The sequence below is a fragment of the Streptomyces sp. NPDC001194 genome (assembly GCF_042896985.1).
GTDB lineage: Bacteria > Actinomycetota > Actinomycetes > Streptomycetales > Streptomycetaceae > Streptomyces.
Window position 1 is genome coordinate 560,512 of the sequence record NZ_JBIAXU010000003.1, and the last position, 54,856, is coordinate 615,367.

At 71.5% G+C, this 54,856-nt stretch carries 56 protein-coding genes, 5 tRNA genes and 1 other RNA gene (2 of these 62 running past the window's edge); 29 read left to right on the top strand and 33 right to left on the bottom strand.

The window, feature by feature from the left end:
- The 9 genes from ACFY1T_RS10665 to ACFY1T_RS10705 all read right to left on the bottom strand — a co-directional run.
- Positions 1-295: the 5' portion of an RNA polymerase sigma factor SigF gene (locus ACFY1T_RS10665; RefSeq protein WP_389009099.1), read on the bottom strand. The gene continues 563 nt to the left of window position 1, outside the view; the window shows 295 of its 858 coding nt (coding positions 1-295); its start codon is at positions 293-295; the stop codon falls past the left edge of the window.
- 219 nt (positions 296-514) lie between these two features.
- The gene (locus tag ACFY1T_RS10670) at positions 515-1,390 is read right to left on the bottom strand and encodes an RNA polymerase sigma factor SigF (RefSeq protein WP_078860028.1); all 876 of its coding nucleotides are present in this window, start codon (positions 1,388-1,390) and stop codon (positions 515-517) included.
- A gap of 221 nt (positions 1,391-1,611) precedes the next feature.
- Positions 1,612-1,773, bottom strand: coding sequence for a hypothetical protein (locus ACFY1T_RS10675; protein WP_165937499.1), 162 nt, complete (start codon positions 1,771-1,773; stop codon positions 1,612-1,614).
- A 391-nt stretch (positions 1,774-2,164) separates the two neighbouring features.
- Complete coding sequence (locus tag ACFY1T_RS10680) at positions 2,165-2,452, bottom strand: hypothetical protein (protein WP_030857919.1); 288 nt, start codon at positions 2,450-2,452, stop codon at positions 2,165-2,167.
- 128 nt (positions 2,453-2,580) lie between these two features.
- Positions 2,581-2,665, bottom strand: a tRNA-Ser gene (locus ACFY1T_RS10685).
- 57 nt (positions 2,666-2,722) lie between these two features.
- Positions 2,723-3,214, bottom strand: a complete 492-nt coding sequence (tadA, locus tag ACFY1T_RS10690; protein WP_030857921.1) for a tRNA adenosine(34) deaminase TadA — start codon at positions 3,212-3,214, stop codon at positions 2,723-2,725.
- Positions 3,214-3,759 (bottom strand): hypothetical protein, encoded by a 546-nt coding sequence (locus ACFY1T_RS10695; RefSeq protein ID WP_390787833.1) that lies wholly within the window; start codon positions 3,757-3,759, stop codon positions 3,214-3,216. The genes tadA and ACFY1T_RS10695 overlap by 1 nt, the downstream gene beginning before the upstream one ends.
- Positions 3,760-4,168: 409 nt before the next feature.
- Positions 4,169-4,363, bottom strand: coding sequence for a hypothetical protein (locus tag ACFY1T_RS10700; protein ID WP_390787834.1), 195 nt, complete (start codon positions 4,361-4,363; stop codon positions 4,169-4,171).
- A gap of 144 nt (positions 4,364-4,507) precedes the next feature.
- A complete protein-coding gene (locus tag ACFY1T_RS10705) occupies positions 4,508-5,446 on the bottom strand; it encodes a universal stress protein (protein WP_030857927.1) in 939 nt (312 codons plus the stop codon).
- A 212-nt stretch (positions 5,447-5,658) separates the two neighbouring features.
- Between ACFY1T_RS10705 and upp the strand changes: the two genes are divergently transcribed.
- The gene (gene upp, locus ACFY1T_RS10710) at positions 5,659-6,294 is read left to right on the top strand and encodes a uracil phosphoribosyltransferase (protein WP_030160225.1); all 636 of its coding nucleotides are present in this window, start codon (positions 5,659-5,661) and stop codon (positions 6,292-6,294) included.
- A 62-nt stretch (positions 6,295-6,356) separates the two neighbouring features.
- Here the strand turns inward: upp and ACFY1T_RS10715 are convergent, their stop codons facing one another.
- The gene (locus ACFY1T_RS10715) at positions 6,357-7,019 is read right to left on the bottom strand and encodes a LytR C-terminal domain-containing protein (RefSeq protein WP_390787835.1); all 663 of its coding nucleotides are present in this window, start codon (positions 7,017-7,019) and stop codon (positions 6,357-6,359) included.
- 152 nt (positions 7,020-7,171) lie between these two features.
- Positions 7,172-7,471 carry a type II toxin-antitoxin system VapB family antitoxin gene (locus ACFY1T_RS10720; protein WP_030160221.1) on the bottom strand — a complete coding sequence of 100 codons (300 nt, stop codon included), beginning with the start codon at positions 7,469-7,471 and terminating at the stop codon, positions 7,172-7,174.
- Between the two features lie 88 nt (positions 7,472-7,559).
- Between ACFY1T_RS10720 and ACFY1T_RS10725 the strand changes: the two genes are divergently transcribed.
- Both ACFY1T_RS10725 and opcA read left to right on the top strand, forming a co-directional pair.
- Positions 7,560-9,140: a helicase HerA-like domain-containing protein gene (locus ACFY1T_RS10725; RefSeq protein WP_390787836.1), complete on the top strand. Its 1,581-nt coding sequence runs from the start codon at positions 7,560-7,562 to the stop codon at positions 9,138-9,140.
- A gap of 108 nt (positions 9,141-9,248) precedes the next feature.
- Entirely contained in the window at positions 9,249-10,181 is a 933-nt protein-coding gene (gene opcA, locus ACFY1T_RS10730) for a glucose-6-phosphate dehydrogenase assembly protein OpcA (protein ID WP_390787837.1), read from the top strand.
- A 3-nt stretch (positions 10,182-10,184) separates the two neighbouring features.
- Here the strand turns inward: opcA and ACFY1T_RS10735 are convergent, their stop codons facing one another.
- Positions 10,185-10,778, bottom strand: coding sequence for an HhH-GPD-type base excision DNA repair protein (locus ACFY1T_RS10735; protein WP_390787838.1), 594 nt, complete (start codon positions 10,776-10,778; stop codon positions 10,185-10,187).
- Positions 10,779-10,883: 105 nt separating this feature from the next.
- Here ACFY1T_RS10735 and ACFY1T_RS10740 point away from each other — a divergent pair, with 105 nt between their 5' ends.
- Positions 10,884-11,702 (top strand): VOC family protein, encoded by an 819-nt coding sequence (locus ACFY1T_RS10740; protein WP_390787839.1) that lies wholly within the window; start codon positions 10,884-10,886, stop codon positions 11,700-11,702.
- 51 nt (positions 11,703-11,753) lie between these two features.
- On the opposite strand, the gene ACFY1T_RS10745 is transcribed toward ACFY1T_RS10740, so the two are convergent.
- Entirely contained in the window at positions 11,754-12,629 is an 876-nt protein-coding gene (locus ACFY1T_RS10745) for a helix-turn-helix domain-containing protein (protein WP_390787840.1), read from the bottom strand.
- Positions 12,630-12,988: 359 nt separating this feature from the next.
- On the opposite strand from ACFY1T_RS10745, the gene ACFY1T_RS10750 reads away from it, so the two are divergent.
- Positions 12,989-13,852, top strand: a complete 864-nt coding sequence (locus ACFY1T_RS10750) for a Scr1 family TA system antitoxin-like transcriptional regulator (RefSeq protein ID WP_390787841.1) — start codon at positions 12,989-12,991, stop codon at positions 13,850-13,852.
- Positions 13,852-14,100 (top strand): DUF397 domain-containing protein, encoded by a 249-nt coding sequence (locus ACFY1T_RS10755; RefSeq protein WP_390787842.1) that lies wholly within the window; start codon positions 13,852-13,854, stop codon positions 14,098-14,100. The genes ACFY1T_RS10750 and ACFY1T_RS10755 overlap by 1 nt, the downstream gene beginning before the upstream one ends.
- On the opposite strand, the gene ACFY1T_RS10760 is transcribed toward ACFY1T_RS10755, so the two are convergent.
- Positions 14,085-14,513 (bottom strand): hypothetical protein, encoded by a 429-nt coding sequence (locus ACFY1T_RS10760; RefSeq protein WP_390787843.1) that lies wholly within the window; start codon positions 14,511-14,513, stop codon positions 14,085-14,087. The genes ACFY1T_RS10755 and ACFY1T_RS10760 overlap by 16 nt on opposite strands.
- Positions 14,514-14,926: 413 nt before the next feature.
- On the opposite strand from ACFY1T_RS10760, the gene ACFY1T_RS10765 reads away from it, so the two are divergent.
- Positions 14,927-15,346, top strand: a complete 420-nt coding sequence (locus tag ACFY1T_RS10765; protein WP_390787844.1) for a molybdopterin-binding protein — start codon at positions 14,927-14,929, stop codon at positions 15,344-15,346.
- A gap of 3 nt (positions 15,347-15,349) precedes the next feature.
- Here the strand turns inward: ACFY1T_RS10765 and ACFY1T_RS10770 are convergent, their stop codons facing one another.
- From ACFY1T_RS10770 to ACFY1T_RS10780, 3 genes are all read right to left on the bottom strand, one after another.
- The gene (locus ACFY1T_RS10770; protein ID WP_384704919.1) at positions 15,350-15,796 is read right to left on the bottom strand and encodes a molybdopterin-dependent oxidoreductase; all 447 of its coding nucleotides are present in this window, start codon (positions 15,794-15,796) and stop codon (positions 15,350-15,352) included.
- Positions 15,797-15,876: 80 nt separating this feature from the next.
- A complete protein-coding gene (locus tag ACFY1T_RS10775) occupies positions 15,877-18,669 on the bottom strand; it encodes a molybdopterin-dependent oxidoreductase (RefSeq protein ID WP_390787845.1) in 2,793 nt (930 codons plus the stop codon).
- Positions 18,666-19,502, bottom strand: coding sequence for an FAD binding domain-containing protein (locus ACFY1T_RS10780; RefSeq protein ID WP_390787846.1), 837 nt, complete (start codon positions 19,500-19,502; stop codon positions 18,666-18,668). Before ACFY1T_RS10780 ends, ACFY1T_RS10775 begins: the two co-directional genes overlap by 4 nt.
- Positions 19,503-19,737: 235 nt before the next feature.
- On the opposite strand from ACFY1T_RS10780, the gene ACFY1T_RS10785 reads away from it, so the two are divergent.
- A complete protein-coding gene (locus ACFY1T_RS10785) occupies positions 19,738-21,198 on the top strand; it encodes a PucR family transcriptional regulator (protein ID WP_390787847.1) in 1,461 nt (486 codons plus the stop codon).
- Positions 21,199-21,236: 38 nt separating this feature from the next.
- On the opposite strand, the gene ACFY1T_RS10790 is transcribed toward ACFY1T_RS10785, so the two are convergent.
- On the bottom strand, positions 21,237-21,641 hold the full coding sequence (locus tag ACFY1T_RS10790; protein ID WP_390787848.1) for a molybdopterin-binding protein: 405 nt from the start codon (positions 21,639-21,641) through the stop codon (positions 21,237-21,239).
- Between the two features lie 85 nt (positions 21,642-21,726).
- A complete protein-coding gene (locus ACFY1T_RS10795) occupies positions 21,727-22,293 on the bottom strand; it encodes a hypothetical protein (RefSeq protein ID WP_390787849.1) in 567 nt (188 codons plus the stop codon).
- A 98-nt stretch (positions 22,294-22,391) separates the two neighbouring features.
- On the opposite strand from ACFY1T_RS10795, the gene ACFY1T_RS10800 reads away from it, so the two are divergent.
- Positions 22,392-22,904 carry a PadR family transcriptional regulator gene (locus ACFY1T_RS10800; protein ID WP_390787850.1) on the top strand — a complete coding sequence of 171 codons (513 nt, stop codon included), beginning with the start codon at positions 22,392-22,394 and terminating at the stop codon, positions 22,902-22,904.
- On the opposite strand, the gene sigJ is transcribed toward ACFY1T_RS10800, so the two are convergent.
- Positions 22,901-23,836, bottom strand: a complete 936-nt coding sequence (gene sigJ, locus ACFY1T_RS10805) for an RNA polymerase sigma factor SigJ (RefSeq protein WP_390787851.1) — start codon at positions 23,834-23,836, stop codon at positions 22,901-22,903. The two genes, ACFY1T_RS10800 and sigJ, sit on opposite strands and share 4 nt — an antisense overlap.
- Positions 23,837-23,959: 123 nt before the next feature.
- Between sigJ and ACFY1T_RS10810 the strand changes: the two genes are divergently transcribed.
- The gene (locus tag ACFY1T_RS10810) at positions 23,960-24,421 is read left to right on the top strand and encodes a hypothetical protein (protein WP_390787852.1); all 462 of its coding nucleotides are present in this window, start codon (positions 23,960-23,962) and stop codon (positions 24,419-24,421) included.
- A 212-nt stretch (positions 24,422-24,633) separates the two neighbouring features.
- On the opposite strand, the gene ACFY1T_RS10815 is transcribed toward ACFY1T_RS10810, so the two are convergent.
- A complete protein-coding gene (locus ACFY1T_RS10815) occupies positions 24,634-25,068 on the bottom strand; it encodes a hypothetical protein (protein WP_390787853.1) in 435 nt (144 codons plus the stop codon).
- 709 nt (positions 25,069-25,777) lie between these two features.
- Between ACFY1T_RS10815 and ACFY1T_RS10820 the strand changes: the two genes are divergently transcribed.
- Positions 25,778-26,965 carry a multiprotein-bridging factor 1 family protein gene (locus tag ACFY1T_RS10820; RefSeq protein ID WP_390787906.1) on the top strand — a complete coding sequence of 396 codons (1,188 nt, stop codon included), beginning with the start codon at positions 25,778-25,780 and terminating at the stop codon, positions 26,963-26,965.
- A 129-nt stretch (positions 26,966-27,094) separates the two neighbouring features.
- Here ACFY1T_RS10820 and ACFY1T_RS10825 read toward each other — a convergent pair whose 3' ends face one another.
- Positions 27,095-27,451, bottom strand: a complete 357-nt coding sequence (locus tag ACFY1T_RS10825; RefSeq protein ID WP_386091062.1) for a GntR family transcriptional regulator — start codon at positions 27,449-27,451, stop codon at positions 27,095-27,097.
- 167 nt (positions 27,452-27,618) lie between these two features.
- On the opposite strand from ACFY1T_RS10825, the gene ACFY1T_RS10830 reads away from it, so the two are divergent.
- The 4 genes from ACFY1T_RS10830 to ACFY1T_RS10845 are packed head-to-tail and all read left to right on the top strand — an operon-like array spanning position 27,619 to position 30,960.
- Positions 27,619-28,110 (top strand): hypothetical protein, encoded by a 492-nt coding sequence (locus ACFY1T_RS10830; protein ID WP_390787854.1) that lies wholly within the window; start codon positions 27,619-27,621, stop codon positions 28,108-28,110.
- On the top strand, positions 28,107-29,522 hold the full coding sequence (gene repSA, locus ACFY1T_RS10835; protein ID WP_390787855.1) for a replication initiator protein RepSA: 1,416 nt from the start codon (positions 28,107-28,109) through the stop codon (positions 29,520-29,522). The genes ACFY1T_RS10830 and repSA overlap by 4 nt, the downstream gene beginning before the upstream one ends.
- Positions 29,519-29,713, top strand: a complete 195-nt coding sequence (locus tag ACFY1T_RS10840) for an excisionase family DNA-binding protein (RefSeq protein ID WP_390787856.1) — start codon at positions 29,519-29,521, stop codon at positions 29,711-29,713. Before repSA ends, ACFY1T_RS10840 begins: the two co-directional genes overlap by 4 nt.
- Positions 29,714-29,724: 11 nt before the next feature.
- Complete coding sequence (locus ACFY1T_RS10845; RefSeq protein WP_390787857.1) at positions 29,725-30,960, top strand: tyrosine-type recombinase/integrase; 1,236 nt, start codon at positions 29,725-29,727, stop codon at positions 30,958-30,960.
- 78 nt (positions 30,961-31,038) lie between these two features.
- On the opposite strand, the gene ACFY1T_RS10850 is transcribed toward ACFY1T_RS10845, so the two are convergent.
- Positions 31,039-31,126: transfer RNA gene (locus ACFY1T_RS10850), tRNA-Ser, on the bottom strand.
- A gap of 143 nt (positions 31,127-31,269) precedes the next feature.
- On the opposite strand from ACFY1T_RS10850, the gene ffs reads away from it, so the two are divergent.
- The 6 genes from ffs (at position 31,270) to ACFY1T_RS10880 (ending at position 39,569) form a co-directional block, all read left to right on the top strand.
- An RNA gene (ffs, locus tag ACFY1T_RS10855) (signal recognition particle sRNA small type) lies at positions 31,270-31,368 on the top strand.
- A 66-nt stretch (positions 31,369-31,434) separates the two neighbouring features.
- Positions 31,435-33,681, top strand: coding sequence for a DNA polymerase III subunit gamma and tau (locus ACFY1T_RS10860; RefSeq protein ID WP_390787858.1), 2,247 nt, complete (start codon positions 31,435-31,437; stop codon positions 33,679-33,681).
- Positions 33,682-33,741: 60 nt separating this feature from the next.
- On the top strand, positions 33,742-34,995 hold the full coding sequence (gene purD / locus ACFY1T_RS10865; protein ID WP_390787859.1) for a phosphoribosylamine--glycine ligase: 1,254 nt from the start codon (positions 33,742-33,744) through the stop codon (positions 34,993-34,995).
- 289 nt (positions 34,996-35,284) lie between these two features.
- On the top strand, positions 35,285-36,892 hold the full coding sequence (locus ACFY1T_RS10870; RefSeq protein WP_390787860.1) for a hypothetical protein: 1,608 nt from the start codon (positions 35,285-35,287) through the stop codon (positions 36,890-36,892).
- Between the two features lie 191 nt (positions 36,893-37,083).
- The gene (locus ACFY1T_RS10875) at positions 37,084-38,580 is read left to right on the top strand and encodes a N,N-dimethylformamidase beta subunit family domain-containing protein (RefSeq protein ID WP_390787861.1); all 1,497 of its coding nucleotides are present in this window, start codon (positions 37,084-37,086) and stop codon (positions 38,578-38,580) included.
- Positions 38,581-38,666: 86 nt separating this feature from the next.
- Positions 38,667-39,569, top strand: a complete 903-nt coding sequence (locus tag ACFY1T_RS10880) for a phosphoribosylaminoimidazolesuccinocarboxamide synthase (protein WP_390787862.1) — start codon at positions 38,667-38,669, stop codon at positions 39,567-39,569.
- Positions 39,570-39,682: 113 nt separating this feature from the next.
- Here the strand turns inward: ACFY1T_RS10880 and ACFY1T_RS10885 are convergent.
- From ACFY1T_RS10885 to ACFY1T_RS10910, 6 genes are all read right to left on the bottom strand, one after another.
- A tRNA-Gly gene (locus ACFY1T_RS10885) sits at positions 39,683-39,758 on the bottom strand.
- A 24-nt stretch (positions 39,759-39,782) separates the two neighbouring features.
- Entirely contained in the window at positions 39,783-40,394 is a 612-nt protein-coding gene (locus tag ACFY1T_RS10890; protein WP_030857970.1) for a response regulator transcription factor, read from the bottom strand.
- Positions 40,391-41,617 (bottom strand): sensor histidine kinase, encoded by a 1,227-nt coding sequence (locus tag ACFY1T_RS10895; protein ID WP_390787863.1) that lies wholly within the window; start codon positions 41,615-41,617, stop codon positions 40,391-40,393. Before ACFY1T_RS10895 ends, ACFY1T_RS10890 begins: the two co-directional genes overlap by 4 nt.
- Positions 41,618-41,688: 71 nt before the next feature.
- Positions 41,689-41,761, bottom strand: a tRNA-Gly gene (locus ACFY1T_RS10900).
- 80 nt (positions 41,762-41,841) lie between these two features.
- A tRNA-Gly gene (locus tag ACFY1T_RS10905) sits at positions 41,842-41,913 on the bottom strand.
- 151 nt (positions 41,914-42,064) lie between these two features.
- Positions 42,065-42,382: an Lsr2 family protein gene (locus ACFY1T_RS10910; RefSeq protein ID WP_030857973.1), complete on the bottom strand. Its 318-nt coding sequence runs from the start codon at positions 42,380-42,382 to the stop codon at positions 42,065-42,067.
- Positions 42,383-42,705: 323 nt separating this feature from the next.
- Between ACFY1T_RS10910 and purS the strand changes: the two genes are divergently transcribed.
- The 5 genes from purS (at position 42,706) to ACFY1T_RS10935 (ending at position 47,668) form a co-directional block, all read left to right on the top strand.
- Positions 42,706-42,957 (top strand): phosphoribosylformylglycinamidine synthase subunit PurS, encoded by a 252-nt coding sequence (purS, locus tag ACFY1T_RS10915; protein WP_008740952.1) that lies wholly within the window; start codon positions 42,706-42,708, stop codon positions 42,955-42,957.
- A 2-nt stretch (positions 42,958-42,959) separates the two neighbouring features.
- Entirely contained in the window at positions 42,960-43,640 is a 681-nt protein-coding gene (gene purQ / locus ACFY1T_RS10920; protein WP_030857975.1) for a phosphoribosylformylglycinamidine synthase subunit PurQ, read from the top strand.
- Positions 43,637-45,886, top strand: a complete 2,250-nt coding sequence (gene purL / locus ACFY1T_RS10925) for a phosphoribosylformylglycinamidine synthase subunit PurL (protein WP_390787864.1) — start codon at positions 43,637-43,639, stop codon at positions 45,884-45,886. The genes purQ and purL overlap by 4 nt, the downstream gene beginning before the upstream one ends.
- Before the next feature lie 137 nt (positions 45,887-46,023).
- Positions 46,024-46,815 carry a sterol carrier family protein gene (locus ACFY1T_RS10930; RefSeq protein ID WP_390787865.1) on the top strand — a complete coding sequence of 264 codons (792 nt, stop codon included), beginning with the start codon at positions 46,024-46,026 and terminating at the stop codon, positions 46,813-46,815.
- A gap of 46 nt (positions 46,816-46,861) precedes the next feature.
- On the top strand, positions 46,862-47,668 hold the full coding sequence (locus ACFY1T_RS10935) for an META domain-containing protein (protein ID WP_390787866.1): 807 nt from the start codon (positions 46,862-46,864) through the stop codon (positions 47,666-47,668).
- Between the two features lie 22 nt (positions 47,669-47,690).
- Here ACFY1T_RS10935 and ACFY1T_RS10940 read toward each other — a convergent pair whose 3' ends face one another.
- Together ACFY1T_RS10940 and ACFY1T_RS10945 are read right to left on the bottom strand one after the other, a co-directional pair.
- Complete coding sequence (locus ACFY1T_RS10940) at positions 47,691-49,118, bottom strand: sulfatase-like hydrolase/transferase (protein ID WP_390787867.1); 1,428 nt, start codon at positions 49,116-49,118, stop codon at positions 47,691-47,693.
- A 115-nt stretch (positions 49,119-49,233) separates the two neighbouring features.
- Positions 49,234-49,329, bottom strand: coding sequence for a putative leader peptide (locus ACFY1T_RS10945; RefSeq protein ID WP_350325720.1), 96 nt, complete (start codon positions 49,327-49,329; stop codon positions 49,234-49,236).
- A 147-nt stretch (positions 49,330-49,476) separates the two neighbouring features.
- Here ACFY1T_RS10945 and purF point away from each other — a divergent pair, with 147 nt between their 5' ends.
- Both purF and purM read left to right on the top strand, forming a co-directional pair.
- Positions 49,477-50,994, top strand: coding sequence for an amidophosphoribosyltransferase (purF, locus tag ACFY1T_RS10950; protein WP_030160137.1), 1,518 nt, complete (start codon positions 49,477-49,479; stop codon positions 50,992-50,994).
- A gap of 108 nt (positions 50,995-51,102) precedes the next feature.
- The gene (purM, locus tag ACFY1T_RS10955) at positions 51,103-52,173 is read left to right on the top strand and encodes a phosphoribosylformylglycinamidine cyclo-ligase (protein WP_390787868.1); all 1,071 of its coding nucleotides are present in this window, start codon (positions 51,103-51,105) and stop codon (positions 52,171-52,173) included.
- A gap of 91 nt (positions 52,174-52,264) precedes the next feature.
- On the opposite strand, the gene ACFY1T_RS10960 is transcribed toward purM, so the two are convergent.
- Together ACFY1T_RS10960 and ACFY1T_RS10965 are read right to left on the bottom strand one after the other, a co-directional pair.
- Positions 52,265-52,531, bottom strand: coding sequence for a DUF3073 domain-containing protein (locus ACFY1T_RS10960; protein WP_030857985.1), 267 nt, complete (start codon positions 52,529-52,531; stop codon positions 52,265-52,267).
- 281 nt (positions 52,532-52,812) lie between these two features.
- The gene (locus ACFY1T_RS10965) at positions 52,813-53,925 is read right to left on the bottom strand and encodes a Leu/Phe/Val dehydrogenase (RefSeq protein ID WP_390787869.1); all 1,113 of its coding nucleotides are present in this window, start codon (positions 53,923-53,925) and stop codon (positions 52,813-52,815) included.
- Positions 53,926-54,154: 229 nt separating this feature from the next.
- Between ACFY1T_RS10965 and ACFY1T_RS10970 the strand changes: the two genes are divergently transcribed.
- Positions 54,155-54,856, top strand: the 5' portion of a protein-coding gene (locus ACFY1T_RS10970; protein ID WP_390787870.1) for a hypothetical protein. Its footprint extends 153 nt past the window's final position; the window shows 702 of its 855 coding nt (coding positions 1-702); its start codon is at positions 54,155-54,157; its stop codon lies beyond the right edge, outside the window.

Consider the following 54,856-nt stretch of genomic DNA (forward strand, 5'->3'; position numbering starts at 1 on the left):
TGATCAGGCCGATCGTGCCGACCTGGACGATGTCCTCCATCGGCTCGTTCCGGCTGCGGAAGCGGGCCGCCGCGTACCGGACCAACGGGAGGTTCAGCTCGATCAGGGTGTCGCGTACGTACGCCCGTTCGGGGCTGTCCGCGTCCAGGGCGGCAAGTCGCTGGAAGAGGGAGCGGGAGAGGGTGCGGGTGTCGATGGCTTCCGAGCGGACAGGCGCTGCAGGCAGTGCAGGCGCTGCCGGCGCCGCGCTCTTGACGAGCGTGAGCACCTTGGAGCTGCCCTGGTCTACGGACATGCCACCCCCTTGAGGTCGCGGACGGTCGCGTACGGCGCGTCCGTCGGAGGAACGCAGCCTCCACCTGAATACCGGAGGCGGGGCTGCGGCAAACGCGGTTCCAGCAGAATGTCACATGTCGGCAACACGCTGTAGCGCCAAGTCGACATATATCTCCAGCGACAGAGCGGAATGAGCCCATTCTGTGGGAAACGGCGGAGAGAGCTCCACCCGTTTCAGCTACGCCTCGATCCTGTTTGCGGACCGGAGTCGAGCGAAGCTCCGGGCGAGCAGTCGCGAAACGTGCATTTGGGATACGCCGAGCTCCGCGCTGATCTGGGACTGCGTCAGATTGTTGTAGTACCGGAGCAGCAGGATCCTTTGTTCACGTTCGGGCAGCTGTACGAGGAGGTGCCGGACGAGGTCGCGGTGCTCGACCCCGGCCAGCTCCGGGTCCTCGTACCCGAGGCGGTCCAGCAGCCCCGGCAGCCCGTCGCCCTCCTGGGCGGCCTCGAGCGAGGTGGCGTGGTACGAGCGCCCCGCCTCGATGCAGGACAGCACCTCGTCCTCGGTGATCCGCAGCCGCTCGGCGATCTCGGGCGTGGTGGGCGTGCGCCCGTGCAGGGTGGTGAGGTCCTCGGTGGCCGCGTTCACCTGGACCCACAGCTCGTGGAGGCGGCGCGGCACGTGGACGGTGCGGACGTTGTCGCGGAAGTACCGCTTGATCTCGCCCACGACGGTCGGCATGGCGAACGTCGGGAACTGCACCCCGCGGTCCGGATCGAAGCGGTCGATCGCGTTGATGAGGCCGATCGTGCCGACCTGGACCACGTCCTCCATCGGCTCGTTGCGGCTGCGGAAGCGGGCGGCCGCGTACCGGACGAGCGGGAGGTTCGCCTCGATGAGGGCCCCGCGCACCCGGTGGTGCTCGCTCGTGCCCGGCTGAAGGCCCTTCAGCTGGCCGAACAGGACCTGGGTGAGGGCCCGGGTGTCCGCGCCCCGGCTCTGCGGTCTCGGGGGCGCTGGAGGCTCCTCAGGGGGCTCCTGCCGAGGCGGGACCGGGGAGTCCTGGGGCTCCTGCTGGGGTGGCACCTGAGGCGCAGTACTGGCCGGCACGGTCACGCCACCCCTTCATGTCAACTCATCCGTCAAAAGCGGTCATAGCATCACAAGACATGTGCACTGTGTGCAAGCACCGTATATCGCCGTGTTGAGGGCAAGTTGGGCATAATGGGGTGTTTTGGACTGGGCTGTGCGAGGGGGTGCGGGAACGCGAAAGCCCCCCACCCGTCGGAGTGGGGGGCCGGTCGTTCGGAAGGCCGCGTCAGCGTACGGGTTCAGCGCACCAATTCGGTCATGAACGCGCCGATGCCGTGCGCTGCGTCCGATATGCCCTGGAAGCCTATTTTGACGATGTCGGCAGCCTTGACCGGCTGGGTGATGATCACGAAGAGCACGAACACGACGAGCCCACTCATGATCATCTTCTTGGTGTCCATGAGCGGTGTCGGCCTCCCCAAACCGGTCCTGCTGAGTCGGGTGAGTCTAACCGTTCGTCTTCGGACACTCACCCGGCCTTTATGGACCAATGACCCGGCCGTCCGGGCCCTTTGCCGCAGTACGGGCGGGTGGGGGTGGCGCAGTATTGAAGACGAGCCCACCGGTTCTGGCAGGAAACCGGTGGGTGAGGGACAGGACCTCACTGCGGGGTCCGAGCCGCAAGCTTCCCCCTGACTGCGGTTCGGACTGGCAGGTTCCGTCCTCGTCGGGGGAAGTGGCTTGTCCCCCCGATGCCACTTCCCCCGCCCGTACGTCGAAGGCCCCGACCCCGGTCGGGGCCTTCTTCGGCTTCCGCCGCGGTCCGGCCCCCGCCGCTACCGGATGGCGCCGCTACTGGATGGCGCCGAGCAGGCCCAGGACGGGCTCCGCGGGGGCGATCACGGGCGCCAGGTCGTTCGGCAGCTCCGTCAGCCGACCGAGCTTGTCCAGCTCGTTGAGCTTTCCGCCGATCTCCTGGACGGACCCGGGCGTGGCCCCCTGCGGCATGCCCGGGGCCGCCTGCGGCAGGTCCGGGAGGGTGATCGGGGCCGGGGTGGCGGCGGAGGCGGCGGGAGCGGCGAGGCCCGCGGCGGCCCCCGCGAGGGCGAAGGCGGCGAGCATGCGCTGGGTCTTGGTCATGCCGTGACAACGGCGGAGCGGGGCGCGCGGTCACGCGGGCGTCATCCGTAAAGACGCGTCGGGCCGCGGTGTCCCGCCGGAAAACGCCGGAAGCCCCGTCCCTTGCGGGGCGGGGCTTCCGAACGAAGCGGTAGTGGAGGGATTTGAACCCCCGATGGGTTGCCCCATACTCGCTTTCGAGGCGAGCTCCTTCGGCCACTCGGACACACTACCGAGATGGATCCTAGCCTAAGGACCGGCATCAAATGAAATCGATGCCGCCGAGCCCCCTCAGCGGTCCCGGAAGAAGTCCGTCAGCTGCCGCGCGCACTCCTGCGCGAGCACGCCGCGGATCACCTCCGGACGGTGGTTGAGCCTGCGGTCCCGTACGAGGTCCCAGAGCGACCCCGCGGCCCCCGCCTTCTCGTCGTCGGCGCCGTAGACGACCCGGGCCACCCGCGATTGCACGAGCGCGCCCGCGCACATCACGCACGGCTCCAGGGTCACCACGAGGGTGCACCCCGGAAGCCGCCATTCGCCGAGCCGGGCGGCCGCCCGGCGCAGCGCCAGCACCTCGGCGTGCGCCGTGGGGTCGCCGGTGGCCTCGCGCTCGTTGTACCCGGTGGCGAGGAGTTCGCCGTCCGGGCCCAGCACGACGGCGCCGACCGGCACGTCGCCGGCCGGCACCGCCCGGGCGGCCTCCGCGAGCGCGAGGCGCATGGAGTCCCGCCACGGGTCCCGTACGGGATCGGGGCCGTGCAGGGGGTGGTGCGTGGTGATCACTAGCGGACGGCCTCCAGCACCTCGGTGGCGCCGAGGGACTCGGCGATCTCCGAGAGGGCGTCCCCGTCGAGGGTCATCAGTTGTTTGTTGCTGACGCCGAGGTCGTCCAGCAGCCGGGGGTCGCCGAGCGGGCCGGCGGGTACCGGCTCCGCGCCGGGCGAGTCCTCCTCGTCCTCGTCGTCGCCATCCGTGAACGCGGCGATCGTCTCCTCCTCGCCGTCCTCGGTGCCGTCAAGGTCCAGTTCGTCGAGTTCGTCGTCCTCCTCGTCGCTGCCCAGCAGCTCGTCGGTGAGCATCGAGCCGTAGGAGCTGCGGGAGGCCGCCGAGGCGTTCGATACGAAGTACCGCGGGTCCTCCTCGCCGTCCACGCGGACGACGCCGAACCAGGCGTCCTCCTGCTCGATGAGGGCGACCACCGTGTCGTCGTCGACAGCGGCGGTACGGGCGAGATCGATCAGATCACTGAGGGACTCGACGTCGTCGAGTTCCATGTCGCTCGCTTCCCACCCGTCTTCGGTGCGCGCGAGCAGTGCGGCGAAATACACCGTGACTCTCCCACTGGTCATAGGCGTGCCGGTTGGAGGTCCCCCCGGCCGGAGGTGGGGAGGGTTGGAACGGCTGTCCTGCTCGCCGTTCGTGCCCCGCCCAATCGGCATCGTGGCAGAAAGCGCGGCTTTGCGAGAGGTCTTCGGCGCTTGCGTCGTCCCGTGCCGTGCGCTCCGCGGGCGGTACGGGGGCCGTACGGGGGCTGCCGGGGCACGCCGCGGCGGCCTCGCGGGGCCCCCGCGATCCCGCCCGGAGCCCCGGCGCGGCGCCGGTGCCGGACCCCCGTCCCGGGGCTCCCGCGCCTCGAACGCGGGCCGGGCGGACCGGCCCCGCGTCACCGCGGGCCAAGAGGCGGTGCCCCGGGGCGTGGCGCGTGGGCCCGGCGGGGCGGATGCGCGGGGATCCGGGCTACCAGCGGAACGTACGCATGCGCATCTGCTGGCGCATGCGGGCCGCGCGGGCGCGGCGGGGCTGGACGCGGTCGCGCAGGGCCTGCGCCTCCATCAGGTCGCGCAGGAACTGCGCCCTGCGCGCTCTGCGCTGCGCCGCCGTCTCCGGCGGCTGCGGCGCGTCGTTCTCTCGGCTCGGCTTCGTGTCGGGCATCCGCCACCACCCCGGCTGGTCCGGTAGTCCTCCTCCGCCGACGCGAAGCAGACCCCCCCGCACCCCACCTTCCCCCGGACGGGGCGGTTGATGCCACCCCTTCGCTTCCCGTTTTCGCAGCCCCTTCGCAGCTCAGAAGGGTTGTCACTCGTCGTCCGACAGGGTCGGGACCACCGCCACCGGACCGTGCGCGTGGTGGAGCACCGCGTGCGCCACCGAGCCGATCATCAGGGCCCCGACCCTGCGCCGCGGGTGATGGCGGCCCACCACCACCAGGGCCGCCGACCGGGAGGCCGTCACCAGTCGCTCCGCGGCATCGCCCGGGACCGCCGCCTGTTCCACCGGCACCTGCGGCCACCGGGCCCGGAACGGCGCCAGCCGCTCCGTCTGGGAGCGCAGCATCTCCCGCTCCGCCGGCACCGCGTTCCCGTCGTCGGCCAGGCCCTCCGGGGGGATCACCTGGAAGGGGTTGTCCACGACCATGACCGGCGCCGGCGGGATCGCGTACGCCGAGACCACCTGGACGGTGGTCCCCCGTGCGGCCGCTTCCGCGAAGGCGAAGGCCACCACGTCGTCCGGCGTCTCCGCGGCGTGCAGGCCGAGCACCACCCGCCCGGCGGACTGCCCGGCCCCCGCCTCGGCGCTGCGCGCCGCGTGCGGGACGACCACCACCGGGAAGGCCGCCGTGGAGGCCACGGCGCGGCTGTTCGAGCCGAGCAGCAGGGCGGCGAAGCCGCCGCGGCCCCGGGAGCCCATCACCAGCATCAGGGACTCCTCCCCGGTCACCCGCAGGGCCTCCGGCACGGAGCCCTCCAGCGACTCGTACCGCACCTCGGCCGGCAGCTCGGGGGCGCCGGCGAGGACGTCCCGTACGTGCTCGCCGACCGGGTCGGCGAACTCCTTCGGCTGCGAGGGGTCGGCGAGGGAGGTGCGGCGCGCCGCGTACAGCTGGACGCTGTCGGGCAGTACGTGCGCGACCACGAGCGGGCTGCCGTGCCGCAGCGCCTCGGTCCGCGCCCATTCCAGCGCCTTGAGGCTGTGCTCGGACCCGTCGACCGCCACGACCACCGGTGCGTTGCTCATCCGTCCAGCGTGCTGGGCGTCCGGGCGGGTCGCATCCGCAGGGGATCCGGTCGCATCGGCAGGCGATCCGCGCCGATCCGCGGGCGGCGGGGCGGGTTCGGACGCACGGGGGTGCGCGCACCGCGTAGCCTTTTGACCGTGGGTCGCGAAAAGGTGCGGCCGTTTTTGCAGGTCGCAGGTCGAAACCCGGCAGCTGAGCCTTGGAGGATGTTGTGCGTTTGCAGGTCGTCGATCACCCCTTGGTGGCGCACAAACTGACCACCCTGCGCGACAAGCGCACCGACTCCCCCACCTTCCGTCGGCTCGCCGACGAGCTGGTGACCCTCCTCGCGTACGAGGCCACCCGCGACGTGCGCACCGAGCAGGCCGACATCGTCACCCCGGTCGGCCCGACCACCGGCGTGAAGCTCTCGCACCCGCGCCCGCTGGTGGTGCCGATCCTGCGCGCCGGCCTCGGCATGCTGGACGGCATGATGCGGCTGCTGCCGACCGCCGAGGTGGGCTTCATGGGCATGGTCCGCAACGAGGAGACCCTGGAGGCCTCCACGTACGCGACGCGCATGCCGGAGGACCTCTCCGGGCGGCAGGTCTACGTCGTCGACCCGATGCTCGCCACCGGCGGCACGCTCGTCGCGGCGATCCAGGAACTGATCAAGCGCGGCGCCGACGACGTCACCGCCGTGGTGCTGCTGGCCGCGCCCGAGGGCGTCGAGGTCATGGAGCGCGACCTCGCGGGCACCCCGGTGACGGTCGTGACGGCCGCGGTCGACGAGCGGCTCAACGAGCACGGCTACATCGTTCCGGGCCTCGGCGACGCGGGCGACCGCATGTACGGCTCGGCCGAGTAGGGGCCGGAGACGACGCACGAATCAGCCGGCCACCCCTTCCGGGGCGGCCGGCTGATTCGCGTTCAGCAGGTCTTGGCGGGAGCCGGCTGCGGGTTGGCCAGCAGGTACAGCTCCTTGTCCGCCGCCTCCTTCGGGCTGAGCTCCTTGAAGGCGTCGCCGAGGATCAGGTCGATGTCCGCGCCCTCCCGGGCGTCGGTCTGCTGCGTGTCGCCTTCGAGCTGGGTGCCCAGTACGGAGAAGGCGGCCTTGTCGGTCTTGGGCGAGCCGAGCAGTATCCCCGTGCCGGGGACCTTCTTGTCGAAGTCGGCGGGTGCGTTGCCGACCTTGCCGATGGTGAAGCCGCGTTTCTTCAGCTCGTCGCCGACCAACTTGGCGAGCCCGGCGCGCGGGGTCGCGTTGTAGACGTTGACCGTGATCTCGCCGGGCTGCGGCAGGGCCACGGCCGGCTTGGCGGCGGCGGGGCTGGCGGCCGCCGCGGCGCCCGCCCTGGGCTTCGGGGTCGCGCAGTCCTTGCCGGCGGCGCTCTGGTGTCTGCCGCTGCCGCCCTCGCCGCGGAACACGTTCATGAGCTGCACGGATCCGTAGCCGAGCAGGGCCAGACCGAGGACTGCTCCGAGCACGGTGAGGACGATCCGGCGGCGCCGACGCGGTGGCCTCATACGGGGGTAGGAAGCACCCGTGACGCGGTACTTTCCGCCCATGCCGGGGGGAGTGAGCATGCTCATGGGCGCAGCGTAATACCGCCCGCCTGCGATGCCCACCAAATGATCTGTTGATAGGGCAAGACCGACCCGAAAGGCGCAATTCTCCCGAACCGGAACCCCAAGGGGGGCCCGGGTCGAAGCCCTTCGCGGCCTCGCCTACGGCGTGTCCCGGCTCAGTAGTCCATTTCGAGTACGCGCGCGTGCAGCACCTGGCGCTGCTGCAGGGCCGCGCGCACGGCGCGGTGCAGTCCGTCCTCCAGGTACAGGTCGCCCTGCCACTTCACGACGTGGGCGAAGAGGTCCCCGTAGAACGTCGAGTCCTCCGCGAGCAGCGTCTCGAGGTCCAGCTGCCCCTTGGTCGTCACCAACTGGTCGAGCCGGACCGGGCGCGGGGCGACATCCGCCCACTGCCGGGTGGTTTCCCTGCCGTGGTCGGGGTACGGCCGCCCGTTTCCGATGCGCTTGAAGATCACACGGAAAGCCTACCGGGCCGGTGCCTGCGGGCGCAGCCTTGCCAAGCCGGTGCAAAAGTGGCAGGCAGGGCTATTTCGGGAGTGATGTATGAGCGAGAGCACCGACCCCGCGTCCCCGGCCGACCAGATCGCCGCCGGGTACGCCTTCACCGGACCCGCGCTCGAACTGGGTGCCCTGCTCTGGGACGGGGCCTGCCTGCCGGACCGCCAGATCCGCATCCCGCTGTCGATGCTGGGCCGCCACGGCCTGGTGGCGGGAGCCACCGGCACCGGCAAGACCAAGACCCTCCAGCTCATCGCCGAGCAGCTGTCGGCGGGCGGCGTCCCGGTGTTCCTCGCCGACATCAAGGGCGACGTGTCGGGCATCTCGGTGCCGGGCGCGGCCAACGACAAGGTCGCGCAGCGGGCGGAGGAAGTCGGCCAGCCGTGGGAGGCCGCCGGATTCCCGAGCGAGTTCTACTCGCTGGGCGGGATCGGCCCCGGCATTCCGCTCCGGGCCACCGTGACGAGTTTCGGCCCGGTGCTGATGTCGAAGGTATTGCAGCTCAACCAGACCCAGGAGCAGTCGCTCGCCCTGATCTTCCACTACGCCGACACCAAGGGACTGGAGCTGATCGACCTCAAGGACCTGCGGGCCGTCGTCGCCTTCCTCGTCTCCGACCAGGGGAAAGCCGAGCTCAAGGGCATCGGCGGGCTGTCCACGGTGACGGCCGGGGTGATCCTGCGCGCCCTGACCGCCTTCGAGCAGCAGGGCGCCTCGGAGTTCTTCGGCGAGCCGGAATTCGACACCGGTGAATTCCTGCGGACCGCGGCCGACGGGCGCGGTCTGGTCTCCGTACTGGAACTCCCGGCGGTCCAGGACAAGCCGCAGCTCTTCTCCACCTTCCTGATGTGGCTGCTGGCCGACCTCTACACCGACCTGCCGGAAGTCGGGGACCTGGAGCGGCCGAAGCTCGTCTTCTTCTTCGACGAGGCCCATCTGCTCTTCAACGGCGCCTCGAAGGCCTTCCTGGAGTCCATCACCCAGACCGTCCGGCTGATCCGCTCGAAGGGCATCGGCATCTTCTTCGTGACGCAGACCCCCAAGGACGTGCCGGCGGACGTGCTCGCGCAGCTCGGCAACCGGGTGCAGCACGCGCTGCGCGCCTTCACCCCCGACGACGCGAAGGCGCTGAAGGCCACCGTGAAGACCTTCCCGAACTCCGCGTACGACCTGGAGGAGCTGCTGACCGGGCTCGGGACGGGCGAGGCGGTGATCACCGTACTCAGCGAGAAGGGCGCCCCGACCCCGGTGGCGGCGACCCGGCTGCGCGCCCCGCAGTCGCTGATGGGCCCGATCGACGCGGCCGCACTCGAGGCTGCGGTCAAGTCCTCGCTCCTCTACTCGCGGTACGCGCAGCCCGTCGACCGGGAGTCGGCGTACGAGAAGATCAGCGCCGAGCAGGCCGCGGCCGAAGCGGCGGCTGAGGCGGCCGCCGCCGAGGCGGAGGCCGAGAAGCAGGCCAAGGAGGCGGCCAAGGCGGCGCGCGGCGCGCCGAAGCCGGATCCCTCGCTCGCCCAGCAGGTGGTGGGGAGCGGGCTGTTCCGCTCGCTGGCCCGGTCGATCGGGACCCAGCTGGGGCGGGAGATCTCGCGCTCGATCTTCGGGACGGCGAAGCGGCGCAGATGAGGCCCGTCGGCCCCCACCGCCCCCACCGCTTGATACGTGACGGATTCCGGCGGCCGGATCCCCCGCCGGGGTGCCGCCGGGGGCCCCGGCGCTGACAGACTTCGGCCCATGCGGACCGAACTCACCGACACCACGTCCAGCAAGATCGACCGTGCCCTGCTCGATGCCCGCCGGGCCGTCGGCAGCCCGACGATGGGCCTGGTGCTGACGCTCGTCATAGCGACCGACGAGGAGAACGCCTACGACGCCGTCCGCGCGGCCTCGGAGGCCTCGCGCGAACACCCCTGCCGCATCATCGTGGTGATCAAGCGCACCTCGCGCGGCTCGCACAAGCTCCGCCAGAGCCGCCTGGACGCCGAGCTGCGCGTCGGCTCGGACGCCGGGACCGGGGAGATCGTGCTGCTGCGCCTGCACGGGGCGCTCAACGAGCAGGCGGGCTCGGTCGTCCTCCCGCTCCTGGTACCGGACGCGCCGGTGGTGGCGTGGTGGCCGGCCGACGCCCCCGCCGACACGGCGCGGGATCCGCTCGGCGCGCTCGCCCAGCGCCGGATCACGGACGCGGAGGCCACCGCCGACCCGGTGGCGGAACTGGACCGGCGGGCCGCCTCGTACGCCCCCGGGGACACCGACCTCGCCTGGACCCGGCTCACGCCGTGGCGGGCGCTGCTCGCCGCCGCGGTGGACCAGAAGCCGCTGCCGGTGACGGGCGCGGCGGTGGAGAGCGAGCCCGGCAACCCGAGCGCCGAGCTGCTGGCGCGCTGGCTGGGGGACCGGCTCGGGGTTCCCGTGGAGCGGGTCGCCACGGACGGGCCCGTGATCACCCGGGTCCGGCTGGCCACGCGGGAGGGCGAGATCACGGTGGACCGCCCCGACGGGGCGCTGGCCACGCTGATCCTGCCGGGCAGCCCCGACCGCAAGGTCGCCCTGAAGATCCGCAGCATGGCCGAGCTGATCTCGGAGGAGCTGCGGCGCCTGGACTCGGACGAGGTCTACGCGTCGGCGCTGCGGGCCCGTCCGGCCCGTGCCCTGGCTGCGCTGTAGGACCTAGCCCTTCTCCGCCTTGGCGGCCTTGGCCGCCGCCTTCATCTCCTGTTTGTGCGCCCGCACCTTCGCCAGGGACTCCGGCCCGGTGATGTCCGCCGCCGAGCGGTAGACGTTCGCCGGGCCGTAGCCGCCGGCGGCCTCGCGCCAGCCCTTGGGGCGCACGCCGAGCTGCTTGCCCAGCAGCGCCAGGAAGATCTGGGCCTTCTGCTCGCCGAAGCCGGGCAGGTCCTTGAGCCGCCTCAGCAGCTCCTGTCCGGTGCCCACGCCGCGCCAGATGGCCTCCGCGTCCCCTTCGTAGTGCTCCACCAGGTACGCGCACAGCTGCTGCACCCGCTTCGCCATCGACCCGGGGTAGCGGTGCACGGCCGGCTTCTCGGAGAGCAGCGCGGCGAAGGCCTCGGGGTCGGCGGCGGCGATGGCGTGGGCGTCCAGGTCGTCCGCCCCCATCCGCCGGGCGATCGTGTACGGGCCCGAGAACGCCCACTCCATCGGCACCTGCTGGTCCAGCAGCATGCCGACGAGCGCGGCGAGCGGGCTGCGGCCGAGGAGTTCGTCGGCCTCCGGCTGCTGGGCCAGCCGCATCGTGATGTCCATGGATCCAGCCTCCCGCGTGGCCGCCCTCCCCGCGCGGTCGGCGCACCGCGGCCCTAGCGTGAGAACCGCGCAAAACCGACGAAACGACACAGGAGTCGATCGATCATGGCTGAGTTCCCGGAAGGCGCTCCGTGCTGGGTGGACGCGATGTTCAAGGACGTGGAGGGCGCCAAGGCCTTCTACTCCGACGTGCTGGGCTGGACCTTCGGCGAGTCGTCCAGCGAGTACGGCAACTACACGCAGGCGTACTCCGACGGGAAGGCGGTGGCGGCCGTCGTGCCGCCCATGCCGGGTGCCGACGCCCCGTCGCAGTGGTGTCTGTACTTCGCCTCGCCCGACGCGGCGGCCACCGCCGAGAAGATCAAGTCGGCGGGCGGCCGGCTGATGATGGAGCCGATGCAGGTCGGCACCTTCGGCACGATGGCCATCGCGAAGGAGCCGAGCGGCGCGGTCTTCGGCGTCTGGCAGCCGGGCGAGCACAAGGGCTTCGAGAAGATCGGCGAGCCGGGCGCGTACTCCTGGGCCGAGGTCTTCACCCGTGACCCGGCCAAGGCGGACGGGTTCCTCTCGCAGGTCTTCCCGTACGAGGCCCAGACGATGGAGCCCGGCGACGACCCCGAGACGGCCGGGATGGACTTCCGGATCTACAGCGTCGGCGGCAAGGAGAACCCGGTCCTCGGCCGGATGAAGATGGGCGACGAGTTCCCGCCGGAGATCCCCCCGTACGTCCAGGTCTACTTCGGGGTCCCGGACTGCGACGAGGCCGTGGCCAAGGCCAAGAAGCACGGCGGCGCCCTCCACTTCGGCCCGATGGACAGCCCCTTCGGCCGCTTCGCGGCGCTGACGGACCAGCAGGGCGCGGCCTTCGCGGTGATCGACATGTCGAAGACGACGGGCGAGATGCCGAAGATGTCGGACGCGTAGCCGTCCCTCCGGGGCGTATGGGGCGGGGCCGCCGACCGGGTGGCCCCGCCCTCACACGTCGGGGGGTCGCGTGACGGTGCATCCCTTGCAGGTGCCGGGGGTCGGGCTGCGGAAGGCGCGGTCGCACTCCTCGCAGGTCTGGAGGGGGACCGGCGGAACGAAGGGGGCTCTGCGGGGGAGCGGGGTCAGGTCGGGCGGGAGCTGGGCCGTCAGCCGGTGGGCGATCAGGCCGGGCGGGTTGCGGGGGTGGTCCGGGAGGTTCGCCGTGAGGGCGCCGGTCACCGCTTGATGGGTGGCCCCGCGTTCAAGCCAGGCCTCGACGCCGCCCGCCAGGCGCTGGACGTCCCGTTCGCCGAGGAGCAGGCGGGGGTCGGCCCGGCGGAGTTCGGCGAGGAGCTCCTCGGCCAGCCGCCTGCGGGCCGGGTTGTGCGGGTTGCGGGGCGCCGGGAGGGACGCCGCCGGGGGCGGCGGGCCGGGGTCCGGTGCGGGTGCGGGTGGCGGTTCGGGAGCCGGTTCGGGCGCTGGTTCGGGCCTCGGTTCCGGTGCCGGCCGGGGCGCCGGTTCGGGCTTCGGTTCCGGCAGGGTGACGGCCTTCGGGGCGTTGCAGAACACCGTACGGGTGACGATCCGCCCGTCCGGGAGCTTCTCCTGGAGCCGCCGCAGGTACCCGTACGCCTCCAGCTCGCCCAGCGCCTTGGCGATCGCCTTCTCGCCGAGGGGCAGCTGCCGGGCCAGGGCTTTGATGCCGACCGGGGTGCCGCGCGGCACGGACTGGATGTACGAGGCGAGGGCCCGCGCGTTCATCGACAAGTGCGGGTGCCGGATCAGGTCGTTGCTGACCACGGTGAAATTGCGGGTCTGCCGGACGCTGGCGTGTTGAACGCCGTACGCGGCGCGCGAGGGCGCGTTAAGGTGCTGGAAAGCCATCGGGAAGTTCTTGCCTTCTCGTGGTCAGGCCCTCGTCGGGATTGCGAGTCCCGGCGGGGGCTGCCTTGTGTCTGGAGTTGTCGCGGCGAGCATATGCCAGGCAACCGGCATGAAATCCAGCCGAGTTGGGACCATTCACCCGTGTGAGTGAGCGTCGCTCCGGGGAGGCTGGAGGGGTTGGGCGGGAGTTTCTTTCTCTTGGTCCTTCCAAAGACAAAGCGTCGCGCCGCACCGGGTCGCGCCCGGGCGCGACCCGCCCGCGGGGGCGGCCCCGCACGAACGTCCACGGCTTTGTCCAAAGCTGTCGAGACTGTCCCGACGCGAGTGACGGGTAAGGCGCGTTGAGGAGGTGGGTGCGCATGGGCGTGGACGTGGACGGTGACGGTACGGATGAGCACAGCTGGTCCGTGGACCCCGAGGACGAACAGGGCGCGGCGGTCGTGGCGGCCCTCGGCCGCCAGATGCGGGCGCGGAGGGAAGCGCTGGGGATGCGGGTCGGGGACCTGGCGGCGGCGATCCAGTACGGAGAGGCCCTGATCTACAAGGTCGAGGGCGGCAAGCGGATCGCCAAGCCGGAGTATCTGGACAAGGTCGACGAGGCCTTGGAGGCCGGGGGCCTGATCCGGGCCATGCGGGAGGACCTGGGGCGGGTGCGGTACCCGAAGAAGGTTCGGGACTTGGCCAGGATGGAGGCCCTGGCGGTCGAAGTCGCGGGTTACAGCATCCATCACGTGCATGGCCTGCTTCAGACTGAGGCCTGCGCGCGGGCGATGTTCGAGATGCGCCAGCCCACCTACTCGGTGGACGAGGTGGAGCGGTTTGTGGCCGCGCGCCAGGCTCGGTGGTCGATCTTCAATCGCACCCCGGCACCCACGCTCAGTTTCGTGCACGAGGAGAGCACGCTGCGCCGCCCGATCGGAGGCACAATGGTGTGGCGTCAGCAGCTCGAACGACTGCTGGAGGTCAGTGAGTTGCGCAACATGTCGTTCCAGGTCATGCCGCTTGACCGCGAGGTGCACGCAGGTATGGACGGCGGGATCGATGTGCTGAAGTTCGGGGATGGAACGGCAGTAGGGCGCTCCGAAGGTGCCTTCAATGGGCGTCCGGTCTCTGACGCGAAGCGGCTTCGAATCCTTGAGCTGCGCTATGGAATTATCCGAGCCCAGGCTCTCTCGCCACGGGAGTCCCGGGCTTTTATCGAGCACTTGCTGGGAGATGCGTGATGTGCGACTTGGCCTGGTTCAAGAGCAGCTACAGCGGCGGTTCCGAAGGTGACTCCTGCGTCGAGGTGGCGTGGGTCAAGAGCAGCTACAGCAGTGGCCCCGAAGGCGACTCCTGCGTCGAGGTGGCGGCCTGCCCCGAGGCCGTCCGCGTGCGGGATTCCAAGGTGCTCGACGGGCCCCAGCTGGCGCTCACGCCGCAGGCCTGGGCCGGCTTCGTCTCGTACGCGCGGCGTCAGCCCGCGTTGTAGGCGGCGTGGGAGGTCGCCTGGTAGCAGCGGGAGTTGACGGTGAAGTCGAGCGTCGGCTCCAGCGTCGCGGTGTGCGCGGCGACCGTCACGGAGAAGTGTCCGGCTTCGTTCTTGGCCCGGATCTCGTCGGGGCCGTCCTTCTTGATCTCCCAGCCGTTCCCGACCAGCGCCTTCCGCAGGTTCTGCATGCCGGCGTCGTACTGGTCACTGGTCATGCCGCCCACCGACCAGCGGTGCTCCAGGGCGTACAGGTCCCGGCCGTACTCGTCGCAGGTCACGACGCTCATGCCGGCGCGGGGCTCGGTGACCGTGCCCTTGACCCCGGCCAGCTCCAGCAGGCGGGCGGAGACCTCCCTCGTCTTCGCGCGCGCGGGGTCGGGGTCCATCCGCTCCGGCGTGTAGGGGAGTTCCATGATGTCCGAACACCCCGCGGTCAGCGCCAGCAGCGAAGCGAAGACGACCGTGGCGACACGCTCCGTGCGACGTGCCCGGCCGGAGTGTCCTGTCTCTGGAATTCGTCGCATCATCCGCTTCTCCGGGAAAGGCCGTTGCACCGGCCCGTCCCCCGGTGGCACCCGGCCCTGACCGTACCCCTGGCGGCCTGAGCGCCACCGCTCGCCCCGGCCGACCGCGCACGCGAAGGCCGGGCGGTACGGGCGGCAGTCGACCCGGGCGCGTGCGCGAGAACGCAGGGGCGAGCCGCCCGGGTGGTTCCGGGTGGCGGATGCGATGGGTCGAACGCGCGCCGACGCGATCGCTCGTAGCGTCGATCTTGTGCGGCTCCCCCGGGCCGCGCGAGGTCACTACCGAAGAGGTCGAGCACCCCATGAGCCTGAGCATCCGCAACCAGATCGCCGGAACCGTCACCGCCGTCACCACCGGCGAGGCCATGGCCACGGTCAAGGTCCGTCTGGAAGGCGGCCAGGACATCACCGCCGCCATCACCACCGACGCCGTCAAGGACCTGGGCATCGCCGAGGGTTCCTCGGTGAAGGCGCTCGTCAAGGCCACGGAGGTGGCGCTGGCCACCGCCGCCGTCGAGGGCATCAGCATCCGCAACCAGCTGGCCGGCACCGTCTCCGACATCGCCACCGGCGGCGCCATGGCCTCGGTCAAGGTGGACGTGAACGGCGGCGGGCTGACCGCCGCCATCACCAAGGACGCCGTCGAGGCGCTCGGCCTGGCCGCCGGGTCCTCCGTCGTCGCGCTGATCAAGTCCACCGAGATCTCGCTCGCGACCGCCTGACGTCTAGAGCCCCAGGTTCGGCGGCGACAGCGAGCCGAACCACACGTGCGTGACGGCGCTGACGTAGCGCGCTCCGCACCGGTCCGTCGGGACCACCAGCTGTGCGCCCGCCTCGTCGAGGTCCTCCCCGTCCAGGCGGGTCGCCAGCAGCACCGGGCTGTCGCCGAAGTCGACGTCGAGCTCGGCCCAGGACAGGACGGTGTGGTGCCCGTCCCCGCCGCTGACCGCCAGCAGGAAGCGGCTGCGGTCCTTGCGCCGCCGCGCGTCGAAGGACGGCCCGGCGTCCGCGACCACGTCACGCAGCAGGGCGCCTTCGAACACATGGTGCTGCGGACCGTTCGTCGCGCAGTCGAACGTGACCGCGGCCCGGTGCTGTACCCAGTCCCGCAGGTCCGCGACGCTCAGGGTCGCCGGGTGGTCCAGATCTCCGTGCAGCATGAGTTTGGCCATGTGGCGATTGTGCCCGGGGCCCGTCATTCCGGAACCTCATCTGCAAGGTTGATGGCTTGATACAACAAGCAGATGTGGCTTCATCGTGTGTTCTGCCCTTGCAGGTCCTGCAACCTCTGGTTCACCTTCCGCCAGACGATGTCGCGTGTCACCGGCATCTCCGTGAACCGCACCCCGGTCGCGTCCCGCAGGGCGTTCGCGAACGCCGGGGCCACCGGGTTGAAGGGGCTCTCGCTCATCGACTTCGCGCCGAGCGGGCCGATCGCGTCCGAGGTCTCCATGAAGTGCACCTCCGTGCGCGGGACGTCCGCGTACTGCGGGAGCCGGTAGCGGCGGAACGCCGCCGTGGTCACCTCCCCGCGCTCGTCCACCCGTACGGTCTCGAACAGCGTCGCGCCCAGCGCCTGGGCCACGCCGCCCTCCACCTGGCCGCGGCACTGCATCGGGTTCATGACCTTGCCCGCGTCCGCCGCGTGGACGGACCGGAGGATCTTCATCTCCCCCGTGTCCGGGTCCACGGCGAGACGAAACCACTGCGCGTTGAAGGCCACCGAGCGGGGGGAGCCGCCCCAGTGGCCGTCCGCGGCCATCTCCTCCAGCCTGCCCTTGTCGTACGCGGCCTCGTACAGCTCCTTCAGCGTGACGGTCCGGCCCGCGCAGTCGAAGGACTCGGCCGACAGCCTGCACAGGTGCCGGGCCACGCCCGTGTGCCGGGCGGCGAAGGTCAGCAGGCGCTCGGCGAGGGAGTTGGCCGCCAGCATCACGGCCTTGCCCGCCACCACCGTGCCGGCCGAGCCGAACGCGCCGGTGTCGTGGCGGACCACGTCCGTGTCGGACTGGCGCACGGAGATCCGGTCCACCGTCGTGTTCAGCGCGCCCGCGGTGATCTGCTTGTGAACGGTGGTCGTGCCGTTGCCGAACTCCGCCGTGCCGACCGCGATGTCGTACGTACCGTCGCGCAGCAGGCTGACGCGGGCGTCGGCGAAGTGGCCGCCCGGCGGGCCCGTCGCGATCATCGCGACCGCCGAACCCGTCCCGGTGAGCCAGCCCTCGGGGACGTCCTCGTGGCTGCGGTCGTCGGCGATGGCCCCCCGGACCACGTCCATGCACTGCTTCATCCCGTAGGAGGCGATGAACAGGTCCTCTTCGTGACCGATCGGGGTCACCAGGTGGTCGCCGGCACCGATGACGTTCTTCTCGCGCAGTTCGAGCGGGTCCATGCCGAGCCTGACGGCGAGCTCGTCCATCACCGATTCGAGGGCGAAGAGGACCTGGCCCAGGCCGTAGCCGCGGAAGGCGCCGGCCGGGACGCCGTTGGTGTAGACGGAGTACGCCTCCACCTCCTTGTTGGGCGCCTTGTAGACGGCGAAGGACTCGCCGACGCTGTGGAACATGACCGCCGGGCCGTGGTTGCCGTAGGCGCCGGTGTTGGAGAGCACGCGGATGCGCAGGGCGGTGAGGGTGCCGTCCTTCTTGGCACCGACCTTGATGGTGATCTTGAAGGGGTGGCGGGTGGTGGCACCGTAGAACTGCTCGGCACGGGTGAACTCGAGTTTCACCGGCCTGCGCAGCTTCAGGGCGGCGAGGACCACGATGTCCTCGGTGAGCATCTCCTGCTTGCCGCCGAACCCGCCGCCCACGCGGCCCGCCACGACGCGGACCTCGTCCTCGCCGAGGTCGTAGAGGGCGCACAGGGCCCGCCGGGTCAGGAAGGGCGCCTGCGTGGAGGAGCGGACGGTGATGCGCTCGCCGTCGCCCTCCTCCTTGGGCTCGAAGTACGCGACGCTGCCGTGGGTCTCCAGGCTGGCGTGCTGGACGCGCTGGGTCTGGAAGGTCTCCTCGTAGACGACGTCCGCCTCCGCGTACCCCTTCTCCATGTCGCCGATCGTGTTGTGGACCTCGCCGCACACGTTGTTCTCGGCACGGAAGATCCCCGACTCGGGGCCCTTGGGGTGGAGGACGGGCGCGCCCGGAAGCATGGCCTCCTCCGGGTCGATCACGTACGGCAGCTCCTCGTACGTGACCACCACGCGGCGGCAGCCCTCCTCGGCGGCCTGCTCGCTGTCGGCGACGACGGCCGCCACGCGCTGACCGACGAAGCGGACCACGTCGTCCAGGACCCGGGTGTCCATCGGGTCCTCGGTCGGGTGCTCGTGCCGGGCGGACGAGTACAGGCGGTCGGGGGCGTCGTGGTGGGTGAGGACGGCGTGCACGCCCGGGACCTGGAGGGCGTCCCTGATGTCGATGTCGACGATGCGGGCGTGCGGGTGCGGGGAGCGCAGCAGCTTCATGTGGAGCAGCCCGGGCACCTCGACGTCGAAGGTGTAGCGGGCGGTGCCGGTGACGACGAGGGGACCGGCGGGGGCGCCGAGGCTCTTGCCGACGGCCGCGCCCTGTTCCGGGGTTTCGGTGTGCTTCACCCCGCGTACGGCGTCCTCGATGGCCCGGTAGCCCGTACAGCGGCAGATGTTGCCCTTGAAGGCGCGCGGGAGGTCCTGGAGCTTGCCGTCGTCGTGGGCGGTGCCCTCCTCGGCCTGGAGGGCGGCGGTGGTCATCAGGAAGCCGGCCGTGCAGAAGCCGCACTGGAAGCCCTGCGCGTCGAGGAACTGCTGCTGCGCCGGGTGGAGTTCGCCGCCGGGCTTGGCGAGACCCTCGACCGTGGTCACGGAGCGGCCCCCGGCGCGGACGGCCGGGTAGAGGCAGCTGTGCACCGGCTGCCCGTCGACGTGCACGGTGCAGGCACCGCAGTCGCCCTGGTCGCAGCCCTTCTTCACGCCGAACCAGCCGCGCTCGCGCAGGTAGGTGCGCAGGCACTGGCCGGCGCGCGGCTCGGTGTCGAAGCGCTCCTTGTTGATCTCGATCTCGTAGCTCATCGGGAAACCTCCTGCGGCGTCGCCGCCGTGAGTTCGCGGCGGATCTCCTCGGCCAGGCGCAGGGCCATGTGGCGCCGCCAGTCGGGCAGCCCGTGGATGTCGTCGAACCACTCCTGCGGCCGGACGGCGGTGTCGATCGCCCCGCGCAGCTCGGCGGCGGCGGGCGGCAGCGCGAACCAGAAACGGAAGGGGCGGGTGGTGGCGGCGGTGACCGTGAGGGCGAAGGAGCCGTCCTGGGGGTCGCGGGTGCCGATGACGAGGGCGCCCGAGCGGCCGAGCCCGTACAGCGAGGCCTGCCGGAAGGCCGTACGGCAGGCCAGCGAGCGGGCCGGGACGCGGACGGAGCGCAGCAGTTCGCCCTCGCGCAGGTCCTTGACCCCGGCGCCGCGGATGAAGTCGGTGACGGGAAGGCGGCGGGTGGCGCCGTCCTGGCCCTGGAGCAGGACGGTGGCGTCGAGGCCCGCGGCGAGCGAGATGACCGGGCCGGCCGGGAGGCCGTTGCAGAGGTTCCCGCCGACGGTGGCCATGTTCCAGATCTTGAAGCTGGCGAGGAAGGCCCGGCAGCACTGCTCGACCAGCGGCGCCGCGGTCGCCGGCAGGGACCGGCCGAACCGGGACAGCTCGGTGATGGTGCAGGTGGCGGCGATGTCGAGGGCGCCGTCGGGCTGCCAGGACAGGGGCGGCCAGCCCATGCGCGAGAGGTCGACCAGGCGGCGGATGTGGGGCTGGGGCTCGGAGAAGAGGTACGTCCCGCCGCCGAGCCAGGCGTCGCCGGGGCGCCAGGGTTCGCGGCGGCGTGCGTCGCGCACGTCGAGCACGGTGTTGAGATCCAAGGTGAGCCACCCCCATCCACTCGGGACACCCGGGGAACCGAGCGTTTCCAGTCAGTGAAGCAACGGGGGCGGGCCCGGGACGACTGTGGCCGAGCACGGAAACCGCTGGACTCGGGACGGTCCGCCCTGGATGATCAACCAAGAGGCTGACCGAGGTCTTGCCCTTGCATTTACGATGGGGTTTCTCGTATTCACCTCGCGAATGTGGGCTGCCACCCGCCGCAAGGAGCCCCGCATGCACGTCCTCGACCTGCTCCAGTCCGACAACCTCGGCCTCACCCTGCTCTGGGGTGAGGACGCCCTTCTCGGCCAGGAGGTCAGCGGGGTCACCGCCACCGACCTGGAGGACCCGCGCCGTTTCCTGGGCCCCGGCGAGCTCGTGCTCAGCGGCCTGGTGTGGTGGACCGAGGGCGACCTGGTGAAGGCGGACCGCTTCGTCTCCGCGCTCGCCGAGGCCGGGGCCACCGCCCTCCTCGCCGGCGAGGAGACCCACGGCCGGGTCCCCGACGAGCTCTTGGCCGCCTGCCGGGCCCACCGGGTGCCGCTCGTTGCCGTGCCCGCGCAGACCAGCTTCCGCGCGGTCACCGAGGCGGTGTACCTGCGCCAGTGGGGCGACCTGAGCCGCCGCCCGAACCGGCTCTTCGCGCTCCCCGAGAACGTGCGCGCCGAGCTCAGCCGCCTCCTCGAAGGCGGAGCGGGACCCGCCGAACTGCTGGGCCGGGCCTGTGCCCACCTGGGCAAGGTCGCCTGCTACCTGCTCACCGCCAGCGGGCGCACCGTCGCCCGCACCCCGTCGGCGCCCGCGATACCGGCCCGGCGGGCGGGCGGCAGCGCGCTGCGCCAGGGGCTCTCGCTGCGCATCGAGGCCGAGAGCACCCCGTACGACGCCTGGCTGCTGCACATGCCGGACGCGGACGCCGCGCCCCCGCGCGTGCTCCACGAGATCGCCGAGGTCTTCGCCCAGTACCGCGACGGCCGGTCCCGCCGCTCCGACGCGGCCTCGGCCGCCGGCCGGGAGCTGGCCGCACTCCTCGAGGCGGAGGAGCCGGTCACCGATCCGGGGGCCCTGGAGGAGGCGCTGGCCGCGGCCGGACTCCCGGCGGGCGGCCCGTACCGGGTGCTCGCGGCCACCGACGGCGACGCCCTGGCCGAGGCGCTGGCCCACCTGCGGGACGTCCCGTACGCGGTGGGGCGCTCGGTCGCGGTCCTGTACGAGGACCAGGACGCGGCGGTCGACGTGCCGGGCCTGCTCCGCCCGGTCTGGCCGCTGGTGCAGGCGTGCGGCGGCCCGGAGGCCGATCTGCGGCTCGGCGCCGGCGCGCGGGCGGCCGGGGCCGAGGCACTGCGCGCGTCGATGCGCCAGGCCCGCTTCGCCCTGACGGCGGCGGACGAGGGCGCCCCGGTCCGCGCGGTGGAGCAACTGGAAACCCTGTCCGCCCTGTTGTCGGGGGTCCCGCAGGAGGTCCGGTCGGTCTACGCGACACGGACGCTCGGGGCGCTCGGGGACGGGATGCTGCGCGAGACGCTGGAGGTGTTCCTGGCCCACAACTGCTCGTGGACGCGGACGGCGGAGGCACTGCACCTGCACGTCAACACGGTGCACTACCGGATCGAGCGGGTGGAGTCCCTGACGGGCCGTGACCTGTCCCGGCTGGACCACAAGCTGGACCTCTACGCGGCGCTGCGCTGCACCTGACCGCTCTGACGGCCGGGGCGCCGCGTGCGTCGCCGGCGTCAGGGGAGGTCGACGTACACCTCGGTCGACTTCACCCGCGCGGTGACGCAGACCCCGACCGCGATCCCGAGCTCCTCGACCGACTCGCGCGTCACCACGGACACCACGCGGTGCGGGCCCGACTGGATCTCCACCTGGGCGGCCACGTCGTCGACCCGGACCGCGGTGACGATCCCGACGAAGGAGTTCCGCACGGAGGTGGCCGTTCCGTTGCCCGCGGGCGGCTGGGGCCGGGGCTCACCGGCCCGGGCTTGGGCGAAGGCGGCGAGCGCCACCCCGTCGAAGGACCGCCCCCCGTCGGCGGCGCGGCGCACCGGCAGCCGCCCGGCGTCGGCCCAGCGGCGGACGGTTTCGGCGCTCACGCCCAGCAGTCCGGCGGCCTGCCCGATGGAGTACGACGACACGCCCGCACCCTACCCCCGTCGGCGGGCGCCGCGTTGGGGAGCAGGGGGAGCAGGGGGAGCGGGGGGAGCGGGGGTGCCGGGGTGCTCAGCGCGCGTCGGCTGCGGCTTTGGCCTTGGCCTGCGCGGCGGCGACGTAGCGGACGGTGAAGAGCATCGGGAGGACGAACCCGGCGGCCTGGACGAGCGTGGCGGGCGTCGAGTGGCCGTGGCCGGCGTGGGCGAGGGCCGCGAGCGCGCCGGCGGTCACGGCGAAGGCCGCGGTCCACACGCCGGTGATGACGGCGTTGGTCCGGATGAAGGGCCGCAGGCCCCAGATCTCGCGGGGGGTGGTGCGCTTGGCGATGCCCAGGGTGAACGGCCTGCCGACGAGCAGCGAGACCCCGGCGATGAGGGCCAGGGTGGCCGAGGAGAGGGCCGCCGAGTAGTCGTGCACGCCCGAGCGGGGGTCGATGAAGGCGACGGCCGTCAGGGCCGCGAAGAAGACCGCGGAGCCGATCTCGATGATCAGGGCGTCGAAGCCGGCCCCGGTCCGCCGCTGCTGGACGGTCACCGCCACCGCCGCGACGAGACCGGCGAGCGCGGCCCACTGCCACTGGCCGGACGGAAGCACCGCGAAGACGATCCACGGAAGGAAGGTGCGTACGTACGACATCGGAGACCCCCGGCTGATGACTGACGTTCCTGTTCTGACATGTCGAAAGTAGATGTTCCACAACTGACATGTCAAGGATGGAAGGTAAGGTGAGGGCCATGAGCCTTCGACACGCCCTTCTCGGACTCCTGTCAGAGCGCCCGGCCAGCGGATACGACCTGCTCAAGCGCTTCGAGACCTCGCTGGCCAACGTCTGGCCCGCCACCCAGAGCCAGATGTACACAGAGCTGTCCAAGCTCGCCGACGCCGGGATGATCAGCGTCTCGGCGGAGGGCCCGCGCGGGCGCAAGGAGTACACCCTCACCGACGAGGGTCTGGCCGAACTGCGTCACTGGCTGACCGGGACCAAGCCGCAGCGCAACACCCGCAGCGACATCCTGCTGAGGGTCTTCTTCCTCGGCGTGCTCACGCCCGAGCAGGCGCGGGGCTATCTCACCGGGCTGACGGAGATGTCGGAGCAGGAGTACGAGGACCTGCGGCGGCTGGAGGAGTCCATCGACTGGGGCGACGATCCGCTCTCGGTCCACGGCAGGATCGCCCTGGAGTACGGCCTGCGGTTCAACGCCATGCGCCGTGAGTGGGCCGAGTGGGCGGCCGGCCAGATCCGCTAGGGGGTCCCTCCCCGGGCGGTGTCCCGGTTCCACGCGCGGAGCTTCTCCGGGTTGCGGACCGCCCAGATGTGCGTGACGCGGTCGTCGGCGAGGCCGAACGCGGCCACGGTCACGGTGGTGCCGGCGTACCGGGCCACCAGGCCCGGCCGGCCGTTGACCGTCCGCTCCAGGAGCGTCAGCCCGGGCGCCTTGGCGGCCATGTGGATCAGGTACTGGGCGATGCGCTCGCCGCCCTCGACGGGGCGGAGCGCGGCGCCGACCAGCCCGCCGCCGTCGGCGACCATCGTGGCGTCCGGGTCGAGGAGGCCGACGAGGGCCTTGATGTCCCGGGCCTCCCACGCCTCCTTGAAGTGCCGCACGAGATCGGCCTGCCCGGCGGTCGTGGCCGGGGTCGTGGCGGCGGCCGCCGGGGCGTGCGCCGTACGGACGCGGCGGCGGGCCGAGGCCGCCAGCTGCCGGCAGGCCGCCGGTGACCTGGCGATGATCCCGGCGATCTCGGCGAAGGGGTACCGGAAGACGTCGTGCAGGACGAACGCCACGCGTTCGGCCGGGGTCATCGACTCCAGTACGACGAGGAAGGCCATGTTCACCGACTCGTGCAGGGCGACCCGCTCGGCGGGGTCCGCGGCCCCGCCCGTCCACTCCGTACGGTCGGGCAGCGGCTCGGGGAGCCACGCGCCGACGTAGCGCTCGCGCCGGACCCGCGCGGAGCCGAGCAGGTCCAGACAGATCCGCCCGGCCACCGTCGTCAGCCAGGCGCCCGGTGCCTCGACGGCCTCCTGCCGGCGCGGCGACATCGCATACCAGCGGGCGTAGGCCTCCTGTACGGCGTCCTCGGCCTCGGTCGCCGAACCCAGCAGCCGGTAGGCGAGGGCGATCAGGCGGCGCCGCTCGCCGAAGATCGCGCGCGGGTCCGGATCGGAGGTGCTCACGGCAGCGAACGCTCCCTGTTTCTCTCGGCTTTCTCTCGGCCGCCTCACATTTCGCGGGCCCGCGTCGTCGGACTGTCGAGACAGTACCGAGCCACCGCCGTGAGGCAGAAGAGGGGACGCACCATGGCCACCCGCACCACCGCGGACTGCACGACCGAAGACGGGACGACCGAGGAGAGGACACCCGCGGACGGGCGCACCGGCGCGTTCCTGCGCGTCTCGATCGCCCTGCAGACCCTGGCCGTCTTCTTCCAGGCGGCCACCGCCGGACTGCTGCTGTCCACGTCCTACGGCGAGACGCTGCACGGCGTCGGAGCGCGTGTGATGTACGGCGCATCGATGCTGTACGTGATCGCCGCGGTCCTGGCGTGGCGCCCGGGCGGGGGAAGCCCCCGCCCCGTCCTGTACGCGTGCGGCTTCCTGGCCCTCGCCTCGGTGCAGGTGGTGCTGGGCATCGCGCACATGCCGGCGCTCCATGTACCGCTGGGCGTCCTCATGTTCGGCCTGAGCCTGCTCGCGCTGGCCCGGGGAACGTCGAAGGGCCCCACCGCAAGCGGTGGGGCCCTTCGACAACGTGCCCGGTGAGGCACTGGCGGAGGATACGAGATTCGAACTCGTGAGGGGTTGCCCCCAACACGCTTTCCAAGTCTGTTGCCTCACGTCCCAGTAGTAGTTGCCTGCGTTCGTCCTCGTTCGTGAGGGTTCTTCGACACCTACCGGACTGGACTGCACACCCCTACGAACGATGGCGAACGGTGCTGAATGAGACGGGAACTGAGACGGTGGTTCTGCTCTGGTTAGGCGGGGCGACCGACAGACCACCCTGCTACGTCGCCGAGCCGGCCTCTCCAGAACGGCATGCTGATCGGTCCGTGGCCTACACCGGCGATCGTGACTTCTCGGAGATGAACCCAGCGGGGGAGATGGTGAACGTCCTCCAGCTCCCCGGAAGCGACCAATGCGGCGCGCGCCCCATCGACGCTCTCGGGAAAGTCGACCATGAGGTCGACGCCGTTGCCTCGGCCACCTTGGAGCGCGCGGGCCCACTCGGCCTTCCAAGCTCCATGGCTGATCAGTTCGCCGTAGACCACGCCGCTGGACATGGTCAGAGTGACGGGAACGTGATTGCGATCGTCGGCGGCGATCTGCTCCATAAGGAGCGAGAGGTAGATGTCCAGGACGGGTTCAGTGACAGCAGGCAATGACGGTGTGGGGCCTATACCGTCGCTCATGATCGAACCTCCTCGTTGAGGTACGCCCGCGGCGAGACCTCGCCTCCTACGAGCGGTCTGCGTGCTCAACGCTATCCAAGTTGGCTGGAAAATAACGGAACTGGCTGAAACTCGCAGATCGTCGATCGTCTGCCACAAAGCCGCCCCAACTCCCATCCCGTCTGCCGTCGGCCCACACGTATGTGGAGCGGGCGCGGTGCCGGGCGTCCAGGTGGAGCGCGCCACTGTACGAACGACCTGGACGCCCGGTGCCGTGTCTGCTCGGCTTGTCCTGGGCCGATGGCAGACGGGATGGGAGTTCCCCGCCCCCAGCCACATTCGGCCGGCACTCGCCAGCGGCGCCCCCGCCATCCTGGAGCCTGAGGCCCCCGCCGGAGGCATGTCGGTGAGGGATGGAATCGACGGCCGGTCGGGGCTCGACTCATGCCCTTGGGCCTATCCCGCCTTGCAGGGGCGGGCGTCGGCGCAGCGGGGGCGGAGCGGGCCGAAGGCAGGAGCGTCGCCCCGAGCGGAGCCGGGAAGCCCGCCCGGCGGAGCGGAGCGCAGCCGGGTGCTTGATGAGGTAGAGAAACCTGTAACAGGCCCGTGAGCCATGGCACTTCGTGCGATCACTGGCACTTTTTCTGACAGTGCGGTCCTGGGGCCGCGGGTACCTTCGTAGAGTCGAAGGGAGCCCATCGTGGGGGCCGAACTGAGCACAGGGCAAAGGGTGGCACGAGCACGCCGCCGACTTGGCTGGGACCAGGCACAGCTGGCAGCAGCCGTAGGGCGCTCGGTCAGCTGGGTCTCAAAGGTGGAGACCGGACGGCTTCCGCTTGACCGCATGAGCGTTGTCGGGCAGCTCGCCGAAGCCCTCGACATCGAGGTCATCGAGCTGACAGGACAGCCCTACCGCCACGACTCCTCGGAACTCGACTCGGGCCACGCTGCCATCCCCGGCCTTCGCCTGGCTCTCCAGCAGGCCACGATGCCCGGCGGTGCACTTCTCCTCGGTGGCATCGAGCCCCCGTCTCTTGCAGAGATCTCGGTACGGGTGGAAGTCGCTGAGCGGCTCCGCCAGGACGCCAAGTTCACGGCCCTCGGCGATGTCCTCCCGCAGATCCTTCGCGACCTCATCGTTGCCTGCGACGTGGCGGACGGCGACGATCTCGCCCGCGCCGAATCACTGATGCTCCGAGCCAGCCACATGGCCCGGGTCTCCTCGAACCTGCTCGGTCATCACGACCTCGGTTGGAGCGCCGTCCAGCGTGAGCTGGTCGCGGCAGAGCGCGCCGAGTCGCCGGCGCTTCGAGCCGCTGCCCGTTGGGACCTCTGCGGGGTTTGGCTCTACGAAGGGGAAGTGGCGGCAGCGCGGGACATGGCGCTCCGAGCGCTGGACGACCTCGAACCGGATCTCTCGACCGCTGACGAGAACATCCGCTCCTTGTGGGGTGCCATGCACCTCCGGGCCGCCGTGGCCTGGTCGCGTCTGTGGGACCGGGCGGAAGCAGAGTCACACCTTGCCGAGGCTCGCCGGACAGCAGCCCACCTCCCTGCCGACGGCAACGTCTTCCAGACCCAGTTCAACGCGGTGAACGCGGAGATCCACAGCGTGGAAGTCAGCCTGGAACTGGGGCACCCGCGCGACGTGCTCTCGCGGTCCGAACTGGTCGACGTTATGCACATCGCATCTGGTGAGAGGCAATCTCACTTCTGGGTCTGCACAGCAGCCGGACAAATGATGAACGGCAAGGCCGAGGATGCCGCGGGCTCCATCCTCCGTGCCGACGCGGTTGCTCCTCAGCACGTACGCAACCGCCCCGTCGCCCGGAACCTGGTGGACGATCTGCGGTCTGCCAACCGGAACGCCCGCACGGAGGAGATCCGGCGTCTGGCCGGACACATGAAGCTCAGCTGATCAAGCTGGACGGAGAGGGGGCCGTCGCCATGAGGGTGGCAGACAAAGCGCGATTACTCGTGGAGCTGCACGAGATCCGGAAGAAGCTGGCCGAGGCGGCGCAACGGGTGGATCGCCTGTCCGCTGCGGTCACGGAAGATCGGCCACGTGCCCTTCAAGGCGGTCGAGCCGCGAGTTGATGAGTTCCAGTGCGGCCTTGATCTCGGCCAGCTCGTTGGCCAGGGTCGAGGCCTGCTCCGTCTCGACTGCGGGCGGGTCGCTGGCGACAAAGGTGCCGCGCCCCTGCTGGCTCACAATCAAGCCTTCATCGCGAAGGATGTCCAACGCGTGCCGAACGGTCATGGCTGCAACGCCGTACCGCTCGGCCAACTTGGCGTTCCCGTCGAGCCGCTGGCCGGCCGTCAGCGTTCCATTCGCGATCTGCCGTCGGAGGTCGTCGGCCACCTGCGCGTAGGCGCTGCGGGGATCATCTGGGCTCACGGTCACAAACCCAGGTTATCTAAGTGATCTAAAGAAGTCTGCCCCAAGGGCTTGTAGTCTTCGCCATCTCTACTAATCTAGGTAACACAAGAGAAGTTAGAGATGTCTAGCTGGGAGCGGCGCCCTACCGCCAAGCAGTCCGCCGCTCCCATCCCTGGAAGGGAGCTTTCATCATGCCTGCAATCCTCGCTGCTTCGGTCTCTGCTGGGTTATCCCTCCCGTTGTCCCGTGCGGGCGATGCGATCGTCATCCCGTCTTCCTGTCAGGGCTGCGGTGTGGCCTGTGGCTCGGACTGGGTGCACTCCGATGGGCTTGGCGTGCTGATGCACCGGACGGGGGAGCCCTGCCCCTCTGCCGTTCCGTTCGTGTGGGAGACGGGTGAGCCGCTTTCGCCCTGCGGTGACTGCGCCGGATCCCTGGTGGACGTGGACTCGGATGGTTCCATGACGGGCTTCACCGGCTCGCTCATCCCCTGCTACTGCGCCCACGCCGGTCAGGACGGCGGGAGTGGCTGCGGTTGCTTCGTTGAGGGCTGGCCCATGGACGACGGCTTCACCGGCTGGGTAGAGGAACCCGAATACGTGGAGGGATCCCCCGTGTACCGGCCCTGCCTGGTGCACACCCCTTCACGTGCGAACACCACTGCGCTGGCGGTGGCCGCGTGACGGTCTTCCCCGTCGCCCCTGAGGCCGTGGCCGGTGCTGCGGCCTCGCTGGGCACCGACCCGCTCACCCTGGCCGACCTTCTGCGGGTCGCCGCCGCGCCCGGCTTCGACCGGTGGCAGGAACAGGTGCGCCGTACCGGCGGCTGCTCGGACCCCATCCACCTGACCGGCTCCACCGTCACCCGCGACCGGCAGACCGGGGATGTCCTCTACTCGTACTCGACCGCCGACGAGCCCGGGGGCCGGTTACGGGTCGCCTGCGGCAACCGGCGGGCCTCCCGCTGCCCCTCCTGCGCCTGGACCTACGCCGGGGACACCTACCACCTGATCCGGGCCGGGATCACCGGCGATGAGCGCAAGGACGTGCCCGTCACGGTCCGCTCCCACCCCAGGGTGTTCGCCACCCTCACAGCCCCCTCGTTCGGCCCGGTCCACAACCGCCCGTCTTCCGGCCGCTGCCGCTGCGGCACCGCCCACCCCGAGACAGATGCTCTCCTGGGCACGGCCCTGAACCCGGAGCGGTACGACTACGCGGGCGCGGTGCTGTGGAACAACTACGCCGGACAGCTCTGGCAGCGCTTCACGATCTACCTGCGCCGGGAGATCGCTGCCCGCGCCGGGATCACACAGGCGGAGATGAAGGAGGGATGCCGGGTCTCCTTCGGGAAGGTCGCCGAGTTCCAGAAGCGCGGAGCGGTCCACTTCCACACGGTCGTACGCCTCGACGGCCCGGACGGCCCCGACACTCCTCCGCCCGCCTGGGCGTCGGTGGGCCTGCTCGATGATGCGATCCGGGCTGCGGCCGGACGAGTCGCCGTCACCGTTCCCGCCTCCGGGGACTTCCCCGCCCGGGCCCTCGGCTGGGGCACGCAGGTCGATGTCCAGCCCATCGGTGGTCTCGGACACGAGGAGCTGACCGAGACTGCGGTTGCCTCGTACGTGGCGAAGTACGCGACCAAGGCAGCTGAGACGACCGGGACCGCCGACCGGCGCATCGGGGAGCTGGCAGAGCTGGACAAGCTGCATCTGCCCGCCCACACCCGGCGCCTGATCGAAGCCTGCTGGCACCTGGACGACGCCTACCCGGAACGGCTGCTGGCGCACTGGTCGCACATGCTCGGCTTCCGCGGCCACTTCTCCACCAAGTCCCGCGCCTACTCCACCACCCTCGGAGCCCTCCGCCAGACCCGCGCCGACTACCGCGCCGCCCAAGAGCGCCGGGAACGCGGGCTGCCCGACCCCGACGACGACGCGGAGGGCTCCACGCTCGTCCTCGCGCACTGGACCTACGCCGGACACGGACACACCCCGGGTGAGTCCTGGCTCGCCGCCAGCATCGCCAACGACATCAAGACCAACCGCGACGTCGCCCGGGAGGCATGCGCCGCGCTCGACCCTGAGGAGGGCCCGTGAACGACCCGCATGACCCCACGCTCGTCCTGCTGACGGTTGAGGAGGCTGCCCGCCGCCTGCGGATCGGCCGCACGACGTGCTTCGCCCTCGTGGCCTCCGGGGCGCTCGAATCGGTCACCGTGGGTCGTCTGCGGCGCATACCGCCAGACGCGCTGCCCGCGTACGTCGCCAAGCTCCGTACTGCGGCTTGAGGGGGGTGCTCATGAGTGAGATGAAGCGAACTCGGCAGCCCAACGGGGCGTCCTCGATCTACTTCGGCAAGGACGGGAAGTGGCATGGCCGCGTGACCGTCGGCGTTCGGGATGATGGCCGGCCGGACCGGCGGCACGTTGAGCGCAAGACTCAGGCTGAGGTGGTCAAGGCAGTCCGCGAGATGGAGAAGAAGCGGGACGCCAACAAGCTGCCCAAGGCCGGACAGCGCTGGACGGTCAAGACCTGGACGGAGCACTGGGTCTACAACATCGCCCAGAAGTACGTTTCGGAGAACACCTACGACGGCTACGAGGTGGACGTTCGCGTGCACCTGGTCCCTGGGCTCGGAGCCCATCGGCTCGACCGCTTGGAGCCGGAACACCTGGAGACCTTCTACGCCAAGATGCAGAAGTCCGGGAGCAAGGCCGCCACCGCGCACCACGTCCACCGGACGATCCGGGTCGCGCTCGGTGAAGCAGTGCGGAGAGGCCACGTCGCCACGAACGCGGCGGAGATCGCCAAGGCCCCCCGGCTCGAAGAGGAGGACATCGAGCCGTACGACATCGAAGAGGTGCAGCGGCTACTGCTGGAGGCGTCCAAGCTCCGCAACAGCGCCCGGTGGGTCGTCGCCCTGGCGCTCGGCCTGCGACAGGGGGAGGCGCTCGGACTCCACTGGGAGGATGTCGACCTGGACGCCGGGTATCTGCGGACGCGCAAGAACAGGCTTCGCCCGAAGTATCAGCACGGCTGCTCGGAGCCCTGCGGCCGGAAGCCTGGGTACTGCCCGCAGCGCGAGCAGATCCGCCGTGAATACAAGAACACGAAGTCGCGCGCCGGACGCCGGACGATCGGGCTGCCCGATCCGCTGATCAAGCTGCTCCGCGCGCACAAGGAAGAGCAGAAGCGGGAACAGGCGGCGGCCGGCACGGATTGGGAAGGCACGGGCTACGTCTTCGCCTCGCCCACGGGCGGACCGCTGATCCCGAACACGGACTACCACCGGTGGAAGCAGCTGCTTCAGGACGCGGGGGTACGGGATGGGCGACTCCATGACGCACGCCACACAGCCGCGACGGTCCTCCTGCTCCTGGGCGTCCCGGATGTCGTCGTCGACGCGATCATGGGATGGGAGCCGGGTGGCGCTGCCCGGATGCGAGCCCGGTACATGCACGTGACCGCGCCGCTGCTGAAGAAAGCCGCCGGGCAGGTCGGCGAAGTGCTGTGGGGCCCGTCCCAGGACAACTGAGACGGAAAGTGAGACGGAGCAACGCAGAAGGCCCCGGCCGGTTTCCCGGTCGGGGCCTTCAAGTGCCCGGTGAGGCACTGGCGGAGGATACGAGATTCGAACTCGTGAGGGGTTGCCCCCAACACGCTTTCCAAGCGTGCGCCCTAGGCCACTAGGCGAATCCTCCGCCGCAAACAATACAAGACGTTGAGGGGTGCTCGCGAACGTGATCGCCGACGGGGGATCCGAGGGGCGACCTGGGCGGGTTCCCGGTCGGGTCCCCGTCGGGGGCAGGGTCGATTCCGGGGGCTTTCATCCGCTAGGGTGGGGCCCAGCCCCTCACGTGGCGCTATCTCACCCAACTCCCCCAGGGCCGGAAGGCAGCAAGGGTAAGTGGGCTCTGGCGGGTGCGTGGGGGGCGCTTTGCGTTCCGGGGCGGCCTGCGCGGCCCTCGGCGGGACGTCTTTGTCGGTGGGCCCGGATAACCTCGTAGACGTGTCGTCCCTTGCGCTGTACCGCCGCTACCGCCCCGAGTCGTTCGCCGAGGTCATCGGGCAGGAGCATGTCACCGTCCCCCTGATGCAGGCCCTGCGGAACAACCGGGTCAATCACGCGTACCTGTTCAGTGGTCCGCGAGGCTGTGGCAAGACCACCAGCGCGCGCATCCTGGCGCGCTGCCTGAACTGTGAGCAGGGTCCCACCCCCGAGCCCTGCGGCGAGTGCCAGTCCTGCAAGGACCTGGCGCGCAACGGGCCGGGCTCGATCGACGTCATCGAGATCGACGCGGCCTCCCACGGTGGCGTGGACGACGCCCGTGACCTGCGGGAGAAGGCCTTCTTCGGGCCCGCGTCCAGCCGGTACAAGATCTACATCATCGACGAGGCGCACATGGTCACCTCGGCGGGCTTCAACGCCCTGCTGAAGGTGGTCGAGGAGCCGCCGGAGCACCTCAAGTTCATCTTCGCGACGACCGAGCCCGAGAAGGTCATCGGGACCATCCGCTCCCGTACGCACCACTATCCGTTCCGGCTCGTACCGCCCGGGACGCTGCGCGACTACCTGGGCGAGGTCTGCGGGCGCGAGGGGGCCAAGGTCGAGGAGGGCGTGCTGCCGCTCGTCGTGCGGGCGGGCGCCGGTTCCGTGCGTGACTCCATGTCCGTCATGGACCAGCTCCTCGCCGGTGCCGCCGAGGACGGTGTGACGTATGCCATGGCCACCTCCCTGCTCGGGTACACCGACGGCTCGCTGCTCGACTCCGTGGTCGAGGCCTTCGCCTCCGGGGACGGGGCGGCCGCCTTCGAGGTCGTCGACCGGGTGGTCGAGGGCGGCAACGACCCGCGCCGGTTCGTCGCCGACCTGCTGGAGCGGCTGCGGGACCTGGTGATCCTCGCCGCGGTGCCGGACGCCGGGGAGAAGGGGCTCATCGACGCCCCCGCCGATGTCGTCGAGCGGATGCAGGCCCAGGCGTCCGTCTTCGGGGCCGCCGAGCTGTCGCGCGCCGCCGACCTGGTCAACAGCGGGCTCACCGAGATGCGCGGTGCCACCTCGCCGCGGCTCCAGCTGGAGCTGATCTGCGCCCGGGTGCTGCTGCCCGCCGCCTTCGACGACGAGCGGTCCTTCCAGGCCAGGCTCGACCGGCTGGAGCGGAGCGGGTTCACGCCCGGCGCCGCCGCCCCGGCCGGCGGGCCCGCCATGGGCTACGTGCCCGGGCCCGAGGCCCACGGCATGGCCCCGGCCGGGCCCGGCGGGGCCGTCGCGGCCGCGCGGGCCGCCGCTGCCGCCGTACGGGCGCCGGAGCAGGCGGCTCCGGCCGCACAGGCGCCCGCTCCCGTGCAGACCCCGGCCCCGGCCGAGGTCCAGGCTCCGGCGCCGGTCCAGGCTCCGGCTCCCGCCGCCGCCCAGGCCCCTGCCGCGCAGGCACCTCCCGCCGCCGCGCCCGGCGCCTGGCCGGGGGCCGCGCAGCCCGGTGGCGGGGCCGCCCCGGGCGCCTGGCCCGGAGCCGCCGCCCCGGCTTCGGCGGCACCCGCGCCCGCAGCCGCTCCCGCCGCCGGGGCCTGGCCCAGCGCCGCCGCGCCCGGTTCGGGCCAGGCCGCCGCGGCCGCGCCCGCCCCGGCTCCGGCCGCCCCGGCCCCCGCGGCCGCTCCGGCCGCCGCCCCCTCTCCCGGCATGGCCGCCGGCGCCGGGCAGGTCCAGGCGATGTGGCCCGGCATCCTCGAGGCCGTCAAGAACCGCCGCCGCTTCACCTGGATCCTGCTCAGCCAGAACGCCCAGGTCACCGGCTTCGACGGAACCACCCTGCAACTGGGCTTCCCCAACCCCGGAGCCCGCGACAACTTCGCGAGCAGCGGCAGCGAGGACGTGCTCAAGGCGGTCCTCGCCGAGCAGTTCCAGGTCAACTGGAAGATCGACGCCGTGGTCGGCGCGGGCGGCGGACAGCCCGCACAGGCCCCGTCCGCGTATGCGGCCCCGCCCGCCTACAACCCCGCACCCGCCGCCCCGGCCCCCGACCGGCAGCCGGGTCCCGCCGCGCCGCAGCAGCCGTACCAGCCGCCGCAGCCACCGGCCCAGCAGGGCGGTTCCGCGCCGCAGCCCCCCGTACGGCAGGCGCCCCCGCCGGTCGCGCCCGAGGACGACGTACCGGAGGAGGACGATCCGGATCTGGTCGACAGCGCCCTGACCGGACACGACCTCATCGTGCGCGAGCTCGGAGCCACCGTCATAGAGGAATACACAAACGAGTAGGGCCGTCTCATTGGGTGGCCGCACGAAGGGCATCCCGCCACGCGGGCTAGGCTGCAGGGCGTGAAGGTCCTCGTCATCGGCGGCGGCGCCCGCGAACATGCCCTGTGCCGCTCTCTGTCCCTCGACCCCGACGTCAACGCGCTGTACTGCGCTCCCGGCAACGCCGGCATCGCCGAGGTGGCGGAGCTGCGCCCGGTCGACGCCCTCGACGGCGCGGCCGTGGCCCGCCTCGCCACCGAACTCGGAGCCGACCTGGTCGTCGTCGGCCCGGAGGCGCCCCTGGTCGCCGGCGTCTCCGACGCCGTCCGCGCCGCGGGCATCCCCGTCTTCGGCCCGTCCGCGCAAGCGGCGCAGCTGGAGGGCTCCAAGGCGTTCGCCAAGGACGTGATGGCCGCGGCCGACGTCCCGACCGCCCGCAGCTACGTGTGCACCACCCCCGAAGAGGTGGACACGGCCCTCGACGCCTTCGGCGCCCCGTACGTCGTCAAGGACGACGGCCTGGCCGCCGGCAAGGGCGTCGTGGTCACCGGGGACCGGGACGCCGCCCGCGCGCACGCGCTCGGCTGCGACCGCGTCGTCATCGAGGAGTACCTCGACGGCCCCGAGGTCTCCCTCTTCGCCATCACCGACGGCGTCACCGTGCTGCCGCTCCAGCCCGCGCAGGACTTCAAGCGCGCGCTCGACGGCGACGAAGGCCCCAACACCGGCGGCATGGGCGCGTACTCGCCCCTGCCCTGGGCCGACCCGAAGCTGGTCGAGGAGGTCATGGAGACCGTCCTCCAGCCGACCGTGGACGAGCTGCGCCACCGCGGCACCCCGTTCTCCGGGCTGCTGTACGCCGGCCTCGCGATCACCTCGCGCGGCGTCCGCGTCATCGAGTTCAACGCCCGCTTCGGCGACCCCGAGACCCAGGTGGTCCTGGCCCGGCTGCGCACCCCGCTCGCGGGCGTGCTGCTGCACGCCGCCAACGGCACCCTGGACGCCGAGCCGCCGCTGCGGTGGAGCGCGGACGCGGCCGTGACCGTCGTCATCGCCTCCCACAACTACCCGGAGACCCCGCGCACCGGGGACCCGATCGAGGGCCTGGCCGAGGTGGCCGCCGAGGACGGTCCCGACGCGTACGTCCTGCACGCCGGGACCCGGCGCGAGGGCGAGGCGGTGGTCAGCGCGGGCGGCCGCGTGCTGTCGGTGACGGCGACCGGTTCCGATCTGGCACAGGCCCGCGAGAAGGCGTATAAGGCCGTCGCGCGGATCCGGCTCGACGGCTCCCAGCACCGTACGGACATCGCCGCCAAGGCGGCCGAAGGCCGCTGAGCAGCGGGGCTTCCGTCACGCGGGCCCGGTGCGCACCCAGGTGCGGCCGGGCCCGCGCGCGTGTCCGCGTACGAGTGCATCCGGCCGCGTTCGAACGCAGCCAGCTTTACCCAAAGCCATTCCATCGGGTGATGGTCACCCGGTCCGGCTGACTGCCGCTCGCTCCCCAACTAGGGTGCGATGCCAAGCATTCCGGCACTTGGCCCACCGGCATTGCGATGTCAGTGGCGGGTGTCACAGTGGGGGAGTGAGCAAAACCGCCGCAGGGCAGAGGGGGTGAGGTCCGGCCGTGTCCGGAACGGGTTCGATCGTGGAAGGGGGCGCGCCGTCCGCGCGTTCCCGGGCCCTGGCCGTGCTGCGCGTGCGCAGCCGGGCACTGGCCCTCGGGGTGCTGCCCGCCGCCCTCGCGGTGGTGCTGCTGAGCGCCCGGATGACGGGCCGGCTGGCCGGTGATCCCTGGCCGGTCGTGACGCTCGTCGTGTGCGTCGTGGCCGCACTGGTGCTGCTCGCCGGCGGGGTGTTCGCCGCGGTGGTGCTGCGGGCGAGCCCGGCCGTGACGCCGACGGTGCCGCTGCCGGAGTCCGCCGCGCCCGACCTGTACCGGATGGTGCGGGACCTGGCCGACCGGATGGACGTGCCGGCGCCCTCGGCGATAGCCCTGACGCCGGACTGCGACAGCTGGCTGGAGGACCGTACGCACGCGGCCCACCGGCGCGGCGGCATATCGGGCGGGCGCGAGACGGAGCCGGGTGCGGCTCCCGTGCTGGTGATCGGCTCGCCGTTCCTCTGGTGGATGCGGGTCGCCGAACTGCGGGCGGTCCTGGCGCCCGTCGTCGCCGGTACGGGCCCTTCGGCCCATCCGGACATAGCCGACGCCCGGGGCTTCGTCCGCGGGCTCGACGCCGCCGCGGACGTGGGCAGCAGGCCCGGACTCGGCTGGATCGGCCGCCCGGCCCGGCTGCTGCTGAGGCTGTGCCAGACGGACGCCGCCGAGATGGAGCGCGGGGTCGCGGCCGCCGCCTCGGACCGCGCGCAAGGGGTGGACTACGGGCTGCGCATCGTCGCCCAGGAGCAGGTCGGCCTCGCCTACGCGGGCTGGGACCGGCTGTTGACCAGGGTCGCGCTGCCCGCGTGGCGGATGGGCCGCTGGCCGGCGCACCTCGACGCCGGGGTGGTCTCCGCGCTGACCGAGCTGTCCCGGCGCGACCGGCTGGCCGAGGGGTTCACCTCGCGGCTCGGCGAGCGGCCCGCGTGCGATCTGCTGGAGCGGCCCGGAGTGATCGACGAGGCGGCTTCGCTGCTCGCCGCCCGGCTGTTCCACGGCGGTCCGGCCGAGGCCGGCCCGGACTGGTCGCCGGTGGACTGGGCGGCGTATCCGGAGGAGGTCGTGGACCGCAAATGGCGTGCGGAGGCCGCCCGGCTGCACGCGTCGCTGGACGCCCTCGCCGTCCCGGCCGGCCCGGGGCCGACGCTGGACCGGGTGCTGGGCTATCTCACGGACGCCGCCGGAGAGGGCGCGGCCGGGGAGGCGCTGGCCGGCCGGCTCAGCGGTGACCTGGCCCGGGAGGAACGCTCCACGGGAGCGGGCGGCGCCGGCGGCGGAGTGGCGCGCGGGGCGGACACCGTGCCGCTGTTCCCGCTCCAGCCGCCCCGCAGCGGGCGGGATCTGCTCGCCGACCACGTCACGGCGATGGTGTGCGCCGCGGCCGTCGACTCGGCCGATGCCGCACCCGGGCTGGACTGGCTGGACGGCCCGGTCCTCCTGGTCGGCGGCGAACGGCGCGCGGACCTGGCCCCCCGGGTGCTGAGCCTGGTGGAGGACGGGGACCCGGAGCCCCTGCGCGACTGGCTCGCGGAGCTCGGCGTACGCCCGGAGAAGCCGGTCCGCCTCGTCTGACGGCGCGTACGACTGCCTCCCCGCCGGTCCGGTCCCGGCGGACCCGCACTCCACGCGCTCCGGATGTGGCGAACGGTGACGGAATGAGTGCGTTATGTGATGTGCTGGGACCGGTAGCGGTTCGATGTCCCGAAACCGTGCCGTGCCGGTGTGTTCAGAGGCCGTTCGGGGGAGCGAGGGAGGGGAGCGGTATGGGTGGTGCGGACCAGATCCGGCGTTGGGAGTCAGGTGCGCTCGCGCACGCGGTGAACGATCCCTTCGGCCAGGGCCCGCTGCCGTGGTTCCGTGGCAGCGAGCTGTACTTCGACGACACCGGGCACGTCGTGCCCTGGTACGTGGACCCCGCGCTCGCCGACCCCGCCCTCGCCCCCGGCCAGATCCCCCGCGCCCGCGGCAACGGCGGCCCGCGCACCGCCGACGACGTGCACCGGCAGATCAAGGGCTTCGCCTCCACCGGGGCCGTCACCCCCGGCGAGGCCATCGACTTCCACATCACGGTGGACCCGCCCCAGCAGTTCTCCGTCGACGTCTACCGAATCGGCCACTACGGCGGCGACGGCGCCTCCAAGATCACCACGAGCCCCCGGCTCTCGGGCATCGTCCAGCCGGCCCCGCTCACCGCCGACCGCACCGTCTCCTGCCACCACTGGTGGCTCTCCTGGCGGCTCCAGGTCCCCTCCTACTGGAGCGTCGGCGCGTACGTCGCCGTCCTCACCACCGCCGACGGCTACCGGTCCCACATCCCCTTCACCGTCCGCGACGACCACCCCGCCGACCTGCTCCTGCTGCTGCCCGACATCACCTGGCAGGCCTACAACCTCTATCCCGAGGACGGGCGGACCGGCGCCAGCCTCTACCACGCCTGGGACGAGGAGGGCCGGCTGCTCGGCGAGCAGGACGCGGCCGTCACGGTCTCCTTCGACCGGCCCTACGCGGGGGCCGGCCTGCCCCTGCACGTGGGCCACGCCTACGACTTCATCCGCTGGGCCGAGCGCTACGGCTACGACATCGCCTACGCCGACACCCGCGATCTGCACGCCGGCCGCGTCGACCCCGCCCGCTACCGCGGCCTGGTCTTCCCCGGCCACGACGAGTACTGGTCGGCCCCCATGCGCCGCACCGTCGAGCGCGCCCGCGACCACGGCACCTCGCTCGTCTTCCTCTCCGCCAACACCATGTACTGGCAGGTCGAGCTGGGCCCCTCCCCCTCCGGGGTCGACGACCGGCTCCTCACCTGCCGAAAACGCCGCGGCCCCGGCCGCCCCGGCCTCTGGCGCGAGGTCGACCGCCCGGAGCAGCAGCTGCTCGGCATCCAGTACGCGGGGCGGGTCCCCGAGCCCGCGCCCCTGATCGTGCGCAACGCCACGCACTGGCTCTGGGACTCCACCGGCGCCGCCGAGAACGACGAGCTCCCCGGCCTGGTCGCCGGCGAGGCCGACCGGTACTTCCCGCGCACCCAGCTCCCCGAGCACCGGGACCGGATCCTGCTCGCGCACTCCCCGTACCGCGACGGCGAGGGCGCCAAGCGCCACCAGGAGACCTCCCTGTACCGGGCCCCGAGCGGCGCCCTGGTCTTCGCGTCCGGCACCTTCGCCTGGTCCCCGGCCCTGGACCGTCCCGGCCACGTCGACGAACGGGTCCAGCGGGCCACAGCCAATCTCCTCGACCGGATCTGCAAGCGGGACTGAGCGGGACCCGGACACCCCCGGAGCCGGGCACGGCCCCCGGTACGGGAGAATGGGGCTGCGCTCGTACAGAACCACAGGGAGACCCCGTGTCCGGATTCGTCGAAAAGCCCGAGCCGGTTCAGGTGCCCGGCCTCGTCCACCTCCACACCGGCAAGGTGCGCGACCTCTACCGTGACGGCGACGGCAACCTCGTCATGGTCGCCAGCGACCGGATGTCCGCGTACGACTGGGTGCTCCCCACCGAGATCCCGGACAAGGGCCGCGTCCTGACCCAGCTCTCGCTCTGGTGGTTCGACCAGCTGAGCGACCTCGTCCCGAACCACGTGATCGGCACGGACCTGCCCGAGGGCGCCCCCGCCGACTGGGCCGGCCGCACGCTGATCTGCAAGAGCCTCGACATGGTCCCGGTCGAGTGCGTGGCCCGCGGCTACCTCACCGGTTCCGGCCTCGCCGAGTACGAGAAGACCCGTACGGTCTGCGGACTCGCCCTCCCCGAGGGGCTCGTGGACGGCTCCGAGCTGCCCGCCCCGATCTTCACGCCCGCCGCCAAGGCCGCCGTCGGCGAGCACGACGAGAACGTCTCGTACGAGGAGGTCGCGCGCACCACCGGTGCCGAGACGGCGGCGCTGCTGCGCCAGACCACCCTGGCCGTGTACGGCCGGGCCCGGGACATCGCCCGCGAGCGCGGGATCATCCTGGCGGACACCAAGTTCGAGTTCGGCTTCGACAAGGAGGGCACCCTCGTCGCCGGCGACGAGGTGCTGACCCCGGACTCCTCCCGCTTCTGGCCGGCCGACCAGTGGGAGCCGGGCCGCGCGCAGCCCTCCTTCGACAAGCAGTTCGTCCGCGACTGGCTCACCTCCTCCGCCTCCGGCTGGGACCGCACGGGCGAACTCCCGCCGCCGGCCCTCCCGCAGGAGGTCGCCGAGCAGACCAGCGCCAAGTACATCGAGGCGTACGAGCGCCTGACCGGCCTCGGCTGGGCCTGACGCCCGGTGTCCCAGGCCCGGACCCGGGCCTGGGACGCGGCCCCGGACCCCGCCCCGGGGCCCCGCCCGAGACACGAAGAAGCCCCCGGTCACAGGACCGGGGGCTTCTTCGATGGAGCGGACAACGCGACTCGAACGCGCGACATCCACCTTGGCAAGGTGGTGCTCTACCAACTGAGCTATGTCCGCAGGTGCGCCGTAACGCGAGACCTACTATACCCAACCCCGCTCGCGTGCGAGACGCACTGCCGTGTGCCGGTTCCCGGCGCCCAGCTTCGTCGCCGCCGACGACAGGTAGTTCCGTACGGTCCCCGGCGACAGCGAGGCCCGCTCGGCGATCTCCGCGATCGGCGCCCCGTCCCCCGCGAGTTCCAGCACCTCGGCCTCGCGCGCGGTCAGCGGGGAGTCCCCCGCGCTGATCGCGTCGGCGGCCAACTCGGGGTCCACATAACGCCCTCCGGCGTGCACGGTCCGGATCAGCTCGGCCAGGCGCTGCGCCGACACCGTCTTCGGCGCGAAGGCGCGCACCCCCGCCGCGAGGGCCCGCTTCAGGTGCCCGGGGCGCCCGTGGCTCGTCACGATCATCGTCTTGCAGCCGGGGAGTTCGGCCCGCAGCGATGTGGCCACGCTCACACCGTCCGCCCCCGGCATCTGCAGGTCCAGCACCGCCACGTCGGGTCGGTGGGCGCGCGCCATCGCGAGGGCCTCCGGCCCCGAGGCCGCCTCCGCGACGACCAGCAGGTCGTCCTCCAGGGCCAGCAGTGCGGCGAGCGCGCCGCGGATCAGGTGCTCGTCGTCGGCCAGCAGTACGCGTACGGGGCTCATGCCCGCGCCTCCAGTCCTCGCAGTCGTCCGCCCGGGATCCGGGCCAGCAGCCGGAACCGGCCGCCGCCGACCGGGCCGGCCTCCAAGGTGCCGTCCAGGGCCGCGAGCCGCTCCCGCAGGCCCGCGAGACCGGAGCCCGGCGGTCCGGCCGGTACCTCGGGGGCCCCGTCGTTCTCCACCACCAGCGTCAGCGCGCCCCCGTCGGGCGCCGTGAGCCGGATCACGCAGCTGCGCGCGTCCCCGTGCCGCAGGACGTTGGTGGTGGCCTCCCGGACCACCCAGCCCAGTGCCGACTGCACCTCGGGGCGCAGCGCGCCGCCCGCGTCGACCTCGACGCGGCAGTCCATCCCGGCCGCGCTGAGCACCCCGCGGGCCCCCTCGAGTTCCACGGTGAGATCCGCCTCGCGGTAGCCGCGTACGACGTCGCGCACTTCGCGCTGCGACTCGCTGGCGATCCGCTGGACCTCGATCATCTGGTCCACGGCCTCGGGGCGTTCGCGCCGGGCCAGCTGGACGGCCAGCTCGCTCTTGAGCGCGATCACCGCGAGGTTGCGGCCCATCACGTCGTGCAGGTCCCGTCCGAAGCGCAGCCGCTCCTGGGCGACGGCGAGCTGCGCCTGGAGTTCCCGGGCCCGGTCGAGCTCGTAGACCGTCTTCAGCAGCCAGGAGGAGAAGCCGCAGGCCAGGACGAGCAGGCCGCAGGTGAGGAAGACGCCGACGCCGTAGCCGGTCGCCTCTGTGGCGGGGTGCCCCACCGCCAGGGCCACGGCCGCCGCCGAGGTGCCCGCGGCCGGGGCCACGCAGAGCATGTGCCGGACCCGCGTCAGGGCCAGCGTCAGCGAACCCGATGCGAACGCGACCGTGTTGACCACGAGGGCGGGGGCGACGCCCGCGTGGGAGAGGGCGCCGGCCGAGCGCAGGACCAGTACGGCGACCGCCAGCGAGGCGGTGAGCACGGCGACGGCAGCCGCCAGCCGTACGGGCCGCTCGCGGCGGCCGAGCACCCAGTCCAAGGCCCTGGAGGACAGCACTCCGCACAGCGCGATCTGCGCGCACAGGGGCAGGAGCAGGGCGGCGCTGACGGATCCGAGGCCCTCGGGGGCGAGGCCGAAGAGGACCGAGAGGGATTCGAGGAGGACGAACAGGTGGAACGACCAGCGGGTGTAGAGCTCGATCTTGGCCGCACTGCTGCGGTTCCTCCACCACCCCGTCAGCTTCGACACGGTCCCAGCCCCCCGGTGAGTAAACGCATACGACAAAGGCCCTGATCAATGATCAGGGCCTTTGCACGCTGAGCGGACGACGCGACTCGAACGCGCGACATCCACCTTGGCAAGGTGGTGCTCTACCAACTGAGCTACGTCCGCATGCTGCCTCGGCATGAATGCCGCTGCGATGCGTGCATCACTCTACCCGATCCACCGGAGTGGTCGGTAAAGCGTTGCAGAGCGGGTGACAGGGATCGCACACTGCGCCTTCCCCCTGGAAGGGGGATGTTCTGCTACTGAACTACACCCGCACGACCTTCGGGGCTTTGACCTGCGGCCTCGCCCCTCGGCGTGATCCACACACTAGCGGATCGGAGGGGGTGGATGGCAAATCGGCCCCCGGCAGGCCCCGTTAGAGGCCCTCGGCGGGGCCCCCGGCAGGCGCCGGTGGCCCCGGTGGACTCAGTGGGCCTCGTTGTACGCCGCGTACACCCGCTTCGGGATGCGGCCGCGCGGCGGCACGTCGAGGCTGTTGGACCGGGCCCAGGCGCGGACGACCGCCGGGTCCGGGGCCAGCGAGGTGTGCTTGTACGTCTTCCCGGAACGGGCCTGCCGGCGCCCGGCCGCCACGAAGGGCGCGAGGCTCTTCCGCAGTTTCTTTGCGTTGGCCAGATTGAGGTCGATCTCGTAGGACTTACCGTCCAGGCCGAACGTGACCGTTTCCGCCGCTTCTCCGCCGTCGATGTCGTCGGAGATCGTGACTACTACGCGCTGCGCCACGGATATCGGTCCCTTCGTGCGACGCCGCCCACCCATCGGGACGTGCGGTGATGTCGCCTGTGTGGATGTTTCGGAGCAATGCGTGATTCCGCTGGAATCTTGGTGGAATCCTTTGTACCGCGATTCCCATTGCATTGCGAAGCCCAGTTAATTGTCTCCGCGTGTCCCGCCGCAATCCCGGGTGCGTGTTTTTCCGGTGGATTTTGCGAAGCGTTGGTGAAGCCGAAACGGGCTGTCTGATGCGCCCGAGGGATATCTACCCGCGTAGAAATTTCGGCCGGGTACGCTGAGGGAACCGCCTTCGCACCAACCACCCATCGGGAGTGCCAGTGGCACGCGTCGTAGTCGACGTCATGCTCAAGCCGGAGATCCTCGACCCTCAGGGCCAGGCGGTGCAGCGTGCACTGCCGCGCCTTGGCTTCGAGGGCATCGCCGACGTCCGCCAGGGGAAGCGCTTCGAACTGGAAGTGGAGGGACCGGTCGACCAGGCCGCCCTCGACCGCATCCACAAGATGGCCGAAACGTTCCTCGCCAACACCGTCATCGAAGACTTCACCGTGAAGGTCGAGGCCTGACGGTGACCACTCGCATCGGAGTCGTCACGTTCCCCGGAACGCTCGACGACCGTGACTCGCTGCGCGCCGTCCGCCTCGCGGGGGCCGAGCCCGTCTCGCTGTGGCACCGCGACAAGGACCTGCACCAGGTCGACGCGGTCGTCCTCGCGGGCGGCTTCTCCTACGGGGACTACCTGCGCGCCGGAGCCATCTCCCGGTTCTCGCCGGTGATGGAGACCATCATCGAGCAGGCCAAGGCCGGCATGCCGGTCCTCGGCATCTGCAACGGCTTCCAGATCCTCACCGAGGCCCACCTGCTGCCGGGGGCGATGCTCCGGAACAACCACCTGCACTTCATCTGCCGCGACCAGAAGCTGCGGGTGGAGAACGCGGAGACCGCGTGGACCGGCGACTACACCGCCGGCCAGGAGATCTCCGTACCGCTCAAGAACATGGACGGCCGGTACGTGGCCGACGAGCGCGTCCTCGACGAGCTCGAGGCCGAAGGCCGCGTGGCCTTCCGGTACGTGGACGTGAACCCGAACGGGTCGCTCCGCGACATCGCCGGCATCACCAACGCCGCGGGCAACGTGGTCGGCCTCATGCCGCACCCCGAGCACGCGGTCGAGCCGCTGATCGGGACGGGCCGCACCGACGGCCTCCCGTTCTTCACCTCGGTCCTGAAGAAGCTGGTCTCCGCATGAGCCTCGACACCGTCAAGAACGCCACCGAGACCCCGGACGCCTCCCAGCCCTGGAAGGAACTCGGCCTCAAGGAGGACGAGTACGCCCGGATCCGGGAGATCCTCGGCCGCCGCCCCACCGGCGCCGAGCTCGCCATGTACTCGGTCATGTGGTCCGAGCACTGCTCGTACAAGAGCAGCAAGGTCCACCTGAAGCAGTTCGGCGAGAAGGTCCCCCAGAACGACGCCATGCTCGTCGGCATCGGCGAGAACGCGGGCGTCGTCGACGTCGGCCAGGGGTACGCGGTCACCTTCAAGGTCGAGTCGCACAACCACCCCAGCTACATCGAGCCCTACCAGGGCGCGGCCACCGGCGTCGGCGGCATCGTCCGCGACATCCTCGCCATGGGCGCCCGCCCGGTCGCGGTCGTCGACCCGCTGCGCTTCGGCGCGGCCGACCACCCCGACACCAAGCGCGTCCTGCCGGGCGTGGTCGCGGGCATCGGCGGCTACGGCAACTGCCTCGGCCTGCCGAACATCGGCGGCGAGGTCGTCTTCGACGCCTGCTACCAGGGCAACCCGCTGGTCAACGCCGGCTGCATCGGCGTGATGAAGCACGAGGACATCCACCTCGCCAAGGCCTCCGGCCCCGGCAACAAGGTCATCCTCTACGGCGCCCGCACCGGTGGCGACGGCATCGGCGGCGTCTCGGTCCTCGCGTCCGAGACCTTCGACGACGCCAAGCCCACCAAGCGCCCCGCCGTCCAGGTCGGCGACCCGTTCCAGGAGAAGCTCCTCATCGAGTGCACCCTGGAGATCTTCAAGGAGAAGCTGGTCGCGGGCATCCAGGACCTCGGCGGCGCCGGGCTCTCCTGCGCCACGTCCGAGCTGGCCTCCGCCGGTTCCGGCGGCATGCGCGTCGAGCTGGACACCGTCCCGCTGCGCGACGCGACGCTCTCGCCCGAGGAAATCCTCATGAGCGAGTCGCAGGAGCGCATGTGCGCGATCGTCGAGCCGCAGCACGTGGACCGCTTCATGGAGATCTGCGAGAAGTGGGACGTCATCGCCACCGTCATCGGTGAGGTGACCGACGGCGAGCGCCTGGAGATCTTCTGGCACGGCGAGCAGATCGTGGACGTGCCCCCGGGCACCGTCGCCCACGAGGGCCCGGTCTACCACCGCCCGTACGCGCGCCCCGAGTGGCAGGACGCCCTCCAGGCCGACGACGCGGGCAAGCTGCCCCGGCCGCAGACCTCCGAGGAGCTCCGCGCGCAGGTCCTGGCGCTGGTCTCGTCCCCGAACCAGGCCTCGAAGTCCTGGGTCACGGACCAGTACGACCGCTTCGTCCAGGGCAACACGGTGCTCTCGCAGCCCGAGGACGCCGGCATGGTCCGCATCGACGAGGAGACCAACCTCGGCGTGGCCATGGCCACCGACGGCAACGGCCGCTTCGCGAAGCTCGACCCGTACACGGGTGCGCAGCTCGCGCTGGCGGAGGCGTACCGCAACGTGGCCGCGACCGGCGCCAAGCCGCTCGCCATCTCCGACTGCCTGAACTTCGGCTCGCCCGAGGACCCGGGCGTCATGTGGCAGTTCGCCGAGGCCACCCGCGGTCTCGCGGACGGCTGCCTGGAGCTGGGCACCCCGGTGACCGGCGGCAACGTCTCGCTGTACAACCAGACCGGTGAGACCGCGATCCACCCGACCCCGGTCGTGGCGGTCCTCGGTGTGATCGACGACGTCAACCGGCGCACGCCGATGGCGTTCGCCGAGGCCGGCCAGCTGCTGTACCTGCTGGGCGACACGGCCGAGGAGTTCGGCGGTTCGGCCTGGTCCCAGGTCGTCCACGACCACCTCGGCGGCATGCCGCCCAAGGTGGACCTGGGCCGCGAGAAGCTGCTCGGCGAGATCCTGATCTCGGCGTCCCGCGACGGCATGGTCGACGCGGCGCACGACCTGTCCGACGGCGGCGTGATCCAGGCGCTCACCGAGTCCTGCCTGCGCGGCGGCAACGGTGCGCGGATCGTGGTGCCCGAGGGCCTGGACGCCTTCACCTTCCTGTTCTCCGAGTCCGCGGGCCGGGCCATCGTGGCCGTCCCGCGCAGCGAGGAGCTCCGCTTCACCGACATGTGCGGTGCACGCGGCCTGCCGGCCACCCGCATCGGCGTGGTGGACGGCGAGGAGATCGAGATCCAGGGCGAGTTCAGCATCCCGCTCGCGGAACTGCGCACCGCGCACGAGACGACGATCCCGGCGCTGCTCGCCTGATCCCGCGCTCGTTCCCGAGCCCCCGTCCGGAGTCCTCGAGTCCTCCGGGCGGGGGCTCCGGCGTTGTCGGGTGCGCCCGGTGCCGTCCGGTGTTGCGTGCCCGGTCCGCTGTCCGCCCCGGCGGATAGGGTCGGGCCATGCCACCCGCCAAGAAGAGGGCGCGTACCTACGACGCCGTGAAGATCCGGGCCGCGGTCGCCGCGCAGTTCGGGCATGTGGGCGATGCCGTACGGGAGTTGGGCGAGGAGCAGCTCGCGCGGCCCAGTGGGGTCGGGGAGTGGAGCGTCGCCGAACTCGCCGCGCACATCGCCTGGATCGCGCACTCGCTGGCCGCCGGGCTGGCCCGGCCCCCGGCCGCCGTACCGGAACTGACGGCCGTCGAGTGGCCCTTCGCCACCGCGTCGCTCGCCGGGAAGATCGCCGAGGCAGCCAAGGAGACCCTGGGCGGCGCCCCGCTGCCCGAGCTGTACGAGCGCGCCGGCGCCCGCATGGCCGAGGAGCTGGCCGCGAACCCGGGCAGCCGGGTGATGGACCTGTGGATCGGGGACATGACCCTGGCCGACTTCCTGGTCACCCGGACCGTGGAGCTGGTGGTCCACACCGACGACCTCAACCGGGCGCTCGGGGCGGACATCCCGATCGAGAGGCAGGCCCTGGCGGCCTGTACGCGGCTGCTCGCCGACGCCCTCGCGCTGAAGGCGCCGGGCGGCTCGGTGGAGGTGCGGATCCCGCCGTTCGCCGTGGTCCAGTGCATCGAGGGGCCCCGGCACACCCGCGGCACCCCGCCGAACGTGGTGGAGACGGATCCGCTGACCTGGATCCGGCTGGCCACGGGGCGTACCGACTGGGCCACGGCAGTGGAGGACGCGCAGGTCAGGGCCAGTGGTGAGCGGGCCGACCTGTCGGCGCTGCTCCCGGTCATGAGCTGAGGTGCCCGGCGTGGAACCGGCGCCGCGCGGGATCCGTCCCACGTGCATGCGTACCTTCCGGCACGTCCCCGCCCCCGCGGGTGTGGCCCTCGTCCTCGCGCTCGCCCTGGCCGCCTGCGGCCGGGCCGAGGACGGTGGGAGCGCCGTGCTCCCCGACCCCGTGGGTTCCTGGACCGTCGAGTCCCTGACCACGGGCGGCCGGACCCTGCACGCGCCCGACACCGCCCGCCTCACGATCGGCCCGGACCAGGTCAAGGGGAACTACGGCTGCAACGGCTTCTCGGCGGCTGCGGCCTTCTCCGGAACCTCGGCGGTGACCGTCACACCCGGTGCCACGAGCCTCATGGCCTGCGCGGACATGGAGTTCGAGACGGCCTTCGCCAAGCTGTTCCGGGGGAGGCTGACCATCGACCGGGGGCCCGACCGGCTCACCCTGAAGACCGCCGACGGGAGCACCATCGCCATGACCTCGACGCCCGCGGAACCGGACGCCCCGCTCACCACGACCCACTGGACCGTGGAGGCCCTGGTGAGCGCGGGGACCGTGGCCTCCCTGCCCGCCGGGGCCGCCGGGAAGGCGCAGTTCACCATCGCCGCGGACTCCTCGGTGAGCGGCAGCCTCGGCTGCAACCGGTTCAGCGCCAAGGCCACCGTGGAGGGTTCCTCGGTCGTCTTCGGGCCGCTCACCTCGACCAGGATGGCCTGCGAAGGCCCGGTGGGCGAGGTGGAGCGGACCCTGACCGGTCTCTTCGGCAGCGGCCCGCTCACCGCGAAGGTCGAGGGCCGGACCCTCACCCTCACCGCGTCCGACGGCAAGGGCCTGGTCGCGAAGGCGGCGTCGGCCGCGGAATGACCCGTCCGGCCGGCGGATCCCGTCAGCCCGGGTACGGCAGCAGCCCCGCGTCCACCTTCTCCCAGGCCGCGCGCAGCTCCGCCAGCCGGGCCGGCTCCAGGGCCGCCCTGTCGGCCTGTTCCCGGACGTCCCCGGCCAGGTTGAACAGCTGGTCCCGGCCGGTCTTGCCGCGGTAGTACTTCCAGTCGCCGCGGCGCAGGGCCCGCTCCCCGCGCACCCGCCAGAACAGGTTCCGCTCCGCGGGCCTCTCGCCGCGCAGCAGGTATCCGGCCAGGCTCACCCCGTCCAGCGGGTGGGCCGGGTCCGGCCGGGTCCCGGCCAGCTCCAGCAGGGTCGCCGTCCAGTCCGGGGTGAACACCGGAACCCGGCTGACCTGGCCGCCGTCGATCCGGGCGGGCCAGCGCACGATGTTCGGCACCCGGATCCCGCCCTCCTGCAGGGAGGCCTTGTTGCCCGAGAGCGGCCAGTTGTAGGAGAAGCGCTCGCCGCCGTTGTCGCTGGAGAAGAAGACCAGGGTGTCGTCCGACTGGCCGGAACGCTCGAGGGCCTTCAGGACCTGGCCGACCGAGCGGTCGAGGTCCTCGACCATCTGCTTGTACTTCTCGACGGAGCCGCCGTCCTGGTGCCACAGGGCCCGCGCGTCGCCCGCCTTGATCCGCCGCTCGACCTCGGCGCTCGCCGCGGTGTCCCCGTCGGCGATCCAGGGCCAGTGCGGGGTGGTGAAGTTGAGGTTCAGCAGCCAGGGCTTGCCGTGGTGGTCGCGGGAGACGTACTCGCTCGCGCGCTCGGTCAGGATCCGCGTGTAGTAGCGCAGGTCCTTGTACTCGGCGTCGCCCTCGTAGAGGTCGTACTCCCCGCCCAGGCCCAGCTTGGAGTAGTACTCCAGGGCCCCGCCGAAGTTCCCGAAGAACTCGTCCCAGCCCGACTTGGTGGGGCTGTAGTCGGGCAGGTAGCCGCAGTGCCACTTGCCGATCAGCGCGGTCGCGTAGCCGGAGGCGCGCAGCAGCGAGGCGAGCGTCGGGTGGGTCGGCTCCAGGCCCGCCGACTTGTCGGCGATGGGCTCCGCGAGCCCGCCCGCGGTCCGGCCCGGGTAGCGGCCCGTGTACAGGCTGAACCGGGTCGGGGAGCAGGTGGCGGAGCCGGAGTAGGCGTCGGTGAAGCGGACCCCCTGGCGGGCGAGCCGGTCGAGGTTCGGGGTCTTGATGTGCGGGGAACCGTACGAGGAGAGGTCGGCCCAGCCCAGGTCGTCGCCGAGGATGAACAGGACGTTCGGACGCCGCGAACGGCGGCCGCGGGCGGCCTGGAACGGACGCTCCTCGGGGCCGGTCGGAGCGACGTCGGAGGCGGCGGCGGCCGGGCCGGCCCCGAGCCCCACCGCGGCGGCCGCGGCGGTCGCTCCGACGGCGCTTCCGAAGGCCCGGCGGGACAGATTGCTGTTGTACGAAGACACGAGTACTCCAAGGCACGGCTCGGCGGCCCCGCCCCGGGCGGGCGCGGGACGGCGCGCGGCACGGCGGGGCGGGGCTCGGCGGAGCGAAAGGGAGAAAGGGGAGGGAGAGTTGTGGCTACGCAGAACAGCGACAGATGGCGCTCGCGACACGGACCAGGTCTACGTGGCGGCGCTCGACGAGGGTGACGGAACGGTCACCGAGAGGCTGCATGAGGCGAGAGCCTGTACGAATACCTTCGTAGATGTCAACAAAGGCTCCGAATAGCGAGACAGAGTCACGTCGTCACCCTCTGTGCTGTGACATTTCCCGGCCATCCCCAATTCGGACCAGTGGTCGATCTCGCCTACACTCGGAAGCGTGCCTCGTGGTGATGGACGACTCAACCACGACCTGCTCCCCGGCGAAAAGGGCCCCCAGGACGCTTGCGGCGTCTTCGGTGTCTGGGCTCCGGGTGAAGAGGTCGCCAAGCTCACCTACTTCGGACTGTATGCGTTGCAGCACCGTGGACAAGAGTCCGCGGGAATCGCTGTGAGCAACGGTTCCCAGATCCTCGTCTTCAAGGACATGGGCCTCGTTTCCCAAGTCTTCGACGAAACCTCTCTCGGCTCGCTCCAGGGTCATATCGCGGTCGGTCACGCCCGCTACTCGACCACCGGAGCCTCCGTCTGGGAGAACGCGCAGCCCACTTTCCGCGCGACCGCCCACGGCTCCATTGCCCTGGGTCACAACGGCAACCTGGTGAACACCGCCGAGCTCGCCGAGATGGTCGCCGACCTCCCCCGTCAGGACGGCCGCGCCACCCAGGTGGCGGCCACCAACGACACCGACCTGGTCACCGCCCTGCTGGCCGGCCAGACGGACGACGACGGCAAGCCCCTGACGATCGAGGAGTCGGCCACCAAGGTCCTCCCGAAGGTCAAGGGCGCCTTCTCGCTCGTGTTCATGGACGAGGGAACGCTCTACACCGCCCGTGACCCGCAGGGCATCCGCCCGCTGGTCCTCGGCCGCCTGGAGCGCGGCTGGGTGGTCGCGAGCGAGACCGCCGCCCTCGACATCTGCGGCGCCAGCTTCGTCCGCGAGGTCGAGCCGGGCGAGCTCATCGCGATCGACGAGAACGGTCTGCGCACCTCTCGCTTCGCGGAAGCAAAGCCCAAGGGCTGTGTCTTCGAGTACGTCTACCTGGCGCGCCCGGACACCGACATCGCCGGCCGGAACGTCTACCTCTCGCGTGTCGAGATGGGCCGGCGCCTGGCCAAGGAAGCCCCCGTCGACGCCGACCTGGTGATAGCGACACCGGAATCCGGCACGCCCGCCGCAGTCGGCTACGCCGAGGCGAGCGGGATCCCGTACGGCTCCGGCCTGGTCAAGAACGCCTACGTGGGCCGGACCTTCATCCAGCCCTCGCAGACGATCCGCCAGCTGGGCATCCGGCTGAAGCTCAACCCCCTCAAGGAAGTCATCCGGGGCAAGCGCCTGGTGGTCGTCGACGACTCGATCGTCCGCGGCAACACCCAGCGCGCCCTGGTCAAGATGCTCCGCGAGGCCGGCGCGGCGGAGGTCCACATCCGGATCTCCTCGCCGCCGGTGAAGTGGCCGTGCTTCTTCGGCATCGACTTCGCCACCCGGGCCGAGCTGATCGCCAACGGCATGACGGTCGACGAGATCGCCACGTCGCTCGGCGCGGACTCGCTCTCGTACATCTCGCTCGACTCGATGATCGAGGCGACGACCATCCAGAAGCCCAACCTCTGCCGTGCCTGCTTCGACGGCGAGTACCCCATGGAGCTGCCCGACCCGCAGCTCCTGGGCAAGCAGCTCCTGGAGAGCGAGCTGGCCGGCGGCACCGACGCCGCCGACGCGCTCCGGCGCCCGTAGCGCCGCGACCCGCGACCCCGGCTCCACCTGCGCCGGGCCCTGTCTTTACGAGTGCTTCTCCCAGGGCCCGGCACCACCCGCAGTAACGACACGAAAGCTCTCCCTGTCATGACAGAGAAGACCACCGGTGCCAGCTACGCAGCCGCGGGCGTGGACATCGAAGCCGGAGACCGCGCGGTCGAACTGATGAAGGAGTGGGTGAAGAAGACACAGCGCCCCGAGGTCCTCGGCGGCCTCGGCGGATTCGCCGGCCTCTTCGACGCCTCCGCCCTCAAGCGCTACGAGCGCCCGCTGCTGGCCTCCGCGACCGACGGCGTCGGCACCAAGGTGGACATCGCCCGCCAGCTCGGCGTGTACGACACCATCGGCCACGACCTCGTCGCGATGGTCATGGACGACATCGTCGTGTGCGGCGCCGAGCCGCTCTTCATGACCGACTACATCTGCGTGGGCAAGGTCCACCCCGAGCGTGTCGCGGCGATCGTCAAGGGCATCGCCGAGGGCTGCGTCCTCGCCGGCTGCGCCCTCGTGGGCGGCGAGACCGCCGAGCACCCGGGTCTGCTGGGCCCGGACGACTTCGACGTGGCGGGCGCCGGCACCGGTGTCGTCGAGTACGACCGCCTCCTCGGCGCGGATCGCATCCGTACGGGTGACGCCGTCATCGCGATGGCATCGTCCGGCCTTCACTCGAACGGGTACTCGCTGGTCCGGCACGTCCTTTTCGACCGCGCCGGCATGTCGCTCGACCAGCACGTGGAGGAGCTCGGCCGGACCCTCGGCGAGGAGCTCCTGGAGCCCACCAAGATCTACTCGCTGGACTGCATGGCTCTCACCCGTACGGCCGAGGTCCACGCCTACTCGCACATCACCGGCGGCGGCCTCGCGGCGAACCTGGCCCGGGTCATCCCGGACCACCTGCACGCCACGGTCGACCGTTCGACCTGGGCCCCCGGCGCGATCTTCGACCTGGTCGGCAAGGCCGGTCGGGTGGAGCCGCTGGAGCTGGAGAAGACCCTGAACATGGGCGTCGGCATGATGGCCGTGGTCCCGCAGGAGTCGGTGGACGTGGCGCTGACCGCGCTGGCCGACCGGGGCGTGGACGCCTGGGTCGCGGGCGAGATCCTGGACCGCGAGGACCGTACCGAGGGCGCGACCCTGACCGGTTCCTACGCGAGCTGAGACGGCCGGGGCAACACTGAAACCCGGTCCGGGGGCGAGGCCCCGGACCGGGTTTCAGTGTTTGTTGCTTTCGTGCAGACGCGAAAAAGCGTCAAGCGCCGCGACGCTGTGCCGACGGACCGGACTCGTCGTCCTCGTCGTCGTCATCGCTGTTGTACAGATCCGCGTACTTGGCGTACGGGTCGTCGTCGTCATCCAGATCGTCATCGACTTCGACCGGCTCGCTGACAGGCAGCAGCGGATCCGTCGGCGATGCGCCCAGCTCATTGGCCAGACGCGAGAGGTCAGTCCCGCCGCTGTTGTACTTCAGCTGGCGGGCGACCTTTGTCTGCTTGGCCTTGGCCCGGCCGCGCCCCATGGCTCGACCCCCTCGGTGACGGGGCTCGACGGCCCCAGAGTCTGACACGCGTTCATGGTTCGGAGCGGGCTCTCCGTGGAGAGACCGTCCGTAGGGGTTTAACGGTACCTGCTTCCGCGGCCATACGGTACGCCGCCCGCATGACGTGCCCCGGAGCAGGACCAATGAGGCGCCCCGTCCTCGCTGGTCAGCTGCGATTTTAACCCTTTCCTGGCGGGCGACCCGCCGAAGTGCAGTGAGTTCCGTCTCGCCGCAACCCCGGCGGGCGCACGCAGGGGGTGTTACAGGGTCGCGGAGGCGCCCTTCGCGGCCTTCGCCGCGCGGGCGTCCGCCATCCGCTGCTCGGCGATCCGGTCGGCCGCCGCGGCCGGCGGGATGCCGTCCGCCTTCGCACGAGCGAAGATCTCCAGCGTGGTGTCGAAGATCTTCGTCGCCTTCGCCTTGCAGCGGTCGAAGTCGAAGCCGTGCAGCTCGTCGGCGACCTGGATGACCCCGCCCGCGTTCACCACGTAGTCGGGCGCGTAGAGGATCCCGCGGTCCGCGAGGTCCTTCTCCACGCCCGGGTGGGCGAGCTGGTTGTTCGCGGCGCCGCACACGACCTTGGCGGTCAGGGCCGGTACCGACTCGTCGTTCAGCGCGCCGCCGAGGGCGCAGGGGGCGTAGATGTCCAGGCCCTCGGTGCGGATCAGCGCGTCCGTGTCGGCAGCGACGGTGACCTGCGGGTGCTTGTCGAGGACGCGGCGCAGGGACTCCTCGCGCACGTCCGTGATCACGACCTCGGCGCCGTCCTCCAGGAGGTGCTCGACCAGGTAGTGGCCGACCTTGCCCACGCCGGCCACGGCGACCTTGCGGCCGCGCAGCGTCGGGTCGCCCCACAGGTGCTGGGCGCTGGCCCGCATGCCCTGGAAGACGCCGAAGGCGGTGAGGACCGAGGAGTCGCCGGCGCCGCCGTTCTCGGGGGAGCGGCCGGTCGCCCAGCGGGTCTCGCGGGCCACGACGTCCATGTCCGCCACGTACGTGCCGACGTCGCAGGCCGTGACGTAGCGGCCGCCGAGGGACTCCACGAACCGGCCGTAGGCCAGCAGCAGTTCCTCGGACTTCAGTACGTCGGGGTCGCCGATGATGACGGCCTTGCCGCCGCCGAGGTCGAGACCGGCGAGGGCGTTCTTGTACGACATGCCGCGCGAGAGGTTCAGCGCGTCGAGGACGGCCTCCTCGTCCGAGGCGTACGCGTGGAAGCGCGTACCGCCGAGGGCGGGGCCCAGGGCGGTGGAGTGGATCGCGATGACGGCCTTCAGGCCGGAGGCTCGGTCCTGGCACAGCACGACTTGCTCGTGGCCGCCCTGTTCCGTGCGGAACAGGGTGTGCAGGACGCCGTCGGTCATTTCGGTCACGGTGGTGACTCCCATGGAAGAGATGCGGCGGAATGACGCCCGCCCTGCGGGTGGGGGAGGGCGTGCTGGGAGCAGAGTAAGACCTGCGGGCCGTGCGCAGGTGACCTGTCCGGAGATCGGGACACTCCCGGGGTGCGGGGGCCTCCCGCCGGGGGCCCGCCGGGGGCCGGGCCGGCGGCAGGCCGGCGCCCGGCGAGTAGCTCCCGGCGGGGCGGGGGAGTACGAGAGCGTGAGCGAATCCTCCGACCCCAAGCTGCCCGCGGCGCGCTCGGCGCCGACCGTCCCGTACGCCTCCTACCTGCGCGTCTACGAGCCCTTGGCGGCCTTCGCGGAGCCGGAGCGCACGCACTGGGCCTCGTACGCCCGGCGCGGGGTGGTGGCGACGGCCCAGGACGAACTGCGACGCTCCCTCTCCGACTTGGTCCGGGTCCCGGTGGTGGGGGTGCCGGCGCACGAGAGCGCGGACGCCTTCACGGCGGAGGTGGACGGGGTGCTGCTGGTCTGCCCGTGGCGGACCAGACTGCGCGGCTGGCTGGCGCTCCAGGAGCTCGTCGACCAGTTCCCGCTCCCGGTCCTGGACGCGGCCCTCCCGCCGGGCGCGCGGCGGCGTGCGACGGAGGAGTACGAGCGCTGGCGCGAGCGGAACCCGGACGCGCGCCCGTGGATCCGCACCGGGGTGTGGCAGGTGCCGCTGCGCTGGTTCGTGCTGGTGGCCGACGAGGAGCGGGAGTACCTGCCGGGCGAGCGGATGCGCTACCGGACGCCGATGGTGCAGGCCCGGCGGCGGCTCGCCCGGGCGCTGCGCATCCTGCGGGAGGCCGAGGGGTACGCAGGGCTCGCGGAGGGGCTGGTGGACGTCGGCAGCTGGCTGGAGGAGTTCCACCCGCGCTCGATGGTCGAGCTGGACTACGGGGGCCTGGTGCACGCCCTG

Bases quoted from the DNA above. Each gene is read 5' to 3' on its own strand.
- purL (WP_390787864.1), top strand. From the start codon at position 43,637: ATGAGCCTCGACACCGTCAAGAACGCCACCGAGACCCCGGACGCCTCC.
- ACFY1T_RS10890 (WP_030857970.1), bottom strand. From the start codon at position 40,394: ATGAGCCCCGTACGCGTACTGCTGGCCGACGACGAGCACCTGATCCGC.
- ACFY1T_RS10765 (WP_390787844.1), top strand. From the start codon at position 14,927: ATGAGCCTGAGCATCCGCAACCAGATCGCCGGAACCGTCACCGCCGTC.
- ACFY1T_RS10845 (WP_390787857.1), top strand. From the start codon at position 29,725: ATGAGTGAGATGAAGCGAACTCGGCAGCCCAACGGGGCGTCCTCGATC.
- ACFY1T_RS10945 (WP_350325720.1), bottom strand. From the start codon at position 49,329: ATGCAGCCTCTCGGTGACCGTTCCGTCACCCTCGTCGAGCGCCGCCAC.
- ACFY1T_RS10750 (WP_390787841.1), top strand. From the start codon at position 12,989: ATGGGCGTGGACGTGGACGGTGACGGTACGGATGAGCACAGCTGGTCC.
- ACFY1T_RS10775 (WP_390787845.1), bottom strand. From the start codon at position 18,669: ATGAGCTACGAGATCGAGATCAACAAGGAGCGCTTCGACACCGAGCCG.
- ACFY1T_RS10935 (WP_390787866.1), top strand. From the start codon at position 46,862: ATGCGTACCTTCCGGCACGTCCCCGCCCCCGCGGGTGTGGCCCTCGTC.
- ACFY1T_RS10740 (WP_390787839.1), top strand. From the start codon at position 10,884: ATGGCTGAGTTCCCGGAAGGCGCTCCGTGCTGGGTGGACGCGATGTTC.
- purM (WP_390787868.1), top strand. From the start codon at position 51,103: ATGACAGAGAAGACCACCGGTGCCAGCTACGCAGCCGCGGGCGTGGAC.
- ACFY1T_RS10815 (WP_390787853.1), bottom strand. From the start codon at position 25,068: ATGAGCGACGGTATAGGCCCCACACCGTCATTGCCTGCTGTCACTGAA.
- opcA (WP_390787837.1), top strand. From the start codon at position 9,249: ATGCGGACCGAACTCACCGACACCACGTCCAGCAAGATCGACCGTGCC.
- ACFY1T_RS10810 (WP_390787852.1), top strand. From the start codon at position 23,960: ATGGCCACCCGCACCACCGCGGACTGCACGACCGAAGACGGGACGACC.
- ACFY1T_RS10875 (WP_390787861.1), top strand. From the start codon at position 37,084: ATGGGTGGTGCGGACCAGATCCGGCGTTGGGAGTCAGGTGCGCTCGCG.
- ACFY1T_RS10960 (WP_030857985.1), bottom strand. From the start codon at position 52,531: ATGGGGCGCGGCCGGGCCAAGGCCAAGCAGACAAAGGTCGCCCGCCAG.
- ACFY1T_RS10715 (WP_390787835.1), bottom strand. From the start codon at position 7,019: ATGAGCATGCTCACTCCCCCCGGCATGGGCGGAAAGTACCGCGTCACG.
- ACFY1T_RS10785 (WP_390787847.1), top strand. From the start codon at position 19,738: ATGCACGTCCTCGACCTGCTCCAGTCCGACAACCTCGGCCTCACCCTG.
- ACFY1T_RS10755 (WP_390787842.1), top strand. From the start codon at position 13,852: ATGTGCGACTTGGCCTGGTTCAAGAGCAGCTACAGCGGCGGTTCCGAA.
- ACFY1T_RS10675 (WP_165937499.1), bottom strand. From the start codon at position 1,773: ATGGACACCAAGAAGATGATCATGAGTGGGCTCGTCGTGTTCGTGCTC.
- ACFY1T_RS10930 (WP_390787865.1), top strand. From the start codon at position 46,024: ATGCCACCCGCCAAGAAGAGGGCGCGTACCTACGACGCCGTGAAGATC.
- ACFY1T_RS10770 (WP_384704919.1), bottom strand. From the start codon at position 15,796: ATGGCCAAACTCATGCTGCACGGAGATCTGGACCACCCGGCGACCCTG.
- ACFY1T_RS10705 (WP_030857927.1), bottom strand. From the start codon at position 5,446: ATGAGCAACGCACCGGTGGTCGTGGCGGTCGACGGGTCCGAGCACAGC.
- ACFY1T_RS10795 (WP_390787849.1), bottom strand. From the start codon at position 22,293: ATGTCGTACGTACGCACCTTCCTTCCGTGGATCGTCTTCGCGGTGCTT.
- ACFY1T_RS10745 (WP_390787840.1), bottom strand. From the start codon at position 12,629: ATGGCTTTCCAGCACCTTAACGCGCCCTCGCGCGCCGCGTACGGCGTT.
- ACFY1T_RS10800 (WP_390787850.1), top strand. From the start codon at position 22,392: ATGAGCCTTCGACACGCCCTTCTCGGACTCCTGTCAGAGCGCCCGGCC.
- ACFY1T_RS10830 (WP_390787854.1), top strand. From the start codon at position 27,619: ATGCCTGCAATCCTCGCTGCTTCGGTCTCTGCTGGGTTATCCCTCCCG.
- ACFY1T_RS10725 (WP_390787836.1), top strand. From the start codon at position 7,560: ATGAGCGAGAGCACCGACCCCGCGTCCCCGGCCGACCAGATCGCCGCC.
- ACFY1T_RS10735 (WP_390787838.1), bottom strand. From the start codon at position 10,778: ATGGACATCACGATGCGGCTGGCCCAGCAGCCGGAGGCCGACGAACTC.
- ACFY1T_RS10680 (WP_030857919.1), bottom strand. From the start codon at position 2,452: ATGACCAAGACCCAGCGCATGCTCGCCGCCTTCGCCCTCGCGGGGGCC.
- ACFY1T_RS10700 (WP_390787834.1), bottom strand. From the start codon at position 4,363: ATGCCCGACACGAAGCCGAGCCGAGAGAACGACGCGCCGCAGCCGCCG.
- ACFY1T_RS10760 (WP_390787843.1), bottom strand. From the start codon at position 14,513: ATGGAACTCCCCTACACGCCGGAGCGGATGGACCCCGACCCCGCGCGC.